Genomic DNA, 57,308 nt, shown 5'->3' with positions numbered 1-57,308 from the left:
CTGGCTGGGTGAGGGCGTGCACGTGACACTGCCGGCGCTGAACACCGAACAGGCCGCGGAGCTGGCTTTCGGTTTTAACCTGCGCCTGCAAGGCACGGGCGTGTTGCAGGTATTGCCGGTGGGTAAAACCAGCACAGTCTCGCTGAGCGCCGACTGGCCTCACCCAAGCTTCATCGGCAACTATCTGCCGGCCCAGCGTAACGTCACCGATCAGGGGTTTACCGCCAACTGGCAGGCGTCGTTTTTCTCCACCAATCTGCAGGAGGCCTTGAGCAGCTGTGTCACCGGTGGTGACTGCGCAGCCTTCAGCGGCCGCAGCTTCGGTGTGAGCTTTATCGACCCGGTGGACCAGTACCTGAAAAGCGACCGGGCGATCAAATACGCGCTGCTGTTCATCGTCCTGACGTTCGCCGGTTTCTTCCTCTTCGAAGTGTTGAAAAGCCTGGCCGTGCACCCGGTGCAATACGCGCTGGTGGGGGTGGCCCTGGCGTTCTTTTATCTGCTGTTGCTGTCGCTGTCCGAGCACATCGGTTTTGGGCTGGCCTATCTGTTGTCGGCGGCTGGCTGCGTGTCCTTGATCGGTTTTTATGTGTGCCATGTGCTGCGCAGTATCGTGAACGGGTTGAGCTTCTCCGCGGGACTGACGGCGTTGTACGGCCTGCTTTACGGCGTTTTGAGCGCCGAGGATTACGCGCTGTTGATGGGCTCGTTGCTGCTGTTCGGCTTGTTGGGCGTGTTCATGGTGCTGACCCGCAAGCTGGATTGGTATGGGGTTGGGCAGAAAGCGGTGAAACCGTTGGACTTCGATATTGGAGCGGTGCAATGAACCGGTCGGTGGGGTTGCGCGAGGATCAGCGCTGGAGCGAGGTGTTAGTGACTCGGATTTTGCAGTGGTTGCCTGATGAACCGCGTTGGTATTTTCGCGAGCAGGCTCGCTCCCACAAGGGTTCTCCAGTGAATACAAAATTTGTACGCACTGACGACCTACTGTGGGAGCGAGCCTGCTCGCGAAGCGGCCAGTATAGCCAGCGAAGTTCTAAGCCTTCGGCATCGTCGCAATCATCGAAGGCCGCTGGCTCACCTCGAAGTACCACCCCGCCAGTTGCGGATTCGCCGTGCGCCAATCCAGATCCGGATGGCGCAGGTCCAGGTAACCCAGTGCACAGGCCACGCTGATCGCGGCCACGTCGAAGTGGCAGGTCAGCTCGGCAATCGCGTCCTTTTCCAGCAGGGCCAGGGCGCGGCGGATCTTGTCGCGCTGGCCGTCGAGCCATTCGTCCCAGTGTTTCTCCGGGGCACGCAAGGCGACTTCGTAGCGCACCAGCACGGCCGCGTCCATGATCCCGTCGGCAAGGGACGCGAGGGTGAGGCGCCGCCAGCGGGCCGAGCCTTCGCGGGGGATCAGCGGGTTGCCGACGTGCTGCTGATCGAGGTAGTCGAGGATGACCCGGCTGTCATGGATGACATTGCCATCGGCCAGGCGCAGGGCCGGGATTTTGCTCAGGGGGTTGTCGTCGATCAGGGCCGTGTCCGGGGTTACCGGGCTGAGGACGCTGGTCTGCAGCGCCACGCGGTCCTGTTGACCGGTTTCGTGCAGCAGCACCATGACTTTGCGAACGAAGGGAGAGAGCGGGTTGTGGTACAGGGTCATGCTCGGGGCGGACATGGCAGCGTCTCGAACGGTGGCAGAGTCGGGCAGCATAGCGTGTTGGGGCGATAGCTCAAGATGGCAAACACCCCTGTAGGAGCGAGCTTGCTCGCGATGGACGTTAACGATAACGCGGAAAACCTGACACCCAGCGGCGTTCTCAAGTCCATCGCGAGCAAGCTCGCTCCTACAGGGGGTCAGCGGCGTTGCAGGAGGCCGCGCAGGGCCAGCACAGCCGGGATGCCCAGCCCCACCCAGCTCAGTGAATCCCACACACCATCCCCGAGCAACGCGGCAAACAGCCCTGCCGCGCTGAGCACCGCGATGACGGTGGGAATGGCAAAGACCTTCCAGAAATTCGACTGCCGGGGCTTCATGCCACGTTCTCCGTTTTTTCCAGCACAGGCCTGGCAGCCTTGCGCCGCACCACCCACAGGTAGACCCCGCTGCCGAGCACAATGATGGTCAGCACATCCAGGGTCGCCCAGAGGATTTGCATCGGCATGCCGCCGTAGTCGCCGAAGTGCAGCGGTTGCGACATGCCCATGGCATCCATGTACCAGGGGCGTTCGGCCACGGCAGTGACTTGCAGGGTGCTGGCGTCGATCAGCACCGGCGTCAGCAGGTGCGAGGTCAGGTGCGTGCTGCCTTTCATGAACACTGCGTAATGGTGCTCGCTGGAAAACCGCGTGCCGGGGAAGGCGATGAAGTCCGGCTGCATGCCCGGCGCGACGTCCTTGGCGATGTCGAGCAGACGGGTGGCCGGCGCCAGTTGCGTCAGCGGTGGCGCATCGCGGTATGGCGCGACCATCGCGCTCAGGCTGTCGTTGCGCCAGGCGGCAATGATCAGGTCGGCGCAGGCACTGATCACGCCGGTCACGCCGACCACCAGGGCCCAGGTCAAGGTCACGACGCCGATCAGGTTATGCAGGTCGAGCCAGCGCAGGCGGGTGGATTTGTCCTGGCGCACGGTGGCGAACTTCAGGCGGCGCATGAATGGCAGGTACAAGACGGTGCCGGAGACGATCGCCACCACGAACAGAATGCCCATGAACGCCAACAGCAGCTTGCCCGGTAAGCCGGCAAACATGTCCACGTGCAGGCGCAGCATGACCATCATGAAACCACCGTTGGCCGACGGCATCTCCAGGGCCTCGCCGGTACGGGCGTCGAGCATGAAGGTGTGGGACGAATTGGGTTCAGTGTCAGCGGTGGGGGCCATGATCGCAATCGCGGCATTGGGCTCGTCGTCCTCGAAGCCGAAATACTGCATGACTTCGCCAGGGCGATGCTTTTCAGCCGCCGCTACCAGCTGCTGCAAATCAAGCCGCGGGGTGTCTGCCGGCATCTGCTTCAGCTCGGCTGCATCACCGAGGAGGTGGTCGATCTCGTGATGGAAGATCAACGGCAGGCCGGTCAGTGCCAGCAGCAACAGGAACACCGTGCAAATCAGGCTGGTCCAGGTATGAACAGCGGACCAGCGGCGAATTGTTTTACTTTTCATTTCATAGCCTTCAGAAAAACCAAAGCCGTCCACGAAGGACGGCTTGGTCATTGGGCGTATCAGCTCAACGTGTTACCACTTGTAGGTTGCACTGGCGACGACACTGCGCTGGTCGCCGTAGTAGCAGTAGAAGCTGTCGCAGGTCGAGATGTAGTCCTTGTCGAACAGGTTGGTGGCGTTAACGGCCAGCGAAGCGCCCTTGAGGCTGTTGTCCAGGCGGCCGAGGTCGTAGTGTACCGCGGCGTCGAACACCGTGTAGGCGTCGGCCTTGCCCAGCCAGGTGTTGGCCTCGTCGCCGTAAGTGTTGCCGGTGTAGCGCGCGCCAGCGCCGATGCCGAAGCCGTCGAGCACGCCGTTGTGCCAGGTGTAGTCGCCCCATACCGATGCTTGCTGGTTAGGCATCAGTTGCAGGCGATTGCCCTTGAACGCACCGTCTTGCACTTCGGACTTGGCCAAGGTGTAGGCGGCGGTGACCTTGAGGTTTTCGGTCACATCGGAAACGGCTTCCAGCTCCAGGCCTTTGACTCTCACTTCGCCGGTCTGGCTGGTGACCGTCACGTTGCCCACATTATTGGTGACGGCAACGTTTTTCTGGGTCAGGTCATACACAGCGGCCGTCAGCAGTGTGTTGCTGCCCGGTGGCTGGTACTTGATACCCAGTTCCCACTGCTTGCCTTTGGTCGGCTTGAACGAATCGGTCGGCGAGGCGACAGCATTGCTGGCCGGCTGGAACGATTCGGCGTAGGACAAGTAAGGCACGAAGCCCGAGTCGAACACATAGCTGATCGCCGCGTTGCCGCTGAAGTTCTTGTCGCGCTGAGTGTTGGTGGCATCACCCTTGTTGAAGAATTTGGTGCCGGTATGCACCCAGTCTTCACGACCGCCGAGGGTCAGGCGCCATTGGTCGAGGGCCATTTGATCCTGGACGTACAGACCGGTCTGGTAGGTCTTCTGGTCATAGTCATAAAACGCCGAGGAGCGTGGTGGACGGGTGATCGGCAAGCCATAGACCGGGTCGTTGACGTTGATGGCCGGTGCGCTGCCAAAGATCGAGGTGTAGTTGGTGTTGCTGCGCTGGTGGTCCAGGCCGATCAACAGCGTGTGATTAATGTCGCCGGTGGCGAAGTCGGCCTGGAAGTTGTTGTCCACGGCGAACTGGCTGATGTCTTCGTCGACATTGGTCGTGCCGCGCCCGGTGTTGCCTTCATCGTCTACGACAAATCCGATGGAGGGAAAGTAGCTGTTGACGGTGACCGTCTGGAACGACAGGTCCGACTTGGTGTAGCGCAGGTTCTGGCGGAACTGCCATACATCGTTCAAGCGATGCTCGAAGGCATAACCCAGTGCGTAATAGGTGCGGTCGTAGAAATCGTAGTCCGGATCACCCAGGTTCTTGTGGTGCGAGATCTTGCCGAACGGCATGTCGATCTTGGTGCCCTGAATCGGATAGAACTGGCTGGTAACGCCGGTATCGTCACGGGTGAACTGCGTCAGCAGGGTGAAGCGGGTGTCTTCGTCGATGTTCCAGGTCAGGCTTGGCGCAATGTTGTAGCGCTTGTCATCGATATGGTCGATCTGGGTGCCGCCGTCACGCACCACGCCGCTCACGCCATAGAGAAACCGGCCTTCGTCGTCGATCTTGCCGGTGCTGGCGAAGTTGATCTGGCGATGGTTGTCGCTGCCGTACTGCAGCTGGATTTCGCTGCTGGCTTCGGCGCTCGGGCGACGGCTGACCATGTCCAGCAGACCGCCTGGCGGGGTCTGGCCGTACACGGACGAGGCCGGGCCGCGCAGCAAGGCCAGGCGGTCGAGGTTCCAGGTTTCCTGTTTCGGGTTGGCGTATACGCCTTTTGGCAGGGGCAGGCCGTCGAGGAATTGAGTCGGCTCGAAACCACGCACGCGCAGCCAGTCAGCGCGGGTGTCGCTGCCGTAGCTGCTGGCGGTGATGCCCGGCAGGTAGCGCACGGCGGCATCAAGGGTATGCGCGTTGCGGTCGTCCATCTGCTCGCGAGTGACGACCGAAATCGAGCGCGGTACCTCGACCAGCGCGGTATCGGTCTTGGTGCCGGCGGCGGTCCGCTTGGCCACGTAGCCTTGCACCGGGCCCCAGGCGCTTTCAGCGTCTTCCACGCCAATCACGCTGGTTGCCGGCAGAGCCATCACGCCCTCGGGCACGGCCACCAGGCTGTAGGTGCCGGCACTGCTTTGCTCCATTTGCAGCCCGGTGCCGCGCAGGGCCTCGCGCAGGGCGCCGGCGGCGTCGAACTGGCCGTTGACGGGCGCCGAGGTTTTGCCTGCCGCCAGGGAGGGGTTCAACGACAAGGCCAGGCCGGCCTGGCTGGCGATCTGGTTCAGGGTGCTGGCCAGTGGTGCGGCTGGCAGGTTGTAGGCGCGAACGCTTGACGCCTGCTCAGCGGCGACCAGTTGGCTGCTGCCCAAAGGGGTGCAAAGGGCAACGGCGACCGCCAGCAAACTGGGGCGCAACAGGGTGTTCAGCGAACGGGACATACAGCGGCTCCTGAATGGAAATATTTCTCAATTGCCTGTGTGCCGAACGAGAATCAGAAAGTGATAGGGGTGGATGAAAATAATTTGTATTCAGTTATTCAATAAGCACTGAAGGGTTCTGTGTGCGGATTCAGGGCTTTGTTTCGGCCTTGGCGACTACCTTCACCCACCACTGCGTGTGCTGTTCAATCTGCACTGGCAGAGTCGGCAGCAGGGCATTGAGCGCCAGGTCGGTATCACGCAGCGGGAAGCTGCCAGTGATGCGCAGGTCGGCGACTTCCGGCGCGACGCCTGTGTAACCGGGTCGATAACGGCCGATTTCATGCACCAGATCTTCCAGCCGCGTGTTGTCCACCACCAGCATGCCGCGGGTCCAGGCATCCGCGCCGAAATTGACGGCCAGAACCGGACCCAGGCCGTTATTGCGGATCAACACCTGCTGGCCTTCGCGCAGAATCCGTTCATCCGGGCTGGACTCGGGGTGAACCGCCACCGCCGACTGCAACACACTCAGGCGTGTGCCTTCTTCTTCACGCTTGACCAGAAACCGCGTACCCAGCGCGCGCATGCTGCCTTCACGGGTTTCGACGATGAACGGCCGGGGATCGCCATGGCCGGTTTCAACCAGGATTTCGCCTTCCTGAAGCACGATGCGCCGCTGCTTCTCATCGAAGCGCACATCCAGGGCGCTGTGGGTGTTGAGATTGACCAGTGTGCCATCCGCCAGGCGCAGGGTGCGCTGCTCGCCAACAGCGGTGCGCTGGTCGGCCAGCCAGTAATCGATCGGCAGGTAACGTGGCCCGGCAAATAGCGCCAGGCCGATCACGGCCACCACGCTCGCCACGCCATTGCCGAGCTTGCGCACCCGTCGGCGGATGCCTTCGCGCGATTGCAGCAGGGCAGTGCGGGCCGGGCCACTGGCTGCGCTGAAGCGTTGGTCGAGCATGCCCAACTGGCGCCAGGCACGGGCGTGCTCCTCGTGGGCAGCGTGCCACTTGGCGAATTCTTCGCGCTCTACCGGGTTGGCGCCATCCATGGACAACTGCCAGGCAATCGCTGCGTCCAGCACGTTGGCCGATACCGGTTTGGAACCGAGCGGGTTCATGTCGGCTCACCGTACAGCGCGATGTAGCATTGGCGAATGCCCTGGGCCAGGTACTGGCGCACCCGCGGCACCGATACCCCCAGGCGCTCGGCGATTTCTGCGTGGCCAAGACCGTCGAGACGGTTGTAGAGGAACGCCGCCCGGGCCTTGGTGGAAAGCTTGCCGAGCAAACGGTCGATGTTTTTCAGGTCTTCGAGGATCATCTGCTGCTCTTGCGCCGACGGTTGTTCGGCTTCGGGAATCAGCATCAGTTCGGTGAGGTAAGCCTGCTCCAGCGCGGCGCGACGGAAATAATCGAACAGCAGGCCCTTGGCGATGGCCACCAGGAATGCCCGCGGTTCGCGGGGTTCCTTCAGTTCCTCGCGGCCCAGCAAGCGCACGAACGTGTCCTGGCTCAGGTCTTCGGCCCGCTGTGGGCAGGCGACATTGCGTCGAAGCCAGGCCAATAGCCAACCGCGATGGTCGCGATATAACGCACCGACGAGCTCACTTTGAGGGCTTGGGACTGACGACACGCCGCATCACCGCTTGGGAAGTTTTAACTAACGAGAATTGTTCGCGATTGTGGCAGAGGCGCGGGAGGTCCGCAATCGGCGTTGGTCGGGTGGGAATCTGGCGAAGGCCCCTGTAGGAGCGAGCTTGCTCTCGAAAAACTATCTGACACCTCGGTCTTGCCAGAAAAACGCGTTACCGTTGACGACTTTCGCGAGCAAGCTCGCTCCTACAGGGATTGCGTATAGGTCAGAAGGACGGCGCTTGTTGCCGACGCTTCCACTGACTCAAGCGCTGTTGCAAATTCAGCGGGCTATGAATCTGCTGCTGCCGCGCGCGGCTGAACAGGATCAGCGCCAGTTCAGCGGTGGCCAGGGCGTCGGCGCTGGCGTGGTGACGTTCGAAGACTTCGAGTTTGAACCAGTCGATCCAGTCGTCCAGCCCGGCCTCGCGAAAGTGCGCTTGGGGGCATAGCAGCGGTGCAATGTCCGCCACATCCAGAAACGGATGCTGCAACTTGAAGCCCAGGTGATCTTTCAACGCACGGCCGAGCATGTGCTGGTCAAACGGCGCGTGGAAGGCCAGTACCGGGCTGTCACCGAGGTATTCCATCAGGTCCACCAGCGCTTCTGCGGGATCGCTGCCCGCCGCAATGGCGCTGGGGCCAATGCCGTGGATCAGCACGCTGGGGCCGAGTTTGACTTGCGGATATTGCAAGGTGCGTTCGAACTGCTGGCGAAAATCGATGGCCCCGTCCTCGATCGCTACCGCGCCAATCGACAACACATGGTCCTTGTTCAGGTTCAGCCCGGTGGTTTCCAGATCGAGCACCACCCAGCGCTGCTCACGCAGGCTGCATTCGCCCAAGGCGGCAGCGGCTGGCAAGCGTTCCAGGCGATGTTGCAGGTCGGCGGGCAGGGTGGGGCTCGGCGGACGCAGCCATGAAAACAGGCTCACAACTGATACCGCAAGGTCAGGCTGCTCTGCAGGCGTTGGGCCTGACGCAAGGACTCACGCAGGATGCGCCGGTCCAGGTGATTGAGGCTGTCGGGATCGACCCGGTTCGAGTAGGGAAAATTCTCCCGGGTCTGTAATTGATGTTGCTGCATGCGGGTTTGCTGGATGAAGTGATAGGCCTCTTCGTACGCGGCGCCGTCCAGGGGCTCGATGACCTCTTTGGCGACCAATTGGCGAAAACGCTCCAGCGTGTTATTGGCCTCGATGCCATGGGCCAGGGCCAGCAGTCGGGCGCCATCGACAAAGGCTGCCAAGCCCTGGATCTTCAGGTCCAGGGTGGCTTTCTCGCCATTTTTGCGCGTCAGCACGAACTCGCGCAAACGCCCTACGGGCGGGCGATTGCGCAGCGCATTCTCGGCCATCATGCGCTGGAACAAACGGTTGTCACCGACCTGATCGAGAATGCCCCGACGCAACTGCTCGCAGCCTTGCTCGCTGCCCCAGACCACGCGCAAATCGAAATAGATGCTCGAACCGAGCAGGTTCTCCGGGGTGGCCTCGCGGATGAACGCCGCAAAGCGCCGCGCCCATTCGGCCCGGGACAGGCACAGTTCGGGGTTGCCGGCCATGATATTGCCCTTGCACAAGGTGAAGCCGCACAGCGCCAGGCTCTGGTTGATCTGCTGGGCGATGGGCAACAACTTGCCGCGAATCTCGGCGGCATGGGCTGCATCCCTGGCTTCGAACAGAATGCCGTTGTCCTGATCGGTGTGCAGGGTCTGCTCGCGACGGCCTTCACTGCCGAAGCACAGCCAACTGAATGGCACGCCGGGATCACCTTTTTCGGCGAGGGTCAGTTCGATCACCCGGCACACGGTGTGATCGTTGAGCAGGGTAATGATGTGGGTGATTTGTGTCGAAGACGCGCCATGGGCCAGCATGCGTTCGACCAGTTGGCCGATTTCGCCCCGCAGCGCCACCAGGTTTTCCACCTTCGGTGCGTTGCGGATGGTGCGCGCCAGGTGCACCAGGTCGACCCGTTGCAGGGAAAACAGATCGCGCTCGGAAACCACGCCGCACAAGCGTTGGTCCTTGACCAGGCAGACATGGGCGATGTGACGCTCGGTCATGGCAATCGCCGCGTCGAATGCACTGTGGTCCGGCGACAGGAAAAACGGCGCTCGGGTCATGTGCCCTTCGATGGCTTCGTTGAAATCAGTGCTGCCGTTGGCCACGGTCTGACGCAGGTCGCGCAGGGTGAAAATACCCAATGGCACCTTGAGTTCATCGACCACCACGATGCTGCCGACCTGTTGTTCGTGCATCAACGTCACGGCTTCGCGCAAGGGCGTCTGCGGGGCGCATGACACCGGGTGGCGCATGGCCAACTCGCCCAGTCGGGTATTGAGCGAATATTGGGTGCCGAGGGTTTCCACGGCTTTTTGCTGCACTTGCTGGTTGACCTGGTCCAGCAGGCTGCTGACGCAGCGCAGGGCGAAGTTGCGGAAGGTGTCCGATAGCGAAAACAGACGGATGAACGCCGGCTTGTTCAGTTGCAGGCAAAAGGTGTCTTCACCGGCGAGGTGCTCGGTACGGGTGGCCCGTTCACCCAGCAACGCCGCGAGGGGAAAACATTCGCCGGTGGCGATCTCGAAGACCGTTTCGGTGCCACCTTTTGCCGTATCCGGACGCTCGCCCACGACCCGGCCTTGCTTGACGATATAGAAGTGCTCGACCGGGCCGTCGGCGGGTTTGATGATGCTCTCGCCGGGAGCGTAAAAACGCAGCTGACATTGCTCGACCAGATACGCCAGGTGCGCGTGTTCCATCTGGTTGAAAGGCGGGAAGCGCTGAAGGAATTGCAATGTGCCCTGGATGTTCTGCAACACCGCGGTTTTCCCTGCCTGTGTGAAGGCGTCCGCTTTACTCATAACCATTACCGCAGTCTATTTTGAATTGTTGTAGTCGGATGACCCATACATGGTCGACCCCTGTAGCCGGGGTGCCCATTGGACGTAAGTCTAGGTAGGCTGTTAGCGTCCTGAAATGTCGGAAAAATCCTACGCAAGTGTGCGAAAAACCTCTCGGCCCCCCTATTGGAAAATTATCTGTCGGAGTGCACATTGGTGGTCAGCTTAGCGATGTCTCATAACTGTGCTAGGGAATTGAATTGAACATGTAGAGAACGCCATGTCCGACCACGATATTTTGAGCGACGCCGAGCGCGAAGCGCTGAGTGCAGTCATGCTGGAGCCTGACCTGCCGCTGCAACGGGTGCTGGTCGTCGATGACGATAAGGACGCCCGGGAGCTGCTGTCAGAGATCCTCGCGTTGGAGGGCATTCCCTGCATAACAGCGGCCAGTGGCGAAGTGGCACTCAAGATGTTGGAGGAGAAACCTTCGATCGGACTGGTGATTACCGACTTGCGCATGGGGCGCGTCGATGGGCTGGAGCTGATCCGCCAGGTGCGCGAGTCGGTACGGGCGGCGTTGCCGGTCATCATCGTCTCGGGCGATGCCGACGTAAAAGATGCGATCGCCGCGATGCATTTGAGTGTGGTGGACTTTCTGCTCAAGCCGATTGACGCCGACAAGCTGCTGGTGTTGGTCAAGCATGAGCTTGGGATGGAGCCTTAGTCCAAGCCGGTAACCACTGCACAATCCCTGTGGGAGCGGGCTTGCTCGCGAATACGTAGTGTCAGTCGAGTATTTTTTGGCAGATGCACCGCTTTCGTCGGAACGCCGCCCGGAGCAAGCCCGCTCCCACAAAGAGCAACAGGTCATGCAAACAAAAAAGCCCTGAACTTTCGATCAGGGCTTTTTCATGTCCGGCGCAGGCGCTCAGTTACAGGCCATTGGCGGCCTTGAACTCGCGACGCCGACGGTGCAGAACCGGCTCGGTGTAACCGTTCGGCTGTTTGGTGCCTTCAACCACCAGTTCGACCGCCGCCTGGAAGGCGATGTTGCTGTCGAAGTTCGGGGCCAGCGGACGGTACAGCGCGTCGCCGGCGTTCTGCCGGTCAACCACCGGCGCCATGCGCTTGAGGCTTTCCATGACCTGCTCTTCGGTGACGATGCCATGGCGCAGCCAGTTGGCGATGTGCTGGCTGGAAATACGCAGCGTGGCACGGTCTTCCATCAGGCCGACGTCATTGATGTCCGGCACTTTCGAACAACCGACGCCCTGGTCGATCCAGCGCACCACGTAACCGAGAATGCCCTGGCTATTGTTGTCCAGTTCGTTCTTGATCTGTTCGGCGGTCCACTGCGGGTTCACCGCCAACGGGATGGTCAGGATGTCGTCTACCGATGCATGGGCACGTTTGGCCAGTTCGGCCTGACGGGCGAACACGTCAACCTTGTGGTAGTGCAGTGCATGCAGTGCAGCGGCGGTCGGCGAAGGTACCCAGGCAGTGTTGGCACCGGCCAGCGGGTGAGCGATTTTCTGTTCGAGCATCGCTGCCATCAGGTCCGGCATGGCCCACATGCCTTTACCGATCTGCGCGCGACCTTGCAGGCCGGTGCTCAGACCGATATCGACATTGGAGTTCTCGTAGGCGCCGATCCATTTTTCCGCCTTCATGTCCGCCTTGCGCACCATCGGGCCGGCTTCCATGGAGGTGTGGATTTCATCGCCCGTGCGGTCGAGGAAACCGGTGTTGATGAACACCACACGCTCGCTCGCCGCCTTGATGCAGGCCTTGAGGTTGATCGTGGTACGACGCTCCTCGTCCATGATCCCGACTTTCAGGGTGTTGCGTGGCAGGCCCAGCACGTCTTCGATGCGACCGAACAGCTCGTTGGTGAACGCGGCTTCTTCAGGGCCGTGCATCTTTGGCTTTACGATATAGACCGAGCCGGTGCGGCTGTTCTTGCGCGAGCTGTTGCCGTTGAGGTTGTGGATCGCCGACAGGCAGGTCACCAGGCCATCGAGAATGCCTTCCGGCACTTCATTTCCATCTTTGTCGAGGATCGCGTCGATGGTCATCAGGTGACCAACGTTGCGTACGAACAGCAACGAACGACCGTGCAGGCTCAGTTCGCTGCCATCGACCGCGGTGTAGGTGCGGTCGGCGTTCATGGTGCGGGTAAAAGTCTGACCGCCCTTGGCGACGGCTTCCGACAGGTCGCCCTTCATCAGGCCGAGCCAGTTGCGGTAGATCACCACTTTGTCATCGGCGTCGACGGCGGCAACCGAGTCTTCGCAGTCCATGATGGTGGTCAGTGCGGCTTCCATCAGGATGTCTTTGACGCCGGCCGCGTCGGTCTGGCCGACCGGGGTGCTGGCGTCGACCTGGATTTCGAAATGCAGGCCGTTGTTTTTCAGCAGGATCGCGGTCGGTGCCGCGGCATCGCCCTGGAAGCCGATCAACTGAGCGTCGTTGCGCAGGCCGGTGTTGCTGCCGCCTTTGAGGGCGACCACCAGTTTGCCGTCGACGATCTTGTAGCCGGTGGAATCGACGTGGGAGCCGGCCGCCAATGGCGCCGCTTCGTCGAGGAAGGCACGGGCGAAGGCGATGACCTTGTCACCGCGCACCTTGTTGTAGCCTTTGCCTTTTTCCGCACCGTTGGCTTCGCTGATGGCGTCGGTGCCGTAGAGCGCGTCGTACAGTGAGCCCCAGCGGGCGTTCGAGGCGTTGAGCGCAAAGCGGGCGTTCATCACCGGCACCACGAGCTGCGGGCCGGCCATGCGGGCGATTTCGTCATCGACGTTTTGCGTCGTTGCCTGGAAATCGGCCGCTTCTGGCAGCAGATAACCGATGTCTTGCAGGAAGGCTTTATAGGCCACGGCGTCGTGCGGTTGACCGGCACGCGCTTGGTGCCAGCCGTCGATACGAGCCTGGAAATCATCGCGTTTGGCGAGTAGGGCTTTGTTCTTCGGCGCCAGGTCATGGATGACCTTGTCGGCACCGGCCCAGAACTTATCGGCGGTGAGGCCGGTACCGGGAATGGCTTCGTTGTTCACGAAGTCGAACAGGACTTTGGCGACCTGCAGGCCACCGACTTGAACGTGTTCAGTCATTGCTTGCCTCACTCTGCTCAGCTATTTCGCTTTTCAGCTCTTCAAATTAACAATGAAGCCTTTGGCCATTTAAACCACAAACCCCTCTGCCAGTACATGCCCATGACGGGCGGCTGGGTTGGGACCAATCAACGGCTTGAGGCCTTGCTGACAGGGCTTTCAGGGTTGCGAACGGGCCGGCGGCAGACATCGATTCAACGTTATGTAGTGCGCGCTGCGGCATACTACATGATGAATTGCGGATGTGAAAATTAGACTAATCACGTCGTTCTGCGACCTCATGACGCATTGCGGTCACGGCGCGGAACAGGATGTTCTCAAAAAACCACTAGATTGTTCCAGTTAAATATCAAAAGTTGTACACGATTTGTTTTTTCGTTTCGAACGGCGGCGCCTTCATTCGCAAGCAGACTCGCTCCCACAAGGACAGCGCATGACCCTGTGGGAGCGGGCTTGCCCGCGAAGGGGGCAGTCGATACACCTTTGATTCCGGATCTGCGCAGGCACCTTCCAACCCTTGCCTATACTTGGTTCTCTATAACAAAAATCATGACCAGAGGGCTGCGCCATGGACCACCTCGTACTCACCGTTTTCGCACCGGACAAGCCCGGGCAAGTCGAGCGCATTGCCCAATGCATTGCCGAGCACGGCGGCAACTGGCTGGAAAGCCGCATGTCGCGCATGGCCGGACAATTCGCCGGCATTCTGCGGGTGGGGGTGCCTGCCGAGGCCTATGATGAATTGGTCGATGCCCTGCAAGGCTTGTCCACCCAGGGCATTCGCGTATTGATCGCCGAAAGCAGCATCGAACAATCCTGCACCTGGAAGCCGATCGCGATGGAACTGGTGGGCAATGATCGCCCGGGGATCGTACGTGACATCACACGCTTGTTGAGCGAGCAGGGGGTGAGTCTGGAACGGCTGGTTACCGAAGTGCGCCCGGCACCGATGAGCAGCGAGCCGTTGTTCCATGCCGAAGCGATTCTTGCCGTTCCGCTGACGCTGTCGCTGGACGTACTGCAATCGCGCCTGGAAACCCTGGCCGACGATCTGATGGTCGAATTGGTGCTGCGCAGTGAGCCCTGATCAGGTTATCCAAGTTAAACGTGCACCTGCCTGTGGATAACCTGTAGAGACACCCCGCCAGGCCATGCCGACCGGGGTTCTTCAGGATCTGATCAAAAAACCAGCAGTTTCAGCCACTTGCGCACAATCGGCGGGGATCACGCTGTGGATAACCTTGGGAAGGAATGATGCAGGCCACGGGATTCGTGGCCTGTAGAGGTTTGTGTGTTTTTTGATCAGCTGCGACGACGCAAACTGAGCCACGCATCGACGCTGTAAACCGCGAGGCCGGCCCAGATGAACATGAACGCTACCAGGGTACTGGACGACAGGTGCTCGCCAAACAGCAGCACCGCTTGCAGCAGCACCAATGTCGGCGCCAGGTACTGGAGAAAGCCCAGTGTCGTGTAGGGCAAATGCCGCGCAGCCGCGTTGAAGCAGACCAGCGGCACCAGCGTGACCGGCCCGGCTGCCACCAGCCACCAGGCTTCTGACGTGGTCCAGAACTCGGCCTGAGCGCTGTGGGCGGTCGGATTGAACAGCAACCAGGCAATGGCGATCGGCACCAGCATCCAGGTTTCCACCACCAGCCCCGGCAGTGCCTTGACCGGTGCCTGCTTGCGAATCAGCCCGTAGAAACCGAAGGTCAGTGCCAGCACCAGCGACACCCACGGCAGGCTGCCGACTTGCCAGACCTGTTGCGCCACACCCACAGCTGCCAGACCGACGGCAATCCACTGCATGCGCCGCAGGCGTTCGCCAAGGATCAGCATGCCCAGCAACACGTTCACCAAGGGGTTGATGTAGTAACCGAGGCTGGCCTCCAGCATGCGGCCGTTGTTCACCGACCAGACGTAGGTCAGCCAGTTGGCCGCGATCAGCGCACCGCTCAGGGCCAGGATCGCCAGGCGTCGCGGGTTCTCCCGCAGCTCGCGCCACCAGCCGGGATGCTTCCACACCATCAGCAACAAGGCGCCGAACAGCGCCGACCACAACACCCGGTGGATGATGATTTCCACGGCGGGCACGCTGGCGATGGCTTTGAAATAGAGGGGGAAAAGTCCCCAGATGATGTAGGCACTCAGACCCAGAATGTACCCGCGACGCGGGTTGGCGGCTTGCATGCAGAATCCTTGCTTAGGCAGCTAACAAAGAAGGGATTGTAAGGAGATTTGTCTGCGAATGTCCTGACTGAATAGGTAAGTCATTTGTGAACACAGAACCTGTGGGAGCGGGCTTGCTCGCGAAGGCGGCGTGTCAGTCGACATCAATGTTGAATGACACGCCGCCTTCGCGAGCAAGCCCGCTCCCACATGGGGTCTGTGTTTGTCAGAAGAGTTTCAGTGGCTCTTCATTGAGCGCGGCCAACTGCTCACGCAATGCCAACACCTGATCCCCCCAATAACGCTCGGTGCCGAACCACGGAAAACTGCGGGGGAACGCCGGATCGTCCCAGCGACGGGCGAGCCAGGCGCTGTAGTGCAACAGACGCAGGGCGCGCAAGGGTTCGATCAGCGCCAGTTCACGCGGGTCGAAGTCGTGAAATTCGTTGTAGCCATCCATCAGTTCCGACAACTGGCTCAGGCAATCCTGGCGATCACCGGCGAGCATCATCCAGATGTCCTGTACCGCCGGGCCCATGCGGCAGTCGTCGAGGTCGACGATATGGAACATCTCGTCGCGGCACATCATGTTGCCGGGGTGGCAGTCACCGTGCATGCGGATGTTCTGGTGCGGCGTGTTGCTGTAGGCATCTTCCACACGCTTGAGCAGATCGCGGGCCACCGATTCGTAGGCCGGCAGCAGGCTGCGGGGGATGAAGTTGCCGTCGAGCAACGTGGCCAGCGAGTCATGACCGAAGTTTTTCACCGCCAGCGCTTCACGGTGCTCGAACGGCCGGGTCGAGCCGACCGCGTGCAGGCGTCCGAGCAACTGGCCCAGGCGATACAGTTGATCGAGGTTGCCCGGCTCCGGTGCGCGGCCGCCGCGGCGGGGGAACAGGGTAAAACGGAAACCGCTGTGTTCGTGCAGGGTTTCACCGTTGTGGATCAACGGCGCCACAACCGGCACCTCGCAGTCGGCGAGTTCGGCGGTGAACTGGTGTTCTTCCAGAATCGCTTCGTTGCTCCAGCGTTGCGGCCGGTAGAACTTTGCGATCAGCGGCTCGGCGTCTTCGATGCCGACCTGATAAACGCGGTTCTCGTAGCTGTTGAGTGCCAGGATGCGCGCGTCGCTGAGAAAGCCGATGCTTTCGACGGCATCGAGCACGAGGTCTGGCGTAAGGGTTTCAAACGGGTGGGCCATGCTGACTCCTGCGCGCAGCAGGCTGCTGCGTCCGGCCAGGCATGGTAGCGCAGACGGCGCGGTTTTAGTGGTTGGGCTTGAGAAGTGTGGTGTCCGGGCTGACGCCTTCGCGGGCAAGCCCGCTCCCACAAGGACTACATGAATCCCTGTGGGAGCGGGCTTGCCCGCGAAGAGGCCGGATCAGGCGCCGACGATCCCGCCATCTTCACGCGAGATGGCCATCACCGATGAGCGCGGCTTGCCATTGGGCAGATGCTCGGGGAAGGTCGAGCCGCCGTTTTCACCCGGGTGCTGGATCCCGACAAACAGGGTTTTCTGGTCCGGCGAGAAGCTGATCCCCGTCACTTCACAACCTACCGGGCCAACCATGAAGCGGCGAATCTCGCCGGTCGCCGGATCAGCGCAGAGCATCTGGTTATTGCCCATGCCGGCAAAGTCACCGGTGTTGCTCACATCGCCGTCGGTCAGGATCCACAAGCGGCCGGCTTTGTCGAAGCCCAAACCGTCCGGGCTGTTGAACATGTTCTGCGGCGTGATGTTCGACGAGCCGGCCTTTGGCGTCCCGGCATGTGCGGCCGGGTTGCCGGCCACCACAAACAGGTCCCAGGCAAAGGTGTGTGAGGCGTGATCGTCGCGCTCGGTGCGCCAGCGCAGGATCTGGCCGTAGACGTTCTTCTCCCGCGGGTTCGGTCCGCCCGCCGGTTGCCCGTCTTCGCCGCGCTTGGCGTTGTTGGTCAACGTGCAGTAGACCTGGCCATCCTTGGGGCTGACCACGATCCATTCCGGGCGGTCCATGCGCGTGGCTTTCACCACACTGGCGGCGAGACGGGCGTGGATCAGCACCTCAGCCTGATCGGCAAAGCCGCTGCTGGCGTCGATACCGTTTTTGCCGTGGGTCAGTTCGATCCATTCACCCCGGCCCTTCGGGTGATCGGCGTTGCCGTCCCCTGCATCGAAACGCGCCACATAGAGGGTGCCGTGATCGAGAATGTCGCGGTTGGCCTTGGGGTTCTTGTGGTCGATCTTGTCGCGGCTGACAAATTTGTAGATGAATTCGCCGCGCTCATCGTCGCCCATGTACACCACGGCATGGCCATCGCCGGTTTCGGCCAGGGCGGCGTTTTCGTGTTTGAAGCGGCCCAGGGCAGTGCGTTTGACCGGCGTCGACTGTGGATCGAACGGATCGATTTCCACCACCCAGCCGTGACGGTTGAGCTCGTTGGGATTCTTGGCCAGGTCGAAGCGCTCGTCGTGTGGGTGCCAGTTGATCTCTTTGCTGGTCACCACCGCGCCGTAGCGTTTTTGCGCCGGGTCGAACTTCTGCTCGGCGTTGCTGCTGCCGAAGCAGTCGGTGAAGTTCTCTTCGCAGGTCAGATAGGTGCCCCACGGCGTCTTGCCGTTGGCGCAGTTCTGGAAGGTGCCAAGGACGTTCTTGCCGTGGGGATCGGCGCTGGTCTTCAGCAGTGCGTGACCGGCGGCCGGACCGCTCAGGGTGATCGGCGCATTGCCGTGAATCCGGCGGTTGTAGCGCGAGCCCTGGACGAATTGCCATTGACCGTTCTTGCGCTGCACTTCAATCACCGACACACCTTCGCAGGCCAGCGCCTTGCGCACGTCCTCCGCCGATTGCGGCATGCCGCCGTGGGCGTAGAGGTAGCGGTAGTTGGTGTATTCGTTGTTGATCGCCATCAGCGCCCGGTCTTTTTCGCCCGGAAACTCGAACAGACTCATGCCATCGTTGTTGTCGCCGAACTGGGCCTCCTGATGCTCGGCGCTGCCGTTGCCGCTCGGGTCGAACGCCGGGCCGTCCTTGTGCAGGGGCTGGCCCCAACTGATCAGTACCGAGGACTTGTAGCCCGGTGGCAGGGTGATGGCGTCACTGGTGGCGGCAGCAATGCTGTCAAAGCCCAGCAACTGGCTGTTACCGGCGCTGACGCTGGCGGCCATCACGCTGCGGCTCAGCAGGTTGCCGCCGAGGAACATCGCCGCGCCGCACAGGGCACCTGCGCTGATGAAGCTGCGACGACTGAGGCCGACCATGGTTTCCAGGTCGGTGGATTGGGTTTCTTCTAATAGGCTCATTTCAGGCTCCCTGCGGTTTTGCAGACACCTTAATGGTGAGTAATGAACCTTTTGTTGCAGTTTGCTTAAAGCGGCGTACCCAGCAGAACCCTGGAGGGCGAAAACTCCACGCGCACGGGTTTGCCGCAGGTCAGCCCCAATGCCTGCAGATGCGTTGGTTCGTCCAGCGCGCACAGGGTCAGGCCGTTAGGCAGGGTGATGCGTACTTCGCTGGGGCCATCGTCGGCGTCGAGAATCTTATCGATGGTGCCTTTCAGGCAATTGCTTCCCGGCGTTTCGGCTGAATCGACCTCCAGCACATCGAGCCAGCCGGCCTTGATCAAGGCCACGACTTCGGTGCCGATTTGCAGTTCCAGGCGCTCGGTGCTGTCGTGGGTGATTTGCGCATCGACGATCAAGCCTTCGGCGACTTCGAGACGAATCAGGTCGTTGCGTCCCTGGGGCTCGATCGCCATCACCTTGCCGTGCAACTGATTGCGCGCGCTGGTGCGCAGCATCAAGCGCCCGAGCAGGTCGAGGTCGCTGGCATCTTCAGCGGCTTCCAGCACCTGGGCCTGCAAGGCTTGCAGCTTCTGGTACAGCCGCAGCACCCGCTCGCCTTCTATGGAGAGGCGGGCACCGCCACCGCCCTTGCCGCCGACAACCCGCTCCACCAACGGCTTCTGCGCCAGGTTGTTCAGCTCATCAATGGCATCCCAGGCAGCCTTGTAGCTCAGCCCCGCACTTTTTGCCGCGCGGGTGATCGAGCCTTGTTCGGCGATGTGCTGCAGCAGGGCGATGCGCTGCGGACGGCGGACAATGTGCTGGGACAACAAGGTGGGCAATGACATGGCAAGTCGCTTTGGGTGGTGGCGATGGGGAGGACGTTGGCGGCTTGGCACGTGCGAGTCAAGTCAGGGTGTCTCGCCGGGTTTGGGCGTGCGGGCCAGACAATAGACGTCGACCCGCACGGCACCGGCGTCGATCAACAGCCAGGCCAGGGCCTGGGCCGTGGCACCGGTGGTGAGGACGTCGTCGATCAGGGCCAGGTGCCGGCCTTTGACGGCGGCACCGGGTATCAGGCTGAAAGCGTTGCGCAAGTTCTTGCGGCGCGCTTGGGCATTCAAGGCCTGTTGGGCATCGGTGTCCTGGGTTCGCCGCAGCAACCGTTCGTCGCATGGAATGTCCAGAGCGTCACTCAACCAGCGGGCCAGCATCGCCGCCTGGTTGAACCCGCGCTGGCGCAGGCGTCGGGTGGCCAGCGGTACCGGAATCAGCGCATCGGGTCGCTGCAGATCGTCTTCGAAGCGATGTTGCAGGTATTGAGCGAGAAGTTCGGCGAGTAAGCGGCCAAACGGCCACTTTGCGTTGTGTTTGAAGCGGGTGATCAGGCTGTCAACCGGAAAGCTGTAGGTCCAGGGGGAGATCACGTGTTCGAAGGCCGGTGGCTGCTTCAGGCAATGGCCGCAGGTCAGGCCCGCGGCCGGAAGCGGCAGGGCGCAGGTTCGGCAGTGATCGCCCAGCCAGGGCAACTCGGTTTCGCAGGCCGAACAGACAGGGGCGATGTCGTCGGCGGGTTCATCGCACAGCAGACACGGCTGCTCGTTTTTTGACCAGATGTAAACCTGTCCTTTGTACTGTGGTTGACAGCGCATCGCTCTTCCTTAAATATGCCGAAACATCTGTGAGGCGGCTGTGACATTCCATGATCCAGCCGCATGCCAAAGCATAATTCAAAGGAAACGCCCATGAGCGCCAGCACCACTGCAACCCTGCGTCATGACTGGACTTTGGCCGAAGTCAAAGCACTCTTCGTTCAGCCATTCAATGACCTGCTGTTCCAGGCGCAGACGGTGCACCGTGCGCATTTCGACGCCAACCGTGTTCAGGTGTCGACCCTGTTGTCGATCAAAACCGGCGCCTGCCCGGAAGATTGCAAATATTGTCCGCAGTCCGGTCACTACAACACCGGTCTGGAAAAAGAAAAACTGATGGAAGTGCAGAAGGTCCTCGAAGAGGCCGCTCGCGCCAAGGCCATCGGTTCGACCCGTTTCTGCATGGGCGCGGCGTGGAAGCACCCGTCGGCCAAGGACATGCCCTATGTTCTGAAGATGGTTGAAGGCGTGAAAGCCCTGGGCCTGGAAACCTGCATGACCCTAGGCCGCCTGGATCAGGACCAGACCGAGGCGCTGGCCAAGGCCGGCCTCGACTACTACAACCACAACCTCGACACGTCGCCTGAGTTCTACGGCAGCATCATCACCACCCGCACCTACAGCGAGCGCCTGCAAACCCTGGCCTACGTGCGTGAGTCGGGGATGAAGATCTGCTCCGGCGGCATCCTCGGCATGGGCGAGTCGCTGGACGACCGCGCCAACCTGCTGATCCAGCTGGCCAACCTGCCGGAGCATCCGGAGTCGGTGCCGATCAACATGCTGGTGAAAGTCGCCGGTACGCCGCTGGAAAATGCCGACGACGTCGACCCCTTCGATTTCATCCGCATGCTCGCGGTCGCGCGCATCCTGATGCCGCAATCCCACGTGCGCCTGTCCGCCGGCCGCGAAGCCATGAACGAGCAGATGCAGGCTCTGGCGTTCTTCGCCGGTGCCAACTCGATTTTCTACGGCGAGAAACTGCTGACCACCGCCAACCCGCAGGCCGACAAGGACATGCAACTGTTCGGGCGCCTGGGGATCCTGCCGGAAGCCCGCGAAGAGCACGCCGATGAAGTGCATCAGGCGGCTATCGAGCAGGCGCTGGTGGAGCAGAGGAGCAGCGAGCAGTTCTATAACGCGGCGGTTTGAAGTCAGCGTTCATTCCTCTGAGGGAATGCAAAATCCCTGTGGGAGCGGGCTTGCTCGCGAAGACTGACTGTCATTCAGCATTGATGTTGACTGGACTGACGCTTTCGCGAGCAAGCCCGCTCCCACAGGGGATCTGTGTCATCTGAAAGTCGAGGCCTGCATGTCTTTCGATCTCGCCGCACGCCTTGCTGCCCGTCGTGCCGAAAATCTCTACCGCCAGCGTCCGCTGCTCGAAAGCCCGCAGGGGCCGCAAGTGGTGGTTGATGGCCAGCCGTTGCTGGCGTTCTGTAACAACGACTACCTGGGGCTGGCCAATCATCCACAAGTGATCGAGGCCTGGCGTGCCGGCGCTTCGAAGTGGGGGGTGGGCGGCGGCGCCTCACATCTGGTCATCGGCCATAGCGCCCCGCACCATGCCCTGGAAGAAGCCTTGGCCGACCTGACCGGTCGCCCGCGCGCGCTGCTGTTCACCACCGGTTACATGGCCAATCTCGGTGCGGTCACGGCGCTGGTGGGGCAAGGTGATACGGTGCTCGAAGACCGGCTCAATCATGCGTCGCTGCTCGACGCGGGGCTGCTGTCCGGCGCGCGGTTCAATCGCTACTTGCACAACGACCCGGTGAGCCTGGCCAAGCGCCTGGAAAAAGCCACCGGCAATACCCTGGTTGTCACCGACGGCGTGTTCAGCATGGATGGCGATATCGCCGATTTGCCAGCACTGGCCCGAGAGGCCAAGGCCAAAGGCGCCTGGTTGATGGTCGACGATGCCCATGGTTTCGGACCGCTGGGTGCCAACGGTGGCGGCGTCGTCGAGCATTTCGGTTTGAGCCAGGAAGAGGTTCCGGTGCTGGTCGGCACCCTCGGCAAAGCCTTCGGTACCGCGGGCGCCTTTGTGGCCGGTAGCGAAGAGCTGATCGAAAGTCTGATCCAGTTCGCCCGGCCTTACATCTACACCACCAGCCAGCCACCGGCGCTGGCCTGCGCCACGCTGAAAAGCCTGGAACTGCTGCGCAGCGAACACTGGCGACGCGAGCATTTGCAGGCGCTGATCCGCCAGTTCCGCCAGGGTGCCGAGCAGATCGGCCTGGAACTCATGGACAGCTTCACTCCGATTCAACCGATCATGGTCGGCGATGCCGGGCGCGCGGTGCGTCTATCGCAAATGCTGCGCGAGCGCGGGTTGATGGTGACCGCGATTCGCCCGCCGACCGTACCTGCTGGCAGCGCCCGACTGCGGGTCACGCTGACGGCTGCCCACAGCGAGGCCCAGGTGCAGCTATTGTTAAACGGACTGGCCGATTGTTTTCAACAACTGCAGCCGGAGCCAAGCCATGCGTGATCGTTTGATTCTGCTGCCCGGCTGGGGCCTCGGCGTTTCACCGCTGGAGCCTTTGGCTGCGGCTTTGCGTGGCCTGGACGAGCACTTGCGCGTCGAGATCGAGCCGTTGCCTGACCTGGACTCGAACGATCTACAAGAGTGGCTCGATGAGCTTGATTCGACGTTGCCGCAAGACGCCTGGCTGGGCGGCTGGTCATTGGGTGGCATGCTCGCCTGCGAACTGGCGGCCCGGCGTGGCGATCGCTGCTGCGGCGTGTTCACTCTGGCCAGCAACGCGTCTTTTGTCGCTCATGAACACTGGTCAGCCGCCATGCCAGGGGAAATCTTCGATGCGTTTCTGGCGGGATGTGCCGCCGATCCGCGCGCGACCTTGAAACGCTTTTCACTGCTCTGTGCCCAAGGCGCCGAAGACCCGCGCGGATTGTCGCGGTTGTTGCTCGCTGGCGCACCGAACACGGCCGCGCCAGTGCTGCTGAGCGGTCTGCAAGTGCTTGCGCAAGTGGATACGCGACAGGCACTGCAATCGTTCCGTGGTCCGCAGCTGCATCTGTTCGCCGGCCTTGACGGGCTGGTGCCGGCGGAGGCGGCGGGCGATTTACTGGCGTTGCTGCCGGACATCGAAATCGGTCTGATTGAGCAGGCCGGCCACGCGTTTCTTCTGGAAGATCCCCACGGTGTGGCGGGGGCGATCCAGGCCTTTTTGCATGAGTCCGGCGATGACTGATTTATCCCTTCCCAACCTGCCCGGTGCCTTGCCCGACAAACGCCAGGTCGCTGCATCGTTCTCCCGCGCGGCGCAAAGCTACGACAGCGTGGCCGAGTTGCAGCGTGATGTGGGCAGCCAATTACTCAGGCGCTTGCCGCAGGATTTTGTACCGCAGCGTTGGCTGGATCTGGGCTGCGGCACCGGGCATTTCAGTCGTGCTTTGGGGGAGCAATTTCCGAGCAGTCACGGTGTGGCGCTGGATATCGCCGAGGGCATGCTCAATCACGCCCGGCCATTGGGTGGTGCCACGCATTTCGTCGCTGGCGATGCCGAGCGTTTACCACTGCAGGATTCGACCTGCGACCTGATCTTCTCCAGCCTGGCGGTGCAGTGGTGTGCGGACTTCGACTCGGTGCTCAGTGAAGCTTATCGAGTGCTGAAACCGGGTGGCATTTTTGCGTTTGCTAGTCTTTGTACAGGGACGTTGTTTGAACTGCGCGACAGCTGGCGACAGGTTGATGGCATGGTGCACGTCAACCGCTTCCGGGAGTTTGGTGTTTATCAGCAGTTGTGTGCGGCCAGCGGCTTGAGGATGGTCAGTCTGCAAAACCTGCCGCATGTGCTGTATTACCCGGATGTGCGCAGCCTGACCCATGAGCTCAAGGCGCTGGGTGCGCACAACCTCAATCCCGGTCGACCGGGTGGCTTGACCGGTCGGGCGCGGATTCTGGGTTTGATTGAGGCTTATGAGCAGTTTCGTCAGGCCCGAGGCCTGCCGGCGACTTATCAAGTGGTGTACGCCATTTTGGAGAAACCCTTATGAGCGCAGCCTATTTCATTACCGGCACGGATACGGATGTCGGTAAAACCACGGTCGCGGCGGGGCTGCTGCATGCGGCGCGTTCGGCGGGTTTGAGCACGGCGGCGGGCAAGCCGGTCGCTTCCGGTTGCGATGTAACGCCCAAAGGCTTGCGCAACGCCGATGCGCTGGCCTTGCTGGCGGAGTGTTCGCTGCCGCTGACCTACACACAGGTCAATCCGATGGCCTTCGAACCGGCCATTGCCCCCCATCTGGCGGCACGGGAGGCGGGCGTGGCGTTGACTGTGCAGTCGTTGCTGGCGCCGATGCGGCAGATTCTGGGTCTGCAAGCGGACTTCACCCTGATCGAAGGCGCCGGCGGCTGGCGCGTACCCTTGGCGGATCAGGACAATCTGTCGGACCTGGCCATTGCATTACGGTTGCCGGTGATCCTGGTGGTCGGCGTGCGCCTGGGATGTATCAGCCATGCCTTGTTGACCGCCGAAGCGATCGCCCGGGACGGTTTGCAACTGGCGGGATGGGTGGCCAACATCATCGACCCGAAGACCTCTCGGCTGGAAGAAAACCTCGCCACCCTGGCCGAGCGCCTCCCGGCGCCGTGCCTGGGGCGTGTGCCCAAACTCAAGGCCGTGACGGCGGAAGCCGTGGCCGAGCACTTGCAACTGGATCTGTTGGACTGAGGTTTGGCAATGCGGGCTTTGCCTATGGCAAGGCACTGTGCCATTAGTGTTTTTGACGGGTGTATTGCCAGCCACTCTGCTTCAATGGCCGTTGTTGATCCTTTGAAAGGACGAGTTCTCCCATGGAAATCTCAGGAAATACCGCTTTTTATGCCGGTCTGAGCACCCTTCAGTCAGGGCAGAACCGTGTCGATCAAGCCGCCGGGCAGATCGCCAACACCACCCTCGAGCGTTCGCTCACCAGCCAGTCCTCCGAGGCGCAGGTCGATCGTCTGCGATCGGTTGATCGCAGCCGGCAATCGGACCTGGCCAGCAACGTGGTCGAAATGGCCCAAGGCAAGATTCAGGCGGAACTGGGCGTGAAAGTCGCCAAGGCCGCCGATGAAGTGCTCGGAACATTGATCGATACCTACGCCTGATTCCTTGCCGAATCCGCACCTTCCAGCGCCGCACCTGTTCGCGGCGTTTTTGTACGTAAGTCTTTCTTGCTCAACTAATCTTTTCAGGGTGACGGGCTGCTTCGGCAGCGCGGCAGCGGTGTCGTGTGCCTGAGTGTCCAATCCTGCGATGACGAACGGCAAAAGATCGACGCTTGACAAGATTTGGGCGTAAACGTATGTTTCAAACAACTGTTTGATCGCAACAACAAATCAATGCGGTCGTTCATTCCCGGTTACATCAGCAGAGGTTTATCGCTATGCCTGACTACAAGGCCCCCTTGCGTGATATTCGCTTCGTTCGTGACGAACTGCTCGGCTACGAAGCGCACTATCAGAGCCTTCCGGCTTGTGCCGACGCAACTCCGGACATGGTTGACGCCATTCTCGAGGAAGGCGCCAAGTTTTGTGAGCAGGTACTGGCTCCGCTGAACCGTGTGGGCGACCTCGAGGGTTGCACCTGGAGCGAGTCCGGCGTTAAGACGCCGACTGGCTTCAAGGAAGCCTACAAGCAATTCGTTGAAGGCGGCTGGCCGAGCCTGGCTCACGACGTCGAGCACGGCGGCCAAGGCCTGCCGGAATCCCTGGGCCTGGCCATCAGTGAAATGGTCGGCGAGTCCAACTGGTCGTGGGGCATGTACCCGGGCCTGTCGCACGGTGCGATGAACACCATCTCCGAGCACGGCACCCCTGAGCAGCAAGAGGCTTACCTGACCAAGCTGGTTTCCGGCGAATGGACCGGCACCATGTGCCTGACCGAACCGCACTGCGGCACGGACCTGGGCATGCTGCGCACCAAGGCCGAGCCTCAGGCCGACGGTTCCTACAAAGTCTCCGGCACCAAGATCTTCATCTCGGCCGGTGAACACGACATGGCCGACAACATCGTCCACATCGTACTGGCCCGCCTGCCGGATGCACCGGCTGGCACCAAAGGCATTTCCCTGTTCATCGTGCCGAAGTTCCTGCCGAACGCCGATGGCTCGGTTGGCGCGCGTAACGCTGTGTCTTGCGGTTCCCTGGAACACAAGATGGGCATCCACGGCAACGCCACCTGCGTGATGAACTTCGACGGCGCCACCGGTTTCCTGATCGGCCCGGCGAACAAAGGCCTGAACTGCATGTTCACCTTCATGAACACCGCTCGTCTGGGTACCGCGCTGCAAGGCCTGGCCCACGCTGAAGTCGGTTTCCAAGGTGGCCTGAAATACGCTCGCGACCGTCTGCAAATGCGCTCGCTGACTGGCCCGAAAGCGCCGGAAAAAGCCGCTGACCCAATCATCGTGCACCCTGACGTACGTCGTATGCTGTTGACCATGAAGGCGTTCGCCGAAGGCAACCGCGCGATGGTTTACTTCACCGCCAAGCAAGTCGACATCGTCAAGTACGGCGTGGACGAAGAAGAGAAGAAGAAAGCCGACGCACTGCTGGCGTTCATGACGCCAATCGCCAAGGCCTTCATGACCGAAGTCGGTTTTGAAGCGGCCAACCACGGCGTGCAGATCTATGGCGGCCACGGCTTCATCGCCGAGTGGGGCATGGAGCAGAACGTTCGCGACAGCCGCATTTCGATGCTGTACGAAGGCACCACCGGCATCCAGGCGCTCGACCTGCTGGGCCGTAAAGTGCTGATGACCCAGGGCGAGGCTCTCAAAGGCTTCACCAAGATCGTCCACAAGTTCTGCCAGACCAACGAAGGCAACGAAGCGGTTCAAGAGTTCGTCGCGCCGCTCGCTGCACTGAACAAGGAATGGGGCGAGCTGACCATGAAGGTCGGTATGGCCGCCATGAAAGATCGCGAAGAAGTCGGCGCGGCCTCCGTGGACTACCTGATGTACTCCGGTTACGCCTGCCTGGCCTACTTCTGGGCTGACATGGCGCGTCTGGCTGCCGAGAAACTGGCTGCCGGCACTTCCGAAGAGGCGTTCTACACCGCCAAGCTGCAGACGGCGCGCTTCTACTTCCAGCGCATCCTGCCGCGTACCCGCACTCACGTCGCAACCATGCTGTCGGGCGCCAACAACCTGATGGACATGAAAGAAGAGAACTTCGACCTGGGCTACTAAGCCTCAACGAAGTACTTGAAAAAGCCGCTGCTCCTTCGGGACCAGCGGTTTTTTTTTGGGGCTTCCACTGGTTTGAGCGCGAGCACGACCCCTTGTAGGAGCCAGCTTGCTGGCGATGGTCGTTAACGATAACGCGTATAAACTGGATAAACGCGGTGCACTTGAGTCCATCGCCAGCAAGCTGGCTCCTACAGGTTCCCGGGAATGCGTGAAGAACCTTTTTTGCTTTAAGGGTTGCCCGTGGAATGAATGTTTGTAACGCCCTTTGAAAAATACCTCAGTAATTCACTCAGAAACTCGGGCTTTCTGCCGTTACAGTAGTGGGCACATTGCCATCTATTGATTTGACGGGTCGGAGCTTTACCCTTGCCGCGCTCATCCGCTGTACGTTTCAGTCACTTCCTGCCGTCATTACTGCTGTTGCTGGCGGGGCTTGCGGCTGCTTACATCAAGGATCTGAACGTCTTTTTCACCTCGCTGTTCAACGTGCTGCCTACCCTGGTGTTGTTGCTCGGCGGCGCCTATTGCGCGGTGTACCGACGCCAGCGTGAACTGTTTCTGATGGTCACGGTTTACATCGCCTACTTCCTGCTCGACACCCAGACCGACTATTACCGCGACAACGGCAAGGTGCGTGACGATGCCGCCGTGGTCTTTCATTTGTGTTGCCTGCTGCTGCCATTGTTGTTTGGGGTGTTCGCGGCGTGGCAGGAACGCACCCATCTGTTCCAGGACATGGTGGCGCGTTTCGCCGTATTGCTGGCAGTCGGCAGCGTGGCGCTGGGGCTTGAGCAAAGTTATCCACACGCGCTGCTGATCTGGTTGTCGGAGATTCGCTGGCCTGCGCTACATGGTGCCTGGATGAGTCTGATCCAGTTGTCCTATCCGGTGTTCATTGCCGCGTTTGTGCTGCTGACCTGGCAATACTGGCGCAACCCGCGACCGCTGCATGCCGCGCAACTGGCGGGCTTGCTCGGGTTGTTCTGGATGCTGCCGAAGACCTTCATCCTGCCGTTCACGCTGAACATCATGTGCAGCCAGGTGATGCTGATGATCGCCGCCGCCGTTGCTCACGAAGCCTATCAAATGGCCTTCCGCGACGAACTGACCGGGCTGCCGGGCCGCCGTGCGCTGAATGAACGCATGCAACGGTTGGGTCGCAACTACGTGTTGGCGATGAGCGACGTCGATCACTTCAAGACATTCAACGATACCCACGGCCACGATGTCGGCGACCAGGTACTGCGGCTGGTGGCCAGCAAACTGTCGAAAATCGGCGGTGGCGGTAAGGCGTATCGCTATGGCGGTGAGGAATTTGCCCTGGTGTTTGCAGGCAAGACTCTCGAAGAATGCATGCCGCACCTGGAAGTCATCCGTGAGTCCATCGCCACTTACAACATTCAGCTGCGTAATCAGGAAAACCGCCCGCAGGACGATAATCAGGGGCGCCAGCGGCGTACCGGTTCCGGTGCGTCGAGTGTATCGGTCACGGTCAGTATCGGCGTCGCCGAGCGGATCGATCAACGCACCCCCGAAGAGGTGCTCAAATCCGCTGACCAGGCGCTCTACAGCGCCAAGGGCGCGGGGCGCAACTGCGTGATGGCGTTCGGGCAGAACCGCCGTGGCGCCGTGCGCATGGACGCCGCTACGGTTGAGTGATGATCGCGCATTCAGCGACTGGACATTGATTGTGGCGTAGTGTCGGCGGCAGTAGGTTGGAAAAAACTGCCGACGGAGAATGACCATGCCCGAGTACAAAGCTCCCTTGCGCGACATGCGCTTTCTGATCGACCACGTCTTCGACTTTCACAGTAGCTACGCCACGCTGGGGGCCACCGATGCCAGCCCGGACATGGTCAATGCGATCCTCGAAGAAGGCGCAAAGTTCTGCGAAAACGTGTTGTCGCCGCTCAACCGCAGCGGCGATGAAGAAGGCTGCCATTTCGACAACGGCGTGGTCACCACGCCCGAGGGCTTCAAGCAGGCCTTCGCCCAGTATGTCGAGGGCGGCTGGCATGGCCTGGCGGCGGACCCGGGTTACGGCGGCCAAGGGTTGCCGATCTCTCTGGGCCTGGTCATCAGCGAGATGGTGGGTTCCAGCAACACCTCGTGGGGCATGTACCCCGGCCTGACCCACGGTGCGATGTCGGCGATCCACGCCCACGGCACCGAGGAGCAGAAGCAGACCTATTTGAAGAAGCTCACCGCTGGCCAATGGACCGGCACCATGTGCCTGACAGAAGCCCATTGCGGCACCGACCTGGGCATCATCAAGACCCGTGCCGTGCCAGCGGCCGATGGCAGCTATGCGATCTCCGGCAGCAAGATCTTCATCTCTGCGGGCGAGCACGACATGAGCGCCAACATCATTCACCTGGTGCTCGCCAAATTGCCGGACGCACCGGCCGGGACCAAAGGCATTTCGCTGTTTATCGTGCCCAAGTTCCTGCCCGATGCTGCGGGAGAAGCGGGCGAGCGCAACGGCGTGTCCTGCGGCTCGATCGAACACAAGATGGGCATCAAGGCCTCGGCCACCTGCGTGCTGAACTTCGACGAGGCCAAGGGCTTTTTGATCGGCGAGCCGAACAAGGGCCTCAACTGCATGTTCACCATGATGAACCACGCGCGGTTGGGCACGGGCATGCAGGGTCTGTGTCTGGGCGAAGCGAGCTTCCAGGGCGCGATCATGTACGCCAACGACCGTTTGCAGATGCGCTCGCTGACTGGACCGAAAGCCCCGGAAAAAGCCGCCGACCCCATCATCGTGCACCCTGATGTGCGGCGGATGTTATTGACCATGAAAGCCTTCAACGAAGGCAACCGCGCGCTGACCTACTTCACCGCACAGTTGCTCGACATTGCACACCTGAGCCCGGACGAAACGGCGCGCCAGGATGCCGAAGACCTGCTGGCCTTCCTCACGCCGATCTGCAAAGCCTTCATGACCGACACCGGCCTGGAAGTGACCAACCTTGGCATGCAGGTGTTTGGCGGCCACGGGTTCATTCGTGAGTGGGGTATGGAGCAACTGGTACGCGACTGCCGGATCGCACCGATCTATGAGGGCACCAACGGCATTCAGGCGCTGGACTTGCTCGGGCGCAAGGTACTCGGCAGCCAGGGCAAGCTGTTGCGCGGGTTCACCAAAATCGTCCACAAGTTCTGCGCGGCGAACGCCGGACATCCACAACTGGCCGGGTATGTGGCGCAGCTTGATCAACTGAACCAGCAATGGGGTGAGTTGACCACCAGGGTCGGCATGGCGGCGATGAAAAACCCGGACGAGGTCGGCGCCGCGTCGGTGGACTATCTGATGTACAGCGGTTACATCATCCTTGGCTACCTGTGGTTGCGCATGGCGCTGGTGGCTCAGGCGCAGCTCGATGCTGGCAGCGGTGATGTTGGCTTCTGCCGGGGCAAACTGGCGACCAGCGAGTTTTACTTCAAGCGTCTGCTGCCACGCACTACCGCTCATCGGGCGGCCGTCGAAGCGGGGAGCGAATGTCTGATGCAACTGCCGGCCGAGATGTTTGCGCTCTGACACCTACCCTGTAGGAGCGAGCTTGCTCGCGATGGTCGTGAACGATAACGCGTAAAACCAGATGTCCAGTGGCGCCTTGGGGTTTTTCGCGAGCGGGCTCGCTCCTACAGTTCTTATGTTTCGCCTCTCTATATCGCAATGACTAAAAATTACAAAACGGTCATGAGCTGACCCTATGTGTCGCAAAAGTTGTTGAGGTACACTCCGACCCAACGAAAACAACTCTTCCTGTGAATCATCTGTATAGATCTTGCGAGGTTTGCCATGGCTGACTACAAAGCGCCCCTGCGCGATATGCGCTTCGTCCTCAATGAAGTTTTCGAGGTCGCCAAACTCTGGGCCGAGCTGCCTGCGCTGGCCGAGACCGTCGATGCGCAAACGGTCGAGGCCATCCTGGAGGAAGCCGGCAAAGTCACCAGCAAAAGCATTGCTCCGCTGAGCCGTGCCGCGGACGAGGAAGGTTGCCATTGGGCCGACGGTGCCGTCACCACGCCGGCGGGTTTCCCGCAGGCCTATCAGACCTACGCGGAAGGCGGCTGGGTCGGTGTCGGTGGCGATCCGACCTACGGCGGCATGGGCATGCCCAAAGCCGTTTCGGCCCAGGTCGAAGAAATGGTCAACTCCGCCAGCCTGTCGTTCGGTCTGTATCCGATGCTGACCGCCGGTGCCTGCCTGTCGATCAACGCCCACGCCAGCGAAGAGCTGAAAGCCGCGTACCTGCCGAACATGTACGCCGGCATCTGGGCCGGTTCCATGTGCCTGACCGAGCCACACGCCGGTACTGACCTGGGGATCATTCGCACCAAGGCCGAGCCTCAGGCCGACGGTTCCTACAAGGTCAGCGGCACCAAGATCTTCATCACTGGTGGCGAACACGACCTCACCGAAAACATCATCCACCTGGTGCTGGCCAAGTTGCCGGATGCACCGGCGGGGCCGAAAGGCATTTCGCTGTTCCTGGTGCCGAAGTTCATGGTCAATGCCGATGGCAGCCTGGGTGCGCGCAACCCGGCGAACTGCGGGTCGATCGAACACAAGATGGGCATCCAGGCGTCCGCGACCTGCGTGATGAACTTCGATGAGGCCGTGGGTTACCTGGTCGGCGAGCCGAACAAAGGCCTGGCGGCGATGTTTACCATGATGAATTACGAGCGTCTGGGTGTCGGTATCCAGGGCCTGGCCACGGGCGAGCGCTCGTACCAGAACGCCGTGGAATACGCCCGTGATCGTCTGCAAAGCCGTTCGCCGACGGGCGCGCAGAACAAGGACAAAGTGGCTGACCCGATCATCGTCCACCCGGACGTGCGTCGTATGCTGCTGACCATGAAAGCCTCGAACGAGGGTGGCCGTGCATTCTCCACCTACGTGGCCATGCAACTGGACACCGCCAAGTTCAGCGAAGATGCCGCCACCCGCAAGCGTGCGGAAGACCTGGTGGCCTTGCTGACTCCGGTGGCGAAGGCGTTCCTGACCGATCTCGGTCTGGAAACCACCGTTCACGGCCAGCAGGTGTTCGGCGGCCACGGTTACATCCGTGAGTGGGGCCAGGAGCAACTGGTGCGTGACGTGCGCATCACCCAGATCTACGAAGGCACCAACGGTATTCAGGCGCTGGACCTGGTCGGGCGCAAGATCGTCGGCAGCGGCGGGGCGTTCTACAACCTGTTCGCCGACGAGATTCGTCACTTCACCGCGACGGCCAGCGCTGACCTGGCGGAGTTCACCAAGCCGCTCAACGACGCCGTCACCACCCTCGACGAACTGACTGCATGGTTGCTGGACCGGGCGAAGAGCAATCCGAACGAAATCGGCGCGGCATCGGTCGAGTACCTGCAGGTCTTCGGCTACGTGGCGTATGCCTACATGTGGGCCCTGATGGCCAAGGCCGCTTTGGGCAAGGAAGCGCAAGACGATTTCTACGCCAGCAAACTGGGCACCGCACGGTTCTATTTCGCCCGTCTGTTGCCGCGGATTCACTCGTTGAGCGCGTCGGTCAAAGCCGGTAGCGAATCGTTGTTCCTGCTGGATGCAGGACAATTCTGATGACGTAATGGTTTGTAAGCATTCTCTTACATAACGTGCTGCTGTTCTCCCATAGATGCAAATTGGATCCACGGCTAATCTACTTCTCATGGACGTAGCGCAGGAAGCGCAAAGCAACAACAGGGACACGTAGGATTCTGCCAGGATGGCGGAGTGAAATGGATGTCAGGGAAACAGTCTGCAAAGCCCCGCTTCGGCGGGGTTTTCTTTTGCCCGAAGAAAAGTTTCTAGCTCAGCCCGTCCAGGGCCTGCGCACTGCTCAAACGTTCAGCCGGTCCATTGATCACTTCTTCCAGCAATGTCCGCAGCAAGGCCAGCGAGGCCTGCTGCCGTTGCACATCCCGACACACCAACCCGACTTTCAGTGGTACTCGTGGTTCGCTCAGGGGCTTCCACAGCAGTTCGTGGTTGCCATGGGTCTTTTGCGAGCGTCCGGGCAGCACCGTCGCCAGGCGTGTGTGCGGCAGGCTGTCGAGGATGCCGGCCATGTTGTTCAGTTCGGCTTGCACCTGTGGGCGACGTCCGAGGCTCGCCAGTTGGGTTTGCCAGATCTGCCGGATCTGAAATTCCTCGCCCAGCAGCAACATCGGCAGCTCGGCGGCCTGGCTCATGGACACCTTCTTGAATTCACGCAGCGGGTGCTCTGCCGGGATGACCAGGGTCAGTTCATCTTCGTACAGCATCACGCCATGCAAACCAGGCTGGCGGGGCGGCAGGTAGCTGATGCCGATATCCAGAGAACCGTTGAGCAGTCTCCGCTCGATTTCCAGTCCGGTCAGTTCGTAGATCTGCACGACAAGATGCGGCTGCGCCTTGCGCACACGTTCGAGCATCTGTGGAACGAGGCTGGTATGCACGGTCTGCAATACACCGATGGCCAGGGTACGCAGCGCCTGACCCTTGAAGTTGCCGAGCGCCTCCCGTGCCCGTTGCAGGCCATCGAGCAAAGGCAGGGCGTGGTTGTACAGCGTGTGGGCCGCGAGGGTCGGCAACAGGCGCTTGCTATTGCGTTCGAACAGGCTCACATCGAGGTTTTGCTCGAGGTGGCGGATTTGCTGGGACAGCGCCGGCTGGGAGATCGACAGGCGTTCGGCGGCCCGGCCCACATGGCCTTCTTCATAGACCGCGACGAAATAACGCAGTTGCTTGAAATCCATAAGTATTACTTATCGAAAATGCTGGGAAATCGAAATGGCTGTATGCCTTGCCTGAGCCTAGTCTAACCGCATTCAGACGGCTTACAGGGCCACAGAGCGCGATGAATACCCTTTGCTTGGATGGTGTTGACATAGGTAAGGCGAAAAACCTCATCAGAGGTTTTTTAGGATGAATCTGTTCAGTCTGCGTCGCAGTCCTCCCAGTCTTGATGATCTGGTCATGGACGCCTCCCTGCCTTTCACAGGCAACAGTCTTACCAGCGAGTACTTGATGCCCGGTGTCGAGCGGCCGAAACAGGTGTTTGTGCGCGGCCAGGGTTCATGGTTGTGGGACAGCGATGACCGTGCGTACCTGGACTTTTCCCAGGGCGGCGGGGCCAACAGCCTTGGTCACAGCCCTTCGGTATTGGTCAACGCCATCACTGCCCAGGCTCAAGCGCTGATCAATCCGGGTTTCGGCCTGCATAACCGTGGCATGCTCAGACTTGCCGAACATCTGTGTGTCAGCACGGGCAGTGATCAGGCCTACTTGCTCAATACCGGCAGCGAAGCCTGTGAGGCGGCGATAAAACTGGCGCGCAAATGGGGTCAACAGCATCGCGGCGGTGCGTCGCGAATCATTGTGGCCAACAACGGTAACCATGGCCGTAGCCTGGCGACGATGTCGGCGTCGGACAGTTCGACATTAGCCAACCGATTCGAGCCGCAACTGCCGGGCTTCAGCCATGTCCCGTTCAATGACCTTCCGGCATTGCATGCGGCCGTGGATGAACGGACCGTCGCGATCATGCTCGAACCGATCCAGAGCGAAGCCGGTGTGATCCCGGCTACCGCGCATTACCTCAAGGGCGTCGAACGCTTGTGCCGTGAACTCGGCATTTTGCTGATCTTTGACGAAGTGCAAACCGGCATCGGCCGTTGTGGCACCTTGCTCGCGGAACAGTCCTGCGGGGTCACGGCGGACATCGTCGTGCTTGGCAAAGGTTTGGGCGGCGGCGTGCCATTGGCCGCGCTGCTGGCACGGGGCAAGGCCTGCTGTATCGAACCCGGCGAGATGACCGGTACCCATCATGGCAATGCACTGATGACCGCGGCGGGACTTTCGGTGCTCGATACGGTGCAGGACAAGGCTTTCCTCAAGCACGTCGCAGAAGCCGGTCAGCACCTGCGTGAGGGCTTGGGGCGTTTGGCCCATCGTTACGGTCACGGCGAGTTGCGCGGACAAGGGCTGCTGTGGGGGCTGACGCTGTCGGACGATTCCGCTGAGGCGGTGGTCAAGGCCGCGCTCTACGAAGGCCTGTTGCTCAACGCCCCTCAACCCGACTGCCTGCGCTTTACCCCTGCGCTGAACGTCAGCAACGCCAACATCGATGAAATGCTCCTGCGCCTGGCGCGCGCCTTCTCCCGAGTACGCACCGCGCAATTGCAGTGCCGCAAAGGGATTGCCGTCTGATCCGACGCGCCCTGCACACATTCCCGAACCGTCTCGCGGTAATACGCACGCCTCACGCCCGACACTTTTGGCGTGGGGCGTTTTTTTGTCTGCGAAATTCAACGAAAGGGCGGAGCTTGGCAATAGAGGGACTGAACCCTGACAGACGGCACAGGTCGATTAGCTGTAGGGCTCGAACGAGTCCACCCCAATCAGGAGCTGCCCCCATGGACTTTATTCGCATCATCATCGCCATCCTGTTGCCGCCGCTGGGTGTGTTTTTGCAAGTAGGATTCGGCGGAGCGTTCTGGCTGAACATTCTGCTGACGTTGTGCGGTTATATTCCTGGGATCGTGCATGCGGTGTACATCATCGCCAAGCGCTGAATTTCGCGGCGGCAGGTCGGCCGCCTTCGCGAGCAAGCCCGCTCCCACAGGGTTTCGCGTAAACCGTAGACTCTGTGGGAGCGAGCCTGCTCGCGAAGGGCGCGCCCCAATTCATGTATGTGGCGCCAATGTCAGTTCGCCAATTCCATCACCCTTCGATAAAACAACCATTCCTGCTCCAGCGCATGGGCCTGATTGCCGGCCTTGCGAAAGCCATGGCGTTCGTCCGCGTAGTAATGCGCTTCGACCGGAATACCGTTGCCCTGAAGCGCCGCAACCATGTCGCGGGTCTGTTGCGGGACGACCACGGCATCCAGTTCTCCCTGAAAGAAGATCATCGGCACGCGGATATTGCTGGCATGCAGCAGCGGTGTGCGGGCGGCGTAGCGTTCGGCGTCCAGCAGCGGATCGCCGATCAACCAGTCCAGATAGTCGCTTTCGAATTTGTGGGTCGCACGGCCCAGCGCTACCGGGTCACTGACCCCATACAGACTGGCTCCGGCACAGAACACGTTGTGAAACGCCAAGGCGCAAAGCGTTGTGTAGCCGCCGGCGCTGCCGCCGCGAATGAAGGCCTTGTCGCCGTCGATCAGGCCCCGTTCGTTGAGGTAACTGACCACGGCGCAAGCGTCTTCGACATCCACATCCCCCCAGCTCAAATGAAGCGCCTGACGATAGGCCCGGCCATAACCGCTGCTGCCGCGATAGTTGAGGTCGGCCACGGCGAAGCCCCGCTGTGTCCAGAACTGGATGCGTGGATCGAGCATCGGGTAGCACGCCGACGTCGGGCCGCCATGGATGAACACCACCAGTGGCGGTTTCGCCTCGCCGGTCATTGCCGGGTAGAAGAAGCCGTGTGCTTCGCCTGAGCCACTGGGGTAGCGCAAGGTCTGCGGGCGGCTGATCCGTTCCGGAGGAAGCGGTGCGATACCGCCGGCCAGTACCTTCACTTGCCGGCTTTGGCGGTCGATGGCGATGACGGCGGTTGAGCTGACGGGCGACGCTGCAATGCAATAAATGAACTGCCCATCCACGGTGAGATGGCGGAAGCGGCTGTAGTGGCCGGTGAAGTCGGCGCAGGCGTTGCCGCCTATGCCCAATCGGCCAAACCCGCCCTCGGTCCAACTGGCCAGATAACTGTGGTCGCCCAGCGGCAACCAGGTACTGCCGCCGAGTTGCCAGGGCGCCGGGCCATGGTCGGCGTTGGCACTTGGCAATGGGCTCAGGCCTTTCCCGGATACCACCCATGGCTGCCAGTAACCGGCGCGATCCGTCAGGCAGTACAAGCGACCGTCGGCATCAAACCGTGGCTGTTGCACCGACTCTTGAGCACCGTCGCCCGCCACACAACGAGCCTCGGCAAACCCGCCATGGGCGAGGCGTTCGGCAACCATCAAGCGGGTTGCTGTCCATGGCTGATCCGGGCGACTCCATTCGATCCAGGCCAGGCGCCGGGCATCAGGGCTCAGCGTCGGTGCCGCGTAGAAATCAGCACCTTCGGCCAGCAGGTGGCGTGTGCCATCCAGCAGATCGATCGCCACCAGTCGGTGTTGGTCTCGATGCTCCTCGACCGCCAGCACCTGCCCGTTGGCGAACTGCAGATCGCCAAAACGGCACGCACCGGACGTCAGCCTTTCGGGTGCTTCGTCTTGCAGTGATTGCCGATACAACTGCTGGTCGGCCTCGTTGACGAAAACGATACCGTCGTCCGTCAGACAAAAGGCTCCACCGCCATATTCGTACACCCGACTGCGCACGCTGAACCCCGGCGGCGTCAGGCATTTCGCTGTGCCTTCACGCCAATGCCAGATCCGGCACGCCGCGTCTTCGGGTCGGTACTCGTTCCAGAACAGGCCGTTTGGACCGACCTGCAGTTCGGCAAAGTCGATACCGGCAGCCACGGCTTTGGCCGCGCTGAAAGGTTCAGCTTTTGGCGATGAGGCGTGAGTTTCGTTCATTGCGAAAGGCCAGTTGGTCGATGGTCTGGGTCGCGTGTTCGGCTTCTTCGCGAGCCTTGAGGATCACGCCGTGTTGTGGCGACTTGCTGCACACCGGGTCGGCGTTGCTGGCATCACCGGTGAGCATGAACGCCTGGCAGCGGCAGCCGCCGAAGTCTTTTTCTTTCTCGTCACAGGAGCGGCACGGCTCGGGCATCCAGTCATAACCGCGAAAGCGATTGAAGCCGAACGAGTCGTACCAGATGTGCTGCATGCTGTGGTCGCGTACGTTGGGAAACTGCACCGGCAGCTGTCGGGCACCGTGACAGGGCAGGGCGGTTCCGTCCGGCGTGACCGTCAGAAAAATACTGCCCCAGCCGTTCATGCAGGCTTTCGGGCGTTCTTCGTAATAGTCCGGGGTGACGAAAATCAGCTTGCACGGATGCCCTTGGGCTTGCAGTTTGGCGCGGTATTCATTGGTGATGCGTTCGGCGCGCACCAGTTGCTCCCGGGTCGGCAATAGCCCGACGCGATTGAGTTGCGCCCAACCGTAGAACTGGCACGTGGCGAGCTCGACGAAATCCGCTTCCAAGGCGATGCACAGCTCGATGATGCGGTCGATCTGGTCGATGTTGTGCCGATGGGTCACGAAGTTCAGCACCATCGGATAACCATGGGCCTTCACCGCCCGGGCCATTTCCAGTTTCTGTGCAAAGGCCTTTTTCGAGCCGGCCAGCAGGTTGTTCACCTGCTCGTCGCTGGCCTGAAAACTGATCTGGATGTGATCGAGGCCGGCCTTCTTGAAATCGCTGATTTTCTGCTCGGTCAGGCCGATGCCGGAGGTGATCAGGTTGGTGTAGAAACCCAGTTTGCGGGCTTCGGTAATCAGCTCGGCGAGGTCCTGGCGCACCAACGGTTCACCACCGGAAAAGCCCAGTTGCGCCGCGCCCATTTCCCGCGCTTCACGGAACACCTTGATCCACTGTTCAGTGCTCAGCTCTTTGCCCTGCTCGGCGAAATCCAGCGGATTGGAGCAGTACGGGCATTGCAGCGGGCAGCGATAGGTCAGCTCGGCGAGCAGCCACAGCGGCAAGCCGACTTCAGGTTTTGGCGGCACTTGCCTTGATGAATCAGGCAAGTTCGATCCAGTGCTGCGCACGGGCTACCTCCATGAATTGCTCGATGTCGTCACCGAGCTCGGGTACGCCGGGGAACTGTTGGTCGAGTTCATTGATGATCGCCGCGACATCCCGTTCACCGTCAATCAAGCCACCGATCAGTGCGGCACTTTCGTTGAGCTTGATCATGCCTTCCGGGTACAGCAGCACGTGGCCTTTCTGCGCCGGTTCGTACTGGAAGCGGTAGCCGGGACGCCAGGTCGGGGTCTTGCTGCGATCGAAACTCATAAGGTGATTCCTTTGTGCCAGACCCGTTCTCCGGTCACGCTGTGATACGGCGGGCGTTTCAGTTCGTAGGCCATGCTCATGGCATCGAGCATGCTCCAAAGAATGTCCAGTTTGAACTGGAGAATTTCCAGCATGCGCTCCTGGCCTTCGCGGGTGGTGTAGTGCTGCAACGTGATCGCCAGACCGTGCTCGACATCACGCCGTGCCTGACCCAGGCGCGTGCGGAAATACTCGTATCCGGCCGGGTCGATCCATGGGTAATGCTGCGGCCAACTGTCCAGGCGCGATTGGTGGATTTGCGGGGCGAACAGTTCGGTCAGCGAACTGCTGGCGGCCTCCTGCCAGCTGGCGCGGCGGGCAAAGTTGACGTAGGCGTCCACGGCGAAGCGCACGCCGGGCAGCACCAGTTCCTGAGAGCGCAACCGGTCCGGGTCGAGGCCGACAGCCTGGCCCAGTCGCAGCCAGGCTTCGATGCCGCCGTCTTCACCGGGCGCACCGTCGTGGTCGAGCAGGCGCTGAATCCACTCGCGGCGGATCTCGCGGTCGGGGCAATTAGCCAGAATGGCCGCGTCTTTCAGGGGAATGTTCACCTGATAGTAGAAACGGTTGGCGACCCAGCCCTGGATCTGCTCGCGGGTAGCCCGGCCTTCGTACATCGCCACGTGATAGGGGTGATGGATGTGGTAATAGGCGCCCTTGGCGCGCAGGGCCGCTTCGAATTCGGCGGGGGACATTGGGGTGTCGGTCATCGGGGTTCTCCGGGGGAACAACCGTTGAAATCTTTGGTGTCTGGTCGGACGCCTTCGCGAGCAAGTCGAGTCGTCGCACCGCCGCTCCCACATTGGAATGCATTTCAAATGTGGGAGCGGGCTTGCTCGCGAAGAGGCCGCCCGCTAGAGCACAATACTCATGCCGTCATACGCCACTTCAACCTGGCGCCGATCCAGCTCCGCGCGCTCGGGCGAATCTTCATCGAGAATCGGGTTGGTGTTGTTGATGTGGATAAGCACCTTGCGCTGCGTGGGCAGTTGCTCCAGCACTTCGAGCATGCCGCCGGGGCCGTTTTGCGCCAGGTGGCCCATCTCCCGACCGGTGCGGGTGCCTACGCCACGACGCTGCATTTCATCGTCATCCCACAGCGTACCGTCGACCAGCAGGCAATCGCTGCCGGCCATGATCTCCAGCAGCGCTGCATCCACCTTGCCCAGGCCCGGTGCGTAGAACAGTTTGCCGCCCGTGCCCCGGTCCTCGACGATCAGGCCGATGTTGTCGCCCGGATGCGGGTCGAAGCGGTGCGGCGAGTAGGGCGGCGCGGCACTGCGCAGCGGCAACGGGGTGAAGCGCAGGTTCGGGCAGGCGGGAACAGTGAAGCTTTGATCGAGCTCGATGCGGTTCCAGTTCAGCCCGCCGTTCCAGTGGTTGAGCATGGTGAACAGCGGAAAACCGGTGCTCAGGTCTTCGTGGACCATGTCGGTGCACCAGACCTGATGCGGGCAACCCTCGCGCAACATGAGCAGGCCGGTGGTGTGGTCGATCTGGCTGTCCATCAGGATGATCGCGCCGATCCCGGTATCACGCAGGGCGCGGCCCGGCTGCATCGGGGCGAAGCCCTGGAGTTGGGCGCGGATGTCCGGAGAGGTGTTGCACAGCACCCAGTTCACGCCGTCATCGGAAATTGCGATGGACGACTGCGTCCGCGCCTTGGCCCGCAGGCTGCCGTCGCGAAAGCCTGCGCAGTTCACGCAGTTGCAGTTCCACTGGGGGAAGCCGCCGCCGGCGGCGGAACCTAGAATCTGGACAAACATGGACGCTCCATCATTTCAACGCTGAAAATAAAACGCCTCGGATAACCGAGGCGTTGTGCTGCACATCTGCCAAAGCAGAGATTAGCGGCTTGCGAAGTACATGGTGACTTCAAAGCCGATACGCAGGTCGGTGTAGGCAGGTTTGGTCCAGGCCATGAATTGAACTCCTTCTAGTGGGGGGGGAGACAGCGCTAGCTATAGGTATAGTCCACCTCGAGTCAGAGATGTTCCAGATAGTTAGGTTGCTATGTTACTCAAAATCTCAAAGAAATTGCCCGTGAAACTTTGAGAAAGCTCCTTACCGCCCCGGTAATGATCATTTTGCCGCTTGCCATGGAGTGCCCGGTGCAGGGCTGTTCGCCAGGCAATGCCAACCGCCCTCGGCCTTATTCAATCGTTGTGCTGCAACCAGCAGTTCGGAACGCCCGATCAGCAGGATTGCCTCGGGCAATTGCGTCAGAAAATCCGACGAGTGGCCGCCCAGCTTGCCCTGCCAAAGCAATTCCGCGGCCTGGGCAGTGGGCAATGCAGCCTGGGAAAATTGCTCGGCCAAGGTCTGGCGCCCGGCGATGAACGCGTTGTCGTCGAGGGCATTGATCAGCATTGGCACATCGCTGAGGAACTGCTCGATGTGCTGCAGCAGATCTGCCGGCGCTACGTTCGGTGATTGCACACCGAACAGTAATCCGGTTGTCCCGTGAATCTGGCGTAGGGCGCTGAACACCGCATAGCCCAGTTGCAACTCCACGCGCAGGCGCTGGTAGAACGGCGTCTGACAGAAGTGCGCAAGTAGACGCCACGCGGCTTCGTCGGCCAATTCCCCGGTCACGGCAGGGCAAAACAGCAACAGTGCGTGCTCGCTGGAATCGCTATCGATGGCGCTCCACAGGCGTTGTGACGGGATGGATGGCGGTGGGGTCAATTGATTGTCCGGCGTGCCGGGAATACGGCTCAAGGCCAGGCCCATGGCCGCTTGAGTCTGGGCGGACAGGCCAATCGCCAGACCATCCCAGCGTGCACTCGACCAGAGTTGCTGCGCGTCGTCCGTGTTCGCGGTGTGCGCAAGGCAGTGATCGGGCAATGCCTTGAGCAGTTGTCGAATGGGGATCAGCGCAACGCTCGCGTGCGTGGCTTGTGAGCCTGCGGCGTCAGGCTGTGTCAGCTCTTTCAGCGCATGCTCCAGAACGGTGGGCATCGGCTCCTGCAGTCCGGTCATTTTCAGCAGCCATTCGTTGCCCGATGCACTGAAGGAAAAATCCACACCGGCCTGACGCGCGTCTTCGCGCAGCGGTTGCAGGTTATTTTCCAGTCGGGATTGAAGGGCGCTGGCGGGACTCGAGTCCAGACGCCAGCGCAGATAAATCGCACCTTCCGCGCTGTTGTCCGGCAATGCCTGGCTGAATTGCATCGGCGAACGTTCACGACGGCTTCGCGAGCGATCCTGGGCAAAGGTACGCAGGCCGCGGTGGGCGCTGGTCTGGCCACGAATCAATCCGGCGTTGGACGCTGGTGCTTCGGTGCGCAGGAACGGGTTGGGTGCGGGCAACTGCCATGGGCCACTGAAGTTATCCACAGCGCCGATTTGATTGAGGATTTGCTTGAGCGCTGTCACGCCTTGGCCAGATAACCCGACTTCGCATTGTTCGCTGTCCAGTCGGGCCAATTGCAAGGCACTGCTGATCTGTTGCTGGCGCTGGTGCAGGGTTGCGTATTCTTCGCGCAACCGGGTCCAGTCCTGCTGGGCAAAAAAGCTCAGCCAGTCCATAAGGCGTTCGAGAATCCCGGTCGACAACCCATTGGCCGGCAAGGTGAACTCGATATGCAGCAAGGCTTGTCCTGCGAATTGGTAGAGCAACTGGGCTTTCAGGTGATCGGCCAGCCCGCGCTCGCGCAGGTCCGCCGACAAGCCCCCGGGTTTTGCCGAATTCAGCCAGTGGCACAAGAATGCCAGCGCTTCGGCGCAAGAGTCGGGCAGCGATTCGAGGGCGCACAGCCAATCCAGTCGCCGTGCTTCAGCCTGTTGATAACTTCTTTCTGAGGTCGACATCAGGGGCACGGGAGCGTGTTGCTCAATGCTTTCTCCCTTGGCGATGACGTTACCAAACGCTTCAGCCAAGGTCCTTAGCTCTTCGAGGCCTTGCGGTCCGGCCAGGCTCAATGTCATCTGCCCGGTCTGGTAAAACCGCTGATAAAAATCCTGCAACGCCTGCTGAAACTCGGGCTGCTCTACAGGCAGGGTGGCGCGATTGCCGGCATGAAAACCGCGAAGCGGATGTACTTCTGACAACCCGTCGAACAGCGCAAATTGCTGCTGCGCTGCCGCATCCTGCGACCAGGCGACAAACTCCGCCTGCAGCACTTCCCGTTCTCGCTGCTGATCGTCCGGATTCATACGCGGATGGGCGAGCATGTCTGACAGACGCTCCAGCCCACCGGCAAATGCCTGGGGTGGCAGTTCGAAAAAGTAGTCCGTGGTGCGTTCGCTGGTTCGCGCGTTTATCTGGCCGCCATGACTCTGGACGTAGGCCATCAACCCTTGCCCGGCAGGAAAACGCTCAGTCCCCAGAAACAGCAGATGCTCAAGAAAATGCGCCAGTCCGGGCCACGCCAGCGGCACATCATGGCTGCCCGCGGCGACCCGCAATGCTGCTGCGCAACGCTTCAAATTCGGGGCATGACGCAGTGTCACCCGCAAGCCGTTGGCCAGGGTTTCAGTGTGGGGGCGAGGGTGATTCAGCGCGGGCATGGGCACTTCCAGAACAGTGAAGTGCCAATGCTAGCGGATTAGGACTTGTTCAGCTCGCCGTAAAGCTCGGGACGACGATCGATCAGGTAGCGATTGGCGGCACGGGAATCGACCATCAACTGTCGATCCAGCTCACCGACAATCAGCGATTCATCCAGTCCCGCCTGAGCGATACGGCTGCCATCCGGCGCAGCAATGCTGCTCTGGCCGCAATAGTGGATGTCGCCTTCATGGCCACAGTAGTTGGCGTAAGCCACATAGCATTGGTTTTCGAAGGCGCGGGAACGCACGGTGACATCGGCGACGAAATCGAACGGAATCATGTTCGCAGTCGGCACCAGAATCAGCTCGGCGCCGCCCAGAGCCAGGCGTCGGGCATTTTCCGGAAACTCCAGGTCGTAGCAGATCAGGAAACCGAGTTTCCAGCCGTTGAGCTCAACGATAGGAAACTCGTCGGAACCTGCACTGAACATCGAGTGATCGAGGTCGCCGAACAAGTGCGTCTTGCGGTAGTTGCACAGGCGCTCGCCATGGGCGTCGATCAACTGCACGGCGTTGTAGATCTGCCCGTCCTCGGTGCGCTCGGGATAGCCATACAAGATGGCAATCCCGGTTGCCTTGGCAATGCGCGCGATCTGCTGCGCCGACTCGCCGTTGTACACCTCCGCCAACACGCTGACGGCATCGACGCCGATGTTGTAGCCGGTCAGGAACATCTCCGGCAGTACCAGCAGGTCCGCGCCTTTTGCCTCCAGCGCCAGTTGTTGCAGGCGTTGCAGGTTGCCGGCGACATCCAGCGGCAACGGTGGACATTGGTAAAGGGCTACGCGCATTTCGGATTCCTCTTACTCGGGCAGGGCGATCGGTCCGATCTCGTTGAATACATCTCCTGGACCCGGATTCTCGGCATGAGTTGCACCGCCGAAGTGTTTCATGATGCCCCACACCGCGTTGAGCGAGGTCTGAACCGCACCCTCAACCCAGGCTGGCGTCCACGAAACGTCGTCGCCAGCGATGAAGATCCCGCGCTGTTCTGCCGGCATGTCGTCCTGCATGAAGTGCGCGTACATGCGCTGGTTGTAGCGGTAGTGACCGGGCAGTGCGCCTTTGAACGCGCCGAGGAAATGCGGGTCGGCTTCCCAGGACACTGTGATCGGGTCGCCAATGATCCGTGCGGCGATGTCGACTTTCGGGTAGATCTTCTTCAGTGCATCCAGCGCCAGTTTCACGCGTTTTTCCACCGGGTGCGGGAGCATTTTCAGCGCGTCGCTCATCCACGAGTACGACAGGCAAATCACCCCTGGCTTGTCGTCGCCGTTGTCGAACAGATAGGTGCCACGGGTCAGGCGGTCGGTCAAGGTCATGCTCATCAGGTCGCGGCCGGTTTCCGGATCCTTGTCCTTCCAGAACGGGCGGTCGACCATCACGAAGGTCTTCGACGATTGCATGTAGCGGGTGCGGTCCAGGGCCATCCACATCTTTTGCGAGAACAGGGTTTCGTCGCATTCGATCTGGGTGGTCAGCAGCCAGCTCTGGCACGTGGTCAACACAGCGGCGTATTCGCGGGTGTCGCCCCAGTTGTCGGTGACGGCGAAACGGCCGCCCGGTGCGTGGGCAATCTTCTTCACGCCGGTGCGCGGCGCGCCGCTGTGCAGGGAACTGAGGCTGGTGCCGGCCGGCCAGTGCGCGCAACGCTCCGGCACATGGCGCCAGATGCCTTGTGGCACCTGTTCCACGCCACCGACCACCAGGTGCTGGTGATCGTCGCAATTGGTCATCACCACGCGGAAGATTTCCAGCATCGAATTCGGGAAGTCAGAGTCCCAGCCGCCGGTGCCGAAACCGACCTGGCCGAACACTTCGCGGTGATGGAACGACAGCTTGGCAAAGGCTTTGGACGTGGCGACGAAGTCATAGAAGGTGCGGTCGTCCCACAGCGGCACCAGGGTGTTCCACAGCTCCTTGAGGCGAGGCACGTCGCGGTCGCGAATGGCTTGCTGGATATCCGAGAACTGCGAGCCGGCCTCCAGGGCGTCGGCCCACGCGTCAGCCACTTCCTGGAACAGCGCAGGAAGGTCCGACAACTTCTGTGCGTAATGGGTCTGGCCTTCGAGATCGATCACCGTGCTGCCCGACGCAGGCGTCAGCGGGTTGGGGAACGGTTTGGTTTCCAGGCCGAGCTTGTCGACGTAGTGATAGAACGCGGTGGACGACACCGGAAAGCGCATGCCACCCAGTTCGGCCACGATGCCTTCGGCGCCGTTGAAGGCCTGGGAGCGCAGACGGCCACCCATTTTCGAGGCTTCGTAGACGACCGGTTTCAGCCCCAGCTTCATCAGCTCATACGCGGCCACCAGACCGGCAATCCCACCGCCGACAATCGCCACTTCGGCACCGTGATTGTGCTCGGGAATGCTGCCCAGCCCGGCCGGGTGTTCGATCCAGTCGTCGAAGGCGAAGGGAAAGTCCGGGCCGAAAATGGTGATTGGTTTTTTACCGTCTGCAGGATGGCGATTGTTCTTGTTCATGGCTGACCTTGCTGGCGACCCGACGCGGAATGCGCATCTGAGTATAGGAAAAGATGCCAGCCATTCTAGAGAGCACAGAACACGTTAATAAGACGCAAAGTGTCGTCGTTTTGCCATTTTGTTGGTCGATATGACGATATCGATGTACACACTGTCCATTGTGGGAGCGGGCTTGCCCGCGAAGAGGCCCGACCAGACACCACCAAACCATCGGCACAAACTCAAACCGGCTGCCCCCGATCAATCTTGCTGCTCAAGATGATCGACGTCGTGGTCTTTTCCACCCCATCCACACTGCCAATCTGATCCAGCAACTGATCCAGCTGTTCCGGCGAATCGGTGCGCAACCACGCCACATAATCAAATTCGCCACTCACCGCACACAACTGCTGCACTTGCGCCATGGCACTGAGCCGACGCAACACCTCCTTGCCGGAACGCGGTTGCACCGTGATCCCGACATACGCCTGCAACCCGCCGTCCACCACCCGCTGCCCGAGACGCACGCCGTAACCGGTGATCACCTTGGCCTTTTCCAGCCGCGCCAGGCGCGAGGTGACGGTGGTGCGGGCGATGCCCAGTTGCCGGGCGAGCATGGCCACGCTCTCACGGGCGTTGATCTGCAGGGCTGCAATCAACTGGCGGTCGATTTCGTCGAGAACGGGTGGGCGAGTGTCAGGCAAAGGGTTATCTCCAGCGGTATGGATCAGTGCGCAAGCATGTTACAGGCAGATTCTGCACGACGCTCGCGACGGATCCCTGATCTGGCCTCAGTACCGTTCGTGACATTTCTGCCTGCGACAAATTGCCATAAGTAACCAGTTAGTACATTATTCCGCCCTTGTCACAAATGGGGAAAATGTCCGACATGAACAATTCTGGGGCTGCCGCCGGCAGCAAATGGTTGCTGGCGGGGCTGGGTATGCTGATTGCACTGATCGGGCTCGGCCTGGCGGGTGGCGGTGGCTATCTGATTGCGCTGGGTGGCAGCTGGTATTTCCTGCTGATGGGCCTGGCGATGCTGGTGTCCGGCCTGTTGATTGCCCGTCGCAAGCCGCTGGGCGCCTGGCTGTATGGTGTGGCGCTGGTCCTCACCGTGATCTGGTCCTTGTGGGATGCGGGCCTCGAATACTGGCCGCTGGTCTCGCGGGTGCTGACCTTCGCCGTGATCGGTCTGGTGGTGGCGCTGATCTATCCGACCCTGGTCCGCGCTTCGGGCGCGACCGGCGGGCGTGGCGCCTACGGTCTGGCCGGCATTCTGGGTGTGGGCGTTGTAGCGACGATGGCCTACATGTTCGTGCCGACCCACGTGGTCAAGGCCTCCGTTGAACCTGCGGTTTCGCCGGTCGCGCCGGGTACCGAGCAGAAAGACTGGGCCCACTGGGGCAACACCACCGCCGGCAACCGCTTTGCCGCGCTGGACCAGATCAACAAAGGCAACATCGACAAGTTGCAGGTCGCCTGGATCTTCCGCACCGGCGATATCCCGCAAAGCACCGGTGCCGGCGCCGAAGACCAGAACACCCCGCTGCAAATCGGTGACACGGTCTACACCTGCACCGCCTACGGAAAAGTCTTCGCCCTGGATGCCGACACCGGCGCCCAGCGCTGGAAGTTCGACCCGCAAGGCACCGCGCCCAACTGGCAGCGCTGCCGTGGCCTGGGCTACTCCGAAACCCCGGTGTCTTCGGACAATCAGCCAACCGCGTGTACGAAACGCCTGTTTCTGCCGACCGGCGATGCCCGCCTGATCGCCATCAATGCCGATACCGGCAAGCCCTGCGAAGAGTTTGGCAACAATGGCACCGTCGACCTGACCACCGACATGGGCGAAGTGAAACCCGGTTACTACCAGCAAACCTCGACCCCGCTGGTCGCAGGGGACGTGGTGATCGTCGGTGGCCGCGTGGCCGACAACTACTCCACCGGCGAACCACCGGGCGTGGTGCGTGCCTACGACGTGCGCAGCGGTGAACTGGTGTGGGCGTGGGATCCGGGTAATCCGAACACCAGCAAACGTCCGCCGGCCGGTGAGACTTACACCCGTGGCACGCCGAACGTGTGGTCGGCCATGTCCTACGACGCCAAACTCGGTCTGGTGTACCTGCCGACCGGCAACGCAACGCCAGACTTCTTCGGCGGTCAACGCACCGAGTTCGACGACAAGTGGAGCTCGTCCATCGTCGCCATCGACGTGAAAACCGGCCAGGTGCGCTGGCACTTCCAGACCACTCACCACGACCTGTGGGACTTCGACCTGCCGGCGCAACCGCTGCTGTACGACGTGCCGGACGACAAGGGCGGTACCCAGCCAGCCTTGGCGCAAGTCACCAAACAGGGCGAGATCTTCCTGCTCAACCGCGAAACCGGCGTGCCGATTGCCCGCGTCGAAGAACGCCTGGTGCCGCAAGGCAAGGTTCCCGGCGAACGCTATTCGCCAACCCAACCGTTCTCGGTCGACATGCCGTCAATCGGCAACAAGACCCTGACCGAGTCCGACATGTGGGGCGCCACCCCGTTTGACCAGTTGATGTGCCGCATCCAGTTCAAAGGCATGCGTCACGAAGGCGTCTACACCCCGCCAGGCATGGACCGCGCCCTGCAATTCCCGGGCTCGCTGGGCGGCATGAACTGGGGCAGCGTCTCGGTTGATCCGAACACCAGCTACATGTTCGTCAATGACATGCGCCTGGGCCTGGCCAACTACATGATTCCGCGCGACAAGATCAAAGCCGGGGCCAGCGGCATCGAAATGGGCGTGGTGCCACAGGAAGGCACACCGTTCGGCGCCATGCGCGAGCGCTTCCTCTCGGCGGTTGGCATTCCGTGCCAGAAACCACCGTTCGGCACCCTGTCGGCCATCGACCTCAAGACCCACAAACTGATGTGGCAAGTCCCGGTCGGTACCGTACAGGACACCGGCCCGCTGGGCATCCGCATGCACCTGCCGATCCCGATCGGCATGCCGACCCTCGGCGCATCGCTCGCCACGCAGTCGGGCCTGCTGTTCTTCGCCGGCACCCAGGACTTCTACCTGCGCGCCTTCGACACCGGCAACGGTAACGAAATCTGGAAGTCGCGCTTGCCGGTGGGCAGCCAGTCCGGGCCGATGACCTACGTTTCACCGAAAACCGGCAGGCAGTACATCCTGCTGACAGTGGGCGGTGCGCGTCAGTCAACGGATCGTGGGGATTATGTAATTGCCTACGCTTTGCCCAAATAAGGTGACGTAGGAGCGAGCTTGCTCGCGATGGACGTTAACGATAACGCTGGCTGTCTGAATGGACGCGGCGCCTACAAGTCCATCGCGAGCAGGCTCGCTCCTACATTGTTTTGCGGGGCGACAGGATGGACAGCGACCGTCACTCGTAGTCGAATGCGAGAACGAAGGATCCGAGGCAATGGACATGACGACGAACCTGCCTGCCGCTGTACGCGACCGCGCATTGCAGATCGCCCATCACGAAATGGGGCACTACGTGGTGGCCCGCGCCCTGGGCTTTGAAACGGGCGGCGTGACCCTGACCGTGACCAGGGATTTGCGACACCAGGGCGGGGCCTCCATTACCTTGGTGCGCTCCATTTCGTCGATAGAAGCCATGAAGGAGCATCTGGAAGCCCGGATGATGGTGCTCCTGGCTGGCGCCATGGCGCAGACACTCCCTTCAAAGCCTTCAGCCGCAAAACGCGTAGACAAGCCCAAAGCCACTGCCATCCTCAAAGGCGAGCAGGGGGCGGAGCAGGACTACGCAAAAATCAGGGAGCTTCAGCATCTGCTGCGCAACATCGTCTACCCCGATACCGATCCAGCGTCGAGCGAGCGCATAACGGCGCAGCTTAAGAAGATGACGGATCAGGTGTGGGTCCGGACGCAAAAAATCATCGAGGATCAGGCCGAGACGATTGCCGAACTGGCTGCGGCGCTGGTGGACGGGATGGCTCTTGTGGAGCAATGGGGGCGGGCGGCGGATACGTTTGAGGTGGTGTTCACCGGGCCGATGCTGGAGCGACTGCGGGCAGTGAAAGCCATCCCTCCGTTACGTGTTTGGACTGACAGCTGCAGTGACGCCGTTCAGCACTCGAAATAACGAAGGGTCGTAGCGTTATTTGCTCGCGAGCATAGCGTCTTGCACCAGTGGCAACAGTGCATCAGTTGCCGCCAACAGTTCAGCCAGAAGGGTTTCGTCCACATCCATATAACCTTCGTACTCAGCCAGATTGCGGCGTTCGTGACAAAGCGCGAACAGGCGTACCTGGATTTTGTTCAGGCCGAGAGTATGTACAAGGCACTGAAATACCAGATAGCGGCGGTCGGAGCGAAAACCCTGCAGACGCATGGCGGTCAATGCCAGGGCATGGGCAGCGTTGTAGGCGAGGTCGAAGCGACTGGCGAAGGACAGGGCCGAACTGTGAGCATCCTGCAAACGGTCCGTGGCCGATCTCAGCAGTCCTTCACATTCCTTGCGATCTGGCGGTTCGGCTTTGAGGCCACCGCTACGCACCAGGTTCTCCAGATTTTCGTTATTGCCCATCGGCTACCTCTGCTGGGTTGCGGCCAATCAAATCAATTTTGTCCTGTTGCTCAACCCGCACGACAAAGCTGTTGCCGGCTGCCTTCTTGGCTTGCCAGTCGGCCAGGGTGTAGAGCGTTGGGTTAATGGTGCGACCAAGCTGTTCCTCTACGGGCAGTACCCGTTCCATCAAGTCGCTGTAGCTGAGGTTTTCTCCAATCAGCATCAGGTCAATGTCGCTGCCTGCATGCTCGTTCCCCTTGGCAATGGAGCCGTAGATAAACGCCCATACCAACTGATCAGACAGTGGAGACAAGGCTGCACGCAGTTGCTCTGCAATGCCAAAAGTCTTGCGAACTATCCCCAGCAGCTCTGCATAGATGGGGCAATCAGGGTTGGCCTGGTAGTGCGTCTGATTACCCCGCCGACTCATGGTGAGAATGCCTGCGCCATGCATGCGCTCCAGCTCACGCATCAGGCTGCCCTTGCCGACCTGCGCCCAGCGGGATATTTCATTGGCATAGAAGCTCTGATCCGGTTTGCCATAAAGCATGCCCAGCACTTTTTGCTGGGTGGCGGTAAACAGAGCATCGCTGAGCGGGATGGCAGGCATGGTCGGCTCTATAAGTCCCAAAAAGGGAACTATAGGTCCCTTTTTGGGAATTTTCAACTCTGCCGTGATCATGTGTTTTTCGATGGGGCTGCTTCCTTTCTGGTTTGAACAGACCGCCGCGTCAGCACCTTCACCACATCATCAATCAGCGCTTTGCTCATCGTCGTCAGGTAATGAGCGGCCCAGGCATGGCGGTCGGAGTCTTGGACGTAGGCGGCGTCGATGGTCAGGGACTTGGCGAGGAACAGCAGGTCGGAGGCTTGGGCCAGGGCGTCGGCGACGGGGACGTCGCGGCAGACGTGGAACAAGGGTTGATCCGAGAGATACAGGAAGGGTGTGAAGCCGACGGTTTTTAGTTCTGATGGTGAGGGCGCATTGGTTTTGGACCTGTTCAATCTCCTAAGCTTGAGGAGCTGCCACGTTCGTTTCCAAGCGAATGGGTGGCAGCTGTGCGCAGGTTGGAAAACCGGGAGCCTAGGAAACCGGCACGTCCAAAGACGTCCCACGCACAGCCGCCATGACACAGGATTGCAGTCGTAAAACGTCTGCGGTCATGTTGGGCACGTTGTTGCGATTCGCTCGACGGGTTTCCAAGCCCGATCGCTGAATGCTCAGCGACGTCCGGAGACTATCCCGTCGAAGAAAAGCGCAACAAGGCGGCAAAGTGCCCAACAGCAAGATTCGGAGTTTGCCTACAAGGTCCTAAGGCGTCATCCGATATTTCGATCAAGCAAGTGTGTCCAGGGCTCAATGTTCAGGCGTGGCTGGAAACTGTCATTAACAATTCAACAAGAAACAGGGGATGGTCGGACGGCCGCTCAAACCCATAGAATTATTCCCTTGAGATCATATTCCTTGGGTGGCATATTGTATGGGCTGGGATGTTGAGTACACCGACCAATTTGGAGACTGGTGGGAAGGGCTGGATGCAAAGGAGCAGGCCTCGGCCTGCGTCGATCTGCTGGAGCTCTTTGGGCCAGGCCTGCGTTTCCCCATAGCAGCGACATCAAAGGCTCGCTACATGGCAACCTGCGAGAGCTGCGGGTCCAGCATGCGGGGAGGCCTTATCGTGTGTTGTATGCGTTTGATCCTCGTCGATGCGCTCTACTTTTGATCGGCGGGGACAAAACCGGTCAAGACCGCTGGTACGACGAGCATGTCCCGCTGGCGGATAACTTGTATGACGAACATTTGGAAACACTGCGTAATGAGGGCCGCAACGATGGCTAAGAAATTTGCTGAGCTCCAAGCTCGAATGACGCCGGAATCTCGCGCTGACGCAGAGCGGCAGTTCCAACAGCATCTTAAAGAAATGCCTCTGCACGAGTTGCGTAAGGCCCAGGAGCTGAGCCAGGAGACCTTGGCCAAGGCGCTACATGTCAATCAGGCGGCAATTTCCAGGATGGAGCGACGAACCGACATGTATATCAGCACGTTGCGCAATTACATCCGCGCCATGGGCGGCGAGCTGGAAATCATCGCAACCTTTCCCGACGGACAGGTGAAGATCGAGAACTTTGCCAATTGAGGCGATAAAAACGTCTCTGCAAAAACCGATCAGCCAGACACGCAAAAGCCGCGCATTGCGCGGCTTTCTTGTTTGGTGGGCCCACACGGACTTGAACCGTGGACCAAAGGATTATGAGTCCTCTGCTCTAACCAACTGAGCTATAGGCCCTCAGTAGGTCGCGGATTATAGCGACGGTTTCGCGGCTGTGCTATCCGAAAAAGCCATTACGGTTGTACGAAGAAACGTCGCGGCGAATTCTTCGGGGGGCAAGGGCAGGCTGACGATGTAGCCCTGGATCTGTTCGCAGCCCTCGGCGGCGAGGAATTGCTGTTGCGCCTGGGTCTCGACGCCTTCGGCAATCACGGTGAATTGCATGCTGCGTCCGAGGGCGATGATGGCGCGTACGATCGCCGCATCGTGGGGGTCGTCCGGCAGGCCGCGGACGAAGGACTGGTCGATCTTGAGGATGTCCAGCGGCAGACGCTTGAGGTAACTCAGGGACGAGTAGCCGGTGCCGAAGTCATCGATGGCCAGTTGCACGCCCAGATGTTTGAGTTGATGCAATACCGCCAGCGCTTCTTCGGCCTGGCTCATGATGAAGTTTTCGGTGATTTCCAGTTGCAGGAATCCGGGGTTGAGGCCGTTGTCCTTCAGTAACTGCTCGATACGCCCCAGCAGGTTGGGCTGGCGCAATTGGGCGCCGGCAAGGTTGACCGACAGTGGGCCGGGGCTTTCGTACAGGCGGTGCCATTCGGCCATCTGGCGGCAGGCGGTTTCCAGGACCCAGTCGCCGATTTGCAGGATCATGCCGTTTTCTTCAGCCAGCGGGATGAAGTGTTCCCGCGGCACGTCACCAAAGGTCGGGTGGCGCCAGCGGATCAGGGCTTCGGCGCCGACCAGGCTGTAGTCGACGAGGCTGATTTTCGGTTGATAGCACAGGTGCAACTCGTTGCGTTCGATGGCGCGGCGCAGTTCGTGTTCCAGCGCCACGCGTTCACTGGCCTGGGCGGTGAGGTCGCGGGTGTAGCTTTCGACGCGGTTGCGGCCCTTGGCTTTGGAGCGGTACATCGCCGCGTCGGCGTTCTTGATCAGCGTGGCAACATCGCAGCCATCCTTGGGATAGAGGCTGGTGCCGATGCTGGCGCTGATGAAAAACTCGTGTTCGCCGGCCTGGAACGGCGCGGCGAAACAATTGAGCAGTTTGGTGGCAATGTTGTCGGCATCACTGGGTTGTTGCAGGCCTGGCAGCAGGATAATGAACTCGTCACCGCCCAGGCGTGCCACGGTGTCGATGTCACGCAACTGCTCCTTGAGACGTGCGGCAATGCCCTTGAGCAGCAGGTCGCCCACCGGGTGGCCGAGGCTGTCGTTGATGTGCTTGAAGCGGTCAAGGTCAAGGAACAGCACGGCGCCCTGGCCGCCGTTCTCCTGCTGGTTGTTGAGTGCTGTCAGCAGGCGGCTTTCGAACAGCGTGCGGTTCGGCAGGCCGGTCAGCGGGTCGTGGTGCGCCTGGTAGTCGAGTTTGGCCTGGGCATGCTTGAGGCTGGAGATGTCGGCGAATACCGCGACAAAGTGGGTGATGAACTTGTCGCGGTTGCGCACGGCACTGATGGTCAGCCAGCTTGGGTACAACTCGCCATTTTTGCGCCGATTGGAAATCTCGCCCTGCCAATGACCTTCGGCAGTCAATTGATGCCACATGGCCGCGTAGAACGCGCTGTCATGCAGGCCTGAGGCAAGCAGACGGGGCGTATGGCCCAGCGCTTCGCTTTCGCTGTAACCGGTGATTTCGGTGAAGGCACGGTTGACCGCACTGATGTGCTGCTGGGTATCGGTGATCAACACGCCTTCGGCGGTGCTTTCGAACACGGTGGCGGCCTGTTGCAGTTTTTCCTGCATCAGGTGCCGCTCGGTGATATCCCGGGCGATGGTCAGCATGCAGTCGTCATCGCCGATCGGCAGCGGACGGCTGGACACTTCACAGAGGCGGATCTGCCCGTCGCTGCGGCGGATATGACAACTGAAGTCGCGGACAAACCCGTCCCGATGCAGCAGGTCGAGCATTTGTTTGCGTTCATTGAGATTGACCCAGATTCCCAGATCCAGCACCGAACGATCCACGGACATGGCGCTGTTGAATCCGGTGATGCGACTGAAACCCTCGTTGACCTCCAACAGCAAGCCGTCACTTTGCCGCGATAGCAGCAGGCCGTCGGGGGATGCATGGAAAGCCTTGGCGAACTTTTCTTCGGACGTTTGCAGTTGTTGCTGGGTTTCCTTGAGCTGGGTGATGTCCCGCACCACGACCACCAGCGCCGGTGTCATGTCGAGGTCGAACGGTTCGGCGGAGATCAGCCCGGTGAACACCTGGCCGTTGCTGCGACGAAAGGGCATTTCCAGATTGCGGATGCTGCCGGCCTGCAAGCGTTGCAACAGACCCGGCCCAACGCCGGGAATCCCCCAGATGTTCAGGTCGGTGGCGGTCAGTCCAATGACGTCCTCGGCCTTGAGGCCGATCTGTTCTTCGAATGCTTCGTTGACCTCCAGCAGGCAACCGTCGCTCAGGCGGGCGATCACCAGAATGTCAGGGCATTGCTGGAACACGGAAGCGAATTTCTGTTCCGACAGGCGCAGCGCTTCTTCGGTTCGCTTGGCGTCGGTGATGTCGATCATCAACCCGCGCATCACCGGCTCTTGCCCGTGTTCGATCAGGCTGACGATGTCGCGCACCCACAGACAGCGCCCGTCGGCAGTGATCACCCGGTAATCGAGGCGGTGATCGCGCCCGGCCAGCACCTCGTGATCGCAGAAAGTCTGGGCACGAGTCAGGTCGGCGGGGTGAATGATGTTGCGCCAGAAGCCCGGAATCAGCCAATGGGAGAGGGGATAGCCAAGAAGATCTTCGGCGTGGGGCGATACGTAGCTGTAGGTGTAGTCGGTGACCCTGGCTTCCCAGGCGATGGCCGACAGGCTCTCTACCAGGCCGCGGTAGTGGTACTCGCTGCTGCGCAGTTCCTGTTCAAGATCGACCCGGCGGGCGATTTCCGAACTCAAGCGGCGGTTGATGCGGATAACCGCCGCCAGCACCAGGGTCAGCAGCAGCAATCCGGGCAGGCCATACACCAGCAGGTCATTCCAGAATGTTCGATGATCGATGACGTTACCGACCCAATGCTCCTGAATGGCGCTGATTTCGGCGGGGCTCATGTCCGCCAGGACTTTGTCGAGAATACCGACGAGGATTGCGTTGTTGCGGGGTACGGCCATGGCCAGTTGATAGCGATAGGGGGTTTCACCGCTGACATACAGCCCATCGAGCTTGAGCTGACGCAGGCTCCAGACGCTGGACGCCAGATCGCCCACCACCGCATCCACTGCACCCGTGGCCAGCGCCTGTAACGCCGAGCTGACGTTGGGCATCGCCACCAGGTTCAGGTCGGGATTGTGGGTGCGCAGCAGTTCGTGGGGGGCGTAGTTTTCCACCACGGCGATTTTCAGGCCATACAGGTCTTGCAGGTTGTGTGGCTGGGGGCCCCTGACATGGGCCAGGATGACGATCGGAAAATCCAGATAGGGGCGGGTGAACGACAGGTATTTCTGGCGTTCCGGGGTCGACATGATGCCCGGCAGCAGGTCGATTTTGCCTTTTTTGGCTTGTTCCAGGACGGCGGTCCAGCTCACCGGCTCGATGGGCGTGAGCCGGGTTTTCAGTCTTTGGCGAATGACCTCGATGTAATCCGCGGCAAGGCCCTGGTAGCGGCCCTCATCGTCGCGAAACTCGAAGGGCGGCCACGACGCATCGACACCCAGGCGCAAGTCCGGGTGAGCCGCCAGCCAGCTACGTTCATCCTCAGTTAGAGTCAGCGCGCCAGCCGTTGCGGTCCAGGTCATCAGCGACAGCAAAAAAAGCACGGTCGGCAGTCTGGGCATAACGGTCTCGTTATGGCTCTGGGGAATGTTTCGAGTGTAGACGGGCTACAGGGCGGAGGGGGAGGTGTGGAGATATTAATCTGCCATAAAACAAAACCCCCGGCCTGGGCCGGGGGTTCTGTGATCACTCGTCGAGGAAGGAGCGCAGATGCTCGCTTCTGGTCGGGTGGCGCAGCTTGCGCAACGCCTTGGCTTCGATCTGACGAATCCGCTCACGGGTCACGTCAAACTGTTTGCCAACCT

Annotated in this window: 48 protein-coding genes, 1 tRNA gene and 1 pseudogene (2 of these 50 only partly in view); 19 read left to right on the top strand and 31 right to left on the bottom strand. The window is 60.8% G+C overall.

Features of this window, described 5'->3' with window-relative positions:
• Positions 1-826 carry the 3' portion of a cell envelope integrity protein CreD gene (creD, locus tag BSF40_RS03660; protein ID WP_095964126.1) on the top strand. The gene continues 545 nt to the left of window position 1, outside the view, so only the last 826 of its 1,371 coding nucleotides appear in the window; the start codon falls outside the window, past its left edge; the stop codon is at positions 824-826.
• A 210-nt stretch (positions 827-1,036) separates the two neighbouring features.
• Here the strand turns inward: creD and BSF40_RS03650 are convergent, their stop codons facing one another.
• From BSF40_RS03650 to BSF40_RS03615, 8 genes are all read right to left on the bottom strand, one after another.
• On the bottom strand, positions 1,037-1,666 hold the full coding sequence (locus tag BSF40_RS03650; RefSeq protein ID WP_172435668.1) for a glutathione S-transferase: 630 nt from the start codon (positions 1,664-1,666) through the stop codon (positions 1,037-1,039).
• A gap of 179 nt (positions 1,667-1,845) precedes the next feature.
• Complete coding sequence (locus BSF40_RS03645) at positions 1,846-2,025, bottom strand: hypothetical protein (RefSeq protein ID WP_056726593.1); 180 nt, start codon at positions 2,023-2,025, stop codon at positions 1,846-1,848.
• Positions 2,022-3,152: a PepSY domain-containing protein gene (locus BSF40_RS03640; RefSeq protein ID WP_095964433.1), complete on the bottom strand. Its 1,131-nt coding sequence runs from the start codon at positions 3,150-3,152 to the stop codon at positions 2,022-2,024. Before BSF40_RS03640 ends, BSF40_RS03645 begins: the two co-directional genes overlap by 4 nt.
• Before the next feature lie 72 nt (positions 3,153-3,224).
• The gene (locus BSF40_RS03635; protein ID WP_095964124.1) at positions 3,225-5,660 is read right to left on the bottom strand and encodes a TonB-dependent siderophore receptor; all 2,436 of its coding nucleotides are present in this window, start codon (positions 5,658-5,660) and stop codon (positions 3,225-3,227) included.
• 130 nt (positions 5,661-5,790) lie between these two features.
• Positions 5,791-6,765: a FecR domain-containing protein gene (locus tag BSF40_RS03630; protein WP_095964123.1), complete on the bottom strand. Its 975-nt coding sequence runs from the start codon at positions 6,763-6,765 to the stop codon at positions 5,791-5,793.
• Positions 6,762-7,280, bottom strand: a complete 519-nt coding sequence (locus BSF40_RS03625) for an RNA polymerase sigma factor (protein WP_015097109.1) — start codon at positions 7,278-7,280, stop codon at positions 6,762-6,764. Before BSF40_RS03625 ends, BSF40_RS03630 begins: the two co-directional genes overlap by 4 nt.
• 226 nt (positions 7,281-7,506) lie before the next feature.
• Positions 7,507-8,214, bottom strand: a complete 708-nt coding sequence (locus tag BSF40_RS03620; protein WP_007980367.1) for a PolC-type DNA polymerase III — start codon at positions 8,212-8,214, stop codon at positions 7,507-7,509.
• Positions 8,211-10,151 (bottom strand): DUF294 nucleotidyltransferase-like domain-containing protein, encoded by a 1,941-nt coding sequence (locus tag BSF40_RS03615; protein WP_095964122.1) that lies wholly within the window; start codon positions 10,149-10,151, stop codon positions 8,211-8,213. The genes BSF40_RS03620 and BSF40_RS03615 overlap by 4 nt, the downstream gene beginning before the upstream one ends.
• Positions 10,152-10,404: 253 nt before the next feature.
• On the opposite strand from BSF40_RS03615, the gene BSF40_RS03610 reads away from it, so the two are divergent.
• Positions 10,405-10,851 carry a response regulator gene (locus BSF40_RS03610; protein WP_095964121.1) on the top strand — a complete coding sequence of 149 codons (447 nt, stop codon included), beginning with the start codon at positions 10,405-10,407 and terminating at the stop codon, positions 10,849-10,851.
• A gap of 208 nt (positions 10,852-11,059) precedes the next feature.
• Here the strand turns inward: BSF40_RS03610 and BSF40_RS03605 are convergent, their stop codons facing one another.
• Positions 11,060-13,237, bottom strand: coding sequence for a malate synthase G (locus tag BSF40_RS03605; RefSeq protein WP_095964120.1), 2,178 nt, complete (start codon positions 13,235-13,237; stop codon positions 11,060-11,062).
• Between the two features lie 568 nt (positions 13,238-13,805).
• On the opposite strand from BSF40_RS03605, the gene BSF40_RS03600 reads away from it, so the two are divergent.
• Positions 13,806-14,324, top strand: coding sequence for a glycine cleavage system protein R (locus BSF40_RS03600; RefSeq protein ID WP_095964119.1), 519 nt, complete (start codon positions 13,806-13,808; stop codon positions 14,322-14,324).
• Positions 14,325-14,539: 215 nt separating this feature from the next.
• Here the strand turns inward: BSF40_RS03600 and rarD are convergent, their stop codons facing one another.
• The 5 genes from rarD to BSF40_RS03570 form a co-directional block, all read right to left on the bottom strand.
• On the bottom strand, positions 14,540-15,427 hold the full coding sequence (gene rarD, locus BSF40_RS03595) for an EamA family transporter RarD (protein WP_095964118.1): 888 nt from the start codon (positions 15,425-15,427) through the stop codon (positions 14,540-14,542).
• Between the two features lie 205 nt (positions 15,428-15,632).
• On the bottom strand, positions 15,633-16,607 hold the full coding sequence (locus tag BSF40_RS03585; protein WP_015097103.1) for a serine/threonine protein kinase: 975 nt from the start codon (positions 16,605-16,607) through the stop codon (positions 15,633-15,635).
• A 180-nt stretch (positions 16,608-16,787) separates the two neighbouring features.
• A complete protein-coding gene (locus BSF40_RS03580) occupies positions 16,788-18,689 on the bottom strand; it encodes a PhoX family phosphatase (protein WP_095964116.1) in 1,902 nt (633 codons plus the stop codon).
• A 65-nt stretch (positions 18,690-18,754) separates the two neighbouring features.
• A complete protein-coding gene (locus tag BSF40_RS03575; RefSeq protein ID WP_095964115.1) occupies positions 18,755-19,519 on the bottom strand; it encodes a TOBE domain-containing protein in 765 nt (254 codons plus the stop codon).
• Between the two features lie 63 nt (positions 19,520-19,582).
• The gene (locus BSF40_RS03570) at positions 19,583-20,323 is read right to left on the bottom strand and encodes a ComF family protein (protein WP_095964114.1); all 741 of its coding nucleotides are present in this window, start codon (positions 20,321-20,323) and stop codon (positions 19,583-19,585) included.
• 93 nt (positions 20,324-20,416) lie between these two features.
• Here BSF40_RS03570 and bioB point away from each other — a divergent pair, with 93 nt between their 5' ends.
• The 10 genes from bioB (at position 20,417) to BSF40_RS03520 (ending at position 33,104) form a co-directional block, all read left to right on the top strand.
• Positions 20,417-21,472: a biotin synthase BioB gene (bioB, locus tag BSF40_RS03565; protein ID WP_095964113.1), complete on the top strand. Its 1,056-nt coding sequence runs from the start codon at positions 20,417-20,419 to the stop codon at positions 21,470-21,472.
• A gap of 160 nt (positions 21,473-21,632) precedes the next feature.
• A complete protein-coding gene (gene bioF / locus BSF40_RS03560) occupies positions 21,633-22,811 on the top strand; it encodes an 8-amino-7-oxononanoate synthase (RefSeq protein WP_095964112.1) in 1,179 nt (392 codons plus the stop codon).
• Positions 22,804-23,535: an alpha/beta fold hydrolase gene (locus BSF40_RS03555; protein ID WP_095964111.1), complete on the top strand. Its 732-nt coding sequence runs from the start codon at positions 22,804-22,806 to the stop codon at positions 23,533-23,535. The genes bioF and BSF40_RS03555 overlap by 8 nt, the downstream gene beginning before the upstream one ends.
• The gene (bioC, locus tag BSF40_RS03550; protein WP_095964110.1) at positions 23,528-24,340 is read left to right on the top strand and encodes a malonyl-ACP O-methyltransferase BioC; all 813 of its coding nucleotides are present in this window, start codon (positions 23,528-23,530) and stop codon (positions 24,338-24,340) included. The genes BSF40_RS03555 and bioC overlap by 8 nt, the downstream gene beginning before the upstream one ends.
• Positions 24,337-25,017 (top strand): dethiobiotin synthase, encoded by a 681-nt coding sequence (gene bioD, locus BSF40_RS03545; RefSeq protein WP_095964109.1) that lies wholly within the window; start codon positions 24,337-24,339, stop codon positions 25,015-25,017. The genes bioC and bioD overlap by 4 nt, the downstream gene beginning before the upstream one ends.
• A 122-nt stretch (positions 25,018-25,139) precedes the next feature.
• Positions 25,140-25,436: a pyrroloquinoline quinone biosynthesis protein PqqE gene (locus BSF40_RS03540; protein ID WP_095964108.1), complete on the top strand. Its 297-nt coding sequence runs from the start codon at positions 25,140-25,142 to the stop codon at positions 25,434-25,436.
• Positions 25,437-25,714: 278 nt separating this feature from the next.
• On the top strand, positions 25,715-27,520 hold the full coding sequence (locus tag BSF40_RS03535) for a phenylacyl-CoA dehydrogenase (protein ID WP_095964107.1): 1,806 nt from the start codon (positions 25,715-25,717) through the stop codon (positions 27,518-27,520).
• A 366-nt stretch (positions 27,521-27,886) separates the two neighbouring features.
• Positions 27,887-29,179 carry a GGDEF domain-containing protein gene (locus BSF40_RS03530; protein ID WP_095964106.1) on the top strand — a complete coding sequence of 431 codons (1,293 nt, stop codon included), beginning with the start codon at positions 27,887-27,889 and terminating at the stop codon, positions 29,177-29,179.
• 85 nt (positions 29,180-29,264) lie between these two features.
• Positions 29,265-31,061: an acyl-CoA dehydrogenase C-terminal domain-containing protein gene (locus BSF40_RS03525; protein ID WP_095964105.1), complete on the top strand. Its 1,797-nt coding sequence runs from the start codon at positions 29,265-29,267 to the stop codon at positions 31,059-31,061.
• Between the two features lie 264 nt (positions 31,062-31,325).
• On the top strand, positions 31,326-33,104 hold the full coding sequence (locus tag BSF40_RS03520) for an acyl-CoA dehydrogenase C-terminal domain-containing protein (protein WP_015097091.1): 1,779 nt from the start codon (positions 31,326-31,328) through the stop codon (positions 33,102-33,104).
• A 227-nt stretch (positions 33,105-33,331) separates the two neighbouring features.
• Here BSF40_RS03520 and BSF40_RS03515 read toward each other — a convergent pair whose 3' ends face one another.
• A complete protein-coding gene (locus tag BSF40_RS03515; RefSeq protein ID WP_095964104.1) occupies positions 33,332-34,261 on the bottom strand; it encodes a LysR family transcriptional regulator in 930 nt (309 codons plus the stop codon).
• Positions 34,262-34,430: 169 nt separating this feature from the next.
• On the opposite strand from BSF40_RS03515, the gene BSF40_RS03510 reads away from it, so the two are divergent.
• A complete protein-coding gene (locus BSF40_RS03510; protein WP_095964103.1) occupies positions 34,431-35,714 on the top strand; it encodes an aspartate aminotransferase family protein in 1,284 nt (427 codons plus the stop codon).
• A gap of 206 nt (positions 35,715-35,920) precedes the next feature.
• A complete protein-coding gene (locus BSF40_RS03505) occupies positions 35,921-36,079 on the top strand; it encodes a YqaE/Pmp3 family membrane protein (protein WP_003228885.1) in 159 nt (52 codons plus the stop codon).
• A 131-nt stretch (positions 36,080-36,210) separates the two neighbouring features.
• Here the strand turns inward: BSF40_RS03505 and BSF40_RS03500 are convergent, their stop codons facing one another.
• From BSF40_RS03500 to BSF40_RS03455, 10 genes are all read right to left on the bottom strand, one after another.
• Positions 36,211-38,037, bottom strand: coding sequence for a S9 family peptidase (locus tag BSF40_RS03500; protein WP_095964102.1), 1,827 nt, complete (start codon positions 38,035-38,037; stop codon positions 36,211-36,213).
• Entirely contained in the window at positions 38,003-39,175 is a 1,173-nt protein-coding gene (gene pqqE / locus BSF40_RS03495) for a pyrroloquinoline quinone biosynthesis protein PqqE (RefSeq protein ID WP_095964101.1), read from the bottom strand. Before pqqE ends, BSF40_RS03500 begins: the two co-directional genes overlap by 35 nt.
• Positions 39,147-39,422 (bottom strand): pyrroloquinoline quinone biosynthesis peptide chaperone PqqD, encoded by a 276-nt coding sequence (gene pqqD, locus BSF40_RS03490; protein WP_015097086.1) that lies wholly within the window; start codon positions 39,420-39,422, stop codon positions 39,147-39,149. The genes pqqE and pqqD overlap by 29 nt, the downstream gene beginning before the upstream one ends.
• A complete protein-coding gene (gene pqqC / locus BSF40_RS03485) occupies positions 39,419-40,171 on the bottom strand; it encodes a pyrroloquinoline-quinone synthase PqqC (RefSeq protein ID WP_095964100.1) in 753 nt (250 codons plus the stop codon). The genes pqqD and pqqC overlap by 4 nt, the downstream gene beginning before the upstream one ends.
• Positions 40,172-40,315: 144 nt before the next feature.
• Positions 40,316-41,227: a pyrroloquinoline quinone biosynthesis protein PqqB gene (gene pqqB, locus BSF40_RS03480; protein ID WP_015097084.1), complete on the bottom strand. Its 912-nt coding sequence runs from the start codon at positions 41,225-41,227 to the stop codon at positions 40,316-40,318.
• Between the two features lie 81 nt (positions 41,228-41,308).
• Positions 41,309-41,383 carry a pyrroloquinoline quinone precursor peptide PqqA gene (pqqA, locus tag BSF40_RS03475; RefSeq protein ID WP_003444522.1) on the bottom strand — a complete coding sequence of 25 codons (75 nt, stop codon included), beginning with the start codon at positions 41,381-41,383 and terminating at the stop codon, positions 41,309-41,311.
• A gap of 160 nt (positions 41,384-41,543) precedes the next feature.
• Positions 41,544-43,973, bottom strand: a complete 2,430-nt coding sequence (gene pqqF / locus BSF40_RS03470; protein ID WP_095964099.1) for a pyrroloquinoline quinone biosynthesis protein PqqF — start codon at positions 43,971-43,973, stop codon at positions 41,544-41,546.
• 38 nt (positions 43,974-44,011) lie between these two features.
• Positions 44,012-44,806, bottom strand: a complete 795-nt coding sequence (locus BSF40_RS03465) for a carbon-nitrogen hydrolase family protein (protein WP_095964098.1) — start codon at positions 44,804-44,806, stop codon at positions 44,012-44,014.
• 12 nt (positions 44,807-44,818) lie between these two features.
• Entirely contained in the window at positions 44,819-46,501 is a 1,683-nt protein-coding gene (locus tag BSF40_RS03460; RefSeq protein ID WP_007980300.1) for an NAD(P)/FAD-dependent oxidoreductase, read from the bottom strand.
• A 221-nt stretch (positions 46,502-46,722) separates the two neighbouring features.
• Positions 46,723-47,184, bottom strand: a complete 462-nt coding sequence (locus tag BSF40_RS03455; RefSeq protein WP_007980298.1) for an Lrp/AsnC family transcriptional regulator — start codon at positions 47,182-47,184, stop codon at positions 46,723-46,725.
• A 185-nt stretch (positions 47,185-47,369) separates the two neighbouring features.
• Here BSF40_RS03455 and BSF40_RS03450 point away from each other — a divergent pair, with 185 nt between their 5' ends.
• Positions 47,370-49,724 carry a glucose/quinate/shikimate family membrane-bound PQQ-dependent dehydrogenase gene (locus BSF40_RS03450; RefSeq protein ID WP_095964097.1) on the top strand — a complete coding sequence of 785 codons (2,355 nt, stop codon included), beginning with the start codon at positions 47,370-47,372 and terminating at the stop codon, positions 49,722-49,724.
• Between the two features lie 184 nt (positions 49,725-49,908).
• Complete coding sequence (locus BSF40_RS03445; RefSeq protein ID WP_095964432.1) at positions 49,909-50,589, top strand: peptidase M41; 681 nt, start codon at positions 49,909-49,911, stop codon at positions 50,587-50,589.
• Positions 50,590-50,604: 15 nt separating this feature from the next.
• Here the strand turns inward: BSF40_RS03445 and BSF40_RS03440 are convergent, their stop codons facing one another.
• The 3 genes from BSF40_RS03440 to BSF40_RS03430 form a co-directional block, all read right to left on the bottom strand.
• Positions 50,605-51,033: a hypothetical protein gene (locus tag BSF40_RS03440; protein WP_095964096.1), complete on the bottom strand. Its 429-nt coding sequence runs from the start codon at positions 51,031-51,033 to the stop codon at positions 50,605-50,607.
• Positions 51,023-51,625, bottom strand: a complete 603-nt coding sequence (locus BSF40_RS03435; RefSeq protein WP_095964095.1) for a nucleotidyltransferase domain-containing protein — start codon at positions 51,623-51,625, stop codon at positions 51,023-51,025. Before BSF40_RS03435 ends, BSF40_RS03440 begins: the two co-directional genes overlap by 11 nt.
• A 68-nt stretch (positions 51,626-51,693) precedes the next feature.
• Positions 51,694-52,020 carry a DUF3077 domain-containing protein gene (locus BSF40_RS03430; protein WP_095964094.1) on the bottom strand — a complete coding sequence of 109 codons (327 nt, stop codon included), beginning with the start codon at positions 52,018-52,020 and terminating at the stop codon, positions 51,694-51,696.
• Between the two features lie 476 nt (positions 52,021-52,496).
• On the opposite strand from BSF40_RS03430, the pseudogene BSF40_RS03425 reads away from it, so the two are divergent.
• Positions 52,497-52,855 (top strand): annotated as a pseudogene (locus tag BSF40_RS03425) (type II toxin-antitoxin system RelE/ParE family toxin).
• Positions 52,848-53,153, top strand: coding sequence for an XRE family transcriptional regulator (locus tag BSF40_RS03420; RefSeq protein WP_095964093.1), 306 nt, complete (start codon positions 52,848-52,850; stop codon positions 53,151-53,153). Before BSF40_RS03425 ends, BSF40_RS03420 begins: the two are co-directional and overlap by 8 nt.
• A gap of 73 nt (positions 53,154-53,226) precedes the next feature.
• Here BSF40_RS03420 and BSF40_RS03415 read toward each other — a convergent pair.
• From BSF40_RS03415 to rpoD, 3 genes are all read right to left on the bottom strand, one after another.
• Positions 53,227-53,303: transfer RNA gene (locus tag BSF40_RS03415), tRNA-Ile, on the bottom strand.
• 15 nt (positions 53,304-53,318) lie between these two features.
• Positions 53,319-57,065, bottom strand: coding sequence for a bifunctional diguanylate cyclase/phosphodiesterase (locus tag BSF40_RS03410; RefSeq protein ID WP_095964092.1), 3,747 nt, complete (start codon positions 57,063-57,065; stop codon positions 53,319-53,321).
• A gap of 124 nt (positions 57,066-57,189) precedes the next feature.
• A protein-coding gene (gene rpoD / locus BSF40_RS03405; protein WP_007980239.1) for an RNA polymerase sigma factor RpoD crosses the window boundary here: on the bottom strand, positions 57,190-57,308 show its 3' portion. 1,729 nt of this gene lie beyond the right edge of the window; only the last 119 of its 1,848 coding nucleotides appear in the window; the start codon falls outside the window, past its right edge; its stop codon occupies positions 57,190-57,192.

Origin of the sequence: Pseudomonas sp. ACN5 (genome assembly GCF_002303975.1) — a bacterium.
GTDB classification, from domain to species: Bacteria; Pseudomonadota; Gammaproteobacteria; order Pseudomonadales; family Pseudomonadaceae; genus Aquipseudomonas; species Aquipseudomonas laurylsulfatiphila.
This window is presented reverse-complemented; position numbering and strand designations above follow the sequence as displayed.

What these genes read in the sequence shown, in the direction of transcription:
- BSF40_RS03650 (WP_172435668.1), bottom strand. Translation starts at nt 1,666, where the DNA reads ATGTCCGCCCCGAGCATGACCCTGTACCACAACCCGCTCTCTCCCTTC.
- BSF40_RS03645 (WP_056726593.1), bottom strand. Translation starts at nt 2,025, where the DNA reads ATGAAGCCCCGGCAGTCGAATTTCTGGAAGGTCTTTGCCATTCCCACC.
- BSF40_RS03640 (WP_095964433.1), bottom strand. Translation starts at nt 3,152, where the DNA reads ATGAAAAGTAAAACAATTCGCCGCTGGTCCGCTGTTCATACCTGGACC.
- BSF40_RS03635 (WP_095964124.1), bottom strand. Translation starts at nt 5,660, where the DNA reads ATGTCCCGTTCGCTGAACACCCTGTTGCGCCCCAGTTTGCTGGCGGTC.
- BSF40_RS03630 (WP_095964123.1), bottom strand. Translation starts at nt 6,765, where the DNA reads ATGAACCCGCTCGGTTCCAAACCGGTATCGGCCAACGTGCTGGACGCA.
- BSF40_RS03615 (WP_095964122.1), bottom strand. Translation starts at nt 10,151, where the DNA reads ATGGTTATGAGTAAAGCGGACGCCTTCACACAGGCAGGGAAAACCGCG.
- BSF40_RS03610 (WP_095964121.1), top strand. Translation starts at nt 10,405, where the DNA reads ATGTCCGACCACGATATTTTGAGCGACGCCGAGCGCGAAGCGCTGAGT.
- BSF40_RS03605 (WP_095964120.1), bottom strand. Translation starts at nt 13,237, where the DNA reads ATGACTGAACACGTTCAAGTCGGTGGCCTGCAGGTCGCCAAAGTCCTG.
- BSF40_RS03600 (WP_095964119.1), top strand. Translation starts at nt 13,806, where the DNA reads ATGGACCACCTCGTACTCACCGTTTTCGCACCGGACAAGCCCGGGCAA.
- rarD (WP_095964118.1), bottom strand. Translation starts at nt 15,427, where the DNA reads ATGCAAGCCGCCAACCCGCGTCGCGGGTACATTCTGGGTCTGAGTGCC.
- BSF40_RS03585 (WP_015097103.1), bottom strand. Translation starts at nt 16,607, where the DNA reads ATGGCCCACCCGTTTGAAACCCTTACGCCAGACCTCGTGCTCGATGCC.
- BSF40_RS03580 (WP_095964116.1), bottom strand. Translation starts at nt 18,689, where the DNA reads ATGAGCCTATTAGAAGAAACCCAATCCACCGACCTGGAAACCATGGTC.
- BSF40_RS03575 (WP_095964115.1), bottom strand. Translation starts at nt 19,519, where the DNA reads ATGTCATTGCCCACCTTGTTGTCCCAGCACATTGTCCGCCGTCCGCAG.
- BSF40_RS03570 (WP_095964114.1), bottom strand. Translation starts at nt 20,323, where the DNA reads ATGCGCTGTCAACCACAGTACAAAGGACAGGTTTACATCTGGTCAAAA.
- bioB (WP_095964113.1), top strand. Translation starts at nt 20,417, where the DNA reads ATGAGCGCCAGCACCACTGCAACCCTGCGTCATGACTGGACTTTGGCC.
- bioF (WP_095964112.1), top strand. Translation starts at nt 21,633, where the DNA reads ATGTCTTTCGATCTCGCCGCACGCCTTGCTGCCCGTCGTGCCGAAAAT.
- BSF40_RS03555 (WP_095964111.1), top strand. Translation starts at nt 22,804, where the DNA reads ATGCGTGATCGTTTGATTCTGCTGCCCGGCTGGGGCCTCGGCGTTTCA.
- bioC (WP_095964110.1), top strand. Translation starts at nt 23,528, where the DNA reads ATGACTGATTTATCCCTTCCCAACCTGCCCGGTGCCTTGCCCGACAAA.
- bioD (WP_095964109.1), top strand. Translation starts at nt 24,337, where the DNA reads ATGAGCGCAGCCTATTTCATTACCGGCACGGATACGGATGTCGGTAAA.
- BSF40_RS03540 (WP_095964108.1), top strand. Translation starts at nt 25,140, where the DNA reads ATGGAAATCTCAGGAAATACCGCTTTTTATGCCGGTCTGAGCACCCTT.
- BSF40_RS03535 (WP_095964107.1), top strand. Translation starts at nt 25,715, where the DNA reads ATGCCTGACTACAAGGCCCCCTTGCGTGATATTCGCTTCGTTCGTGAC.
- BSF40_RS03525 (WP_095964105.1), top strand. Translation starts at nt 29,265, where the DNA reads ATGCCCGAGTACAAAGCTCCCTTGCGCGACATGCGCTTTCTGATCGAC.
- BSF40_RS03520 (WP_015097091.1), top strand. Translation starts at nt 31,326, where the DNA reads ATGGCTGACTACAAAGCGCCCCTGCGCGATATGCGCTTCGTCCTCAAT.
- BSF40_RS03515 (WP_095964104.1), bottom strand. Translation starts at nt 34,261, where the DNA reads ATGGATTTCAAGCAACTGCGTTATTTCGTCGCGGTCTATGAAGAAGGC.
- BSF40_RS03510 (WP_095964103.1), top strand. Translation starts at nt 34,431, where the DNA reads ATGAATCTGTTCAGTCTGCGTCGCAGTCCTCCCAGTCTTGATGATCTG.
- BSF40_RS03505 (WP_003228885.1), top strand. Translation starts at nt 35,921, where the DNA reads ATGGACTTTATTCGCATCATCATCGCCATCCTGTTGCCGCCGCTGGGT.
- BSF40_RS03500 (WP_095964102.1), bottom strand. Translation starts at nt 38,037, where the DNA reads ATGAACGAAACTCACGCCTCATCGCCAAAAGCTGAACCTTTCAGCGCG.
- pqqD (WP_015097086.1), bottom strand. Translation starts at nt 39,422, where the DNA reads ATGAGTTTCGATCGCAGCAAGACCCCGACCTGGCGTCCCGGCTACCGC.
- pqqC (WP_095964100.1), bottom strand. Translation starts at nt 40,171, where the DNA reads ATGACCGACACCCCAATGTCCCCCGCCGAATTCGAAGCGGCCCTGCGC.
- pqqB (WP_015097084.1), bottom strand. Translation starts at nt 41,227, where the DNA reads ATGTTTGTCCAGATTCTAGGTTCCGCCGCCGGCGGCGGCTTCCCCCAG.
- pqqF (WP_095964099.1), bottom strand. Translation starts at nt 43,973, where the DNA reads ATGCCCGCGCTGAATCACCCTCGCCCCCACACTGAAACCCTGGCCAAC.
- BSF40_RS03465 (WP_095964098.1), bottom strand. Translation starts at nt 44,806, where the DNA reads ATGCGCGTAGCCCTTTACCAATGTCCACCGTTGCCGCTGGATGTCGCC.
- BSF40_RS03460 (WP_007980300.1), bottom strand. Translation starts at nt 46,501, where the DNA reads ATGAACAAGAACAATCGCCATCCTGCAGACGGTAAAAAACCAATCACC.
- BSF40_RS03450 (WP_095964097.1), top strand. Translation starts at nt 47,370, where the DNA reads ATGAACAATTCTGGGGCTGCCGCCGGCAGCAAATGGTTGCTGGCGGGG.
- BSF40_RS03445 (WP_095964432.1), top strand. Translation starts at nt 49,909, where the DNA reads ATGACGACGAACCTGCCTGCCGCTGTACGCGACCGCGCATTGCAGATC.
- BSF40_RS03440 (WP_095964096.1), bottom strand. Translation starts at nt 51,033, where the DNA reads ATGGGCAATAACGAAAATCTGGAGAACCTGGTGCGTAGCGGTGGCCTC.
- BSF40_RS03435 (WP_095964095.1), bottom strand. Translation starts at nt 51,625, where the DNA reads ATGCCTGCCATCCCGCTCAGCGATGCTCTGTTTACCGCCACCCAGCAA.
- BSF40_RS03420 (WP_095964093.1), top strand. Translation starts at nt 52,848, where the DNA reads ATGGCTAAGAAATTTGCTGAGCTCCAAGCTCGAATGACGCCGGAATCT.
- BSF40_RS03410 (WP_095964092.1), bottom strand. Translation starts at nt 57,065, where the DNA reads ATGCCCAGACTGCCGACCGTGCTTTTTTTGCTGTCGCTGATGACCTGG.